The sequence below is a fragment of the Paenibacillus sp. YIM B09110 genome (assembly GCF_037167145.1).
In the GTDB taxonomy this organism is placed as follows: Bacteria; Bacillota; Bacilli; order Paenibacillales; family Paenibacillaceae; genus Pristimantibacillus.
The window spans coordinates 1-57,671 of the sequence record NZ_JBANSP010000006.1; the positions used below are offsets into that span (position 1 = coordinate 1).

Genomic DNA, 57,671 nt, shown 5'->3' on the forward strand with positions numbered 1-57,671 from the left:
TTGTGGGCAGCGCCGCTTTTTTTGTTCCTCCTTCCTTACACCGGTTAGGCAGATGCCGCATAGGATACATCATGATATTTGCCTAATCTGCTACATGAAGGAGACTGAATGTTTGCATGTATGATACTTACGGCAACTTTTACGAGCAGCAATACTATGAAGCCGAGCGGCAAGCGACACCGGCAGGCCGCGGATGCGGCTGCGGCGGACCACGCTTTGCCAAAGCGGAACGCGGACTTCTAGGGCCAGGCGGCCTTCCGCCTGGTCCAGGGCCGGGGCCTTTCCCGCCGGGACCAGGGCCTTTCCCTCCAGGGCCGGGGCCTTTCCCGCCGGGGCCGGGGCCTTTCCCGCCGGGGCCGGGACCTTTCCCTCCTGGGCCAGGGCCTTTCCCTCCTGGGCCAGGGCCTTTCCCGCCGGGGCCGGGGCCTTTCCCTCCAGGGCCAGGACCTTTCCCTCCAGGGCCGGGGCCTTTCCCGCCGGGACCGGGACCTTTCCCTCCAGGGCCAGGGCCTTTCCCGCCGGGGCCGGGACCTTTCCCGCCGGGGCCGGGGCCTTTCCCGCCGCCACGTCCGCCGTTCCCGTTCCCATTCCCTGTTCCGATTCCGTTCCCGCTGCCATTCCCTCCGGGTCCTCAAGCGAACGTCATCGTTGTTATTAACGGAGGCGCAGCATTCCCGAACGCTACGCAGCGTTACTTCGTACCGTATCGTCCAGGATTAACGATTTATTGGGCGCTTGCTCAGACGGGCGCTGTCCAATTTACGCGCAACGGGCAAATCTTCGCTGTTAACGGCATTCGCATCGGCGGACGCGTCAGCTACCAGTTAAGACTGAACGGACGCGTGATTCCATCAACGCTGTTAAACTTCCCTCTTCAGCCGAATGATGCCGTCGGCATCGACCTGATTTTCAATCCTCTTCTTCGTGAAGAAGCAGATGAGGACTCAATCATTAACGAGTCTCAGCAATAGACTCTAATTAACAAGCAAAGAGCTCGAAGCAGCGTCTCCCCGGACGCCAGCTTCGAGCTCTTTGCTTCATACAACCGGCAATTAGCCGATTACCTTGCCTTTGCCGCTTAATAACTTTAGAATGTCGTTCTCATAACCGACACGGTAAGTCACTTGATACTTGCTTAGCACATATTTGCCATCGACACGCTCGTCAACCGATATAATTGCTGTAACCGTTGCTTCGTCTGAGCCAATCGTCTTCACGATCATATCGTCAATAACGACATTGCGAGTCGGTATGTACCCTTCGCGGAACTTCTCGTAGCTAGTACCTTCCTTCCAGTTGCCGCCCAACAGAGAATAAGCGTATACATAATCGGCATTATTTAAGCTGTCGTAGAAGTGTGTCACCAAGTATTCCGCATATTCTTCCATTGAAGCTTTCTCAGGAAGTAACTCCGAGTCGTCTGAGAACGAGAAAACGGGCAGCTCATCCATCGGCTGCGCGGACCAAGCCTCTGCCATCTCGATAACATTAACAATGGGAATGCTGAATCCGATTGAACCTTGCTCGATTCCCGCGGAGTTAATGCCTAACACCGCCCCTGACGCTTGATCGACGAGCGGTCCGCCGCTGTTGCCCGGTGCAATCGGAGCGGATATTTGATATAAATCGCTATATTTATAGGGTTCAATATCGAAGCTTCTTCCAAGGCCGCTTATAATGCCGGTCGTCACCGTATTTTGAAACCCCAGCGGACTCCCGACAGCAAGCACCTCGTCGCCAACCTCGGCTTTTTGATCGCGTACAAGCTCAAGCGGCTCTATGCCTGCAAGTCCAGGCACCCTAACGACGGCTACGTCTATATCCGTACTTATACCGATAACCTCGCCTTCCAGCTCGCGAGCATCGGCCGTCTTAATCTTCACTTCCTCCGCTCCAGCAACGACATGGGCGTTCGTAATGAGATCGCCTTTATCGTTATAGAGGAAGCCTGAGCCCTGCGTGCCGCTCTCTGTCTCAATCATCACAACTAGCTTCTGTGTCTCAAAAATAACATCCTTAAGCGTCTTAGACCCCTTCGACCTGCTGTCATCAGAAATAGCAAGCATCGGCGCTCCCGTCAATTGCTTCGGCACCTCGGCGCGTATTGCCCACGCCGCGATGCCCGCGCCTCCGATAATGAAGAATGAGGCGATCAGACTGATCCATGCTCCCGTCCGCATCCTATCGCCTCCTAGTCCAAATACCATGTCGCGTGATCCACGACAACAGTTGTATTTTCCACATATACGCCGTATACAGTGCCGCTAAAGCTCATCGCCTCGCCTGGCTCAATGTAGTCGGGTGTTGCTTCTGCTGTGCCTGTACCAATCTTGTTATGCTGAGCATCATAGACGGTATATTCGACTACAACCGTATAAATAGGACGTGTTGCTGCATTTTTGAGCTCTCCGTGAATGACGAGATCGCCGAACTCGTCCAGCGTGCCTTCAATACGAACGACCTCTACCGCAGCCGTTTGGTTTTTCAGATCCTCTTCGGCTGCCTTCTGCATCGCTTGCTCGAGACGCTGCTGCTCCGCCTGCTCGTACTTATCCTTCTCATTAGAGATCTTGCTCTTAAGCCCAAGCAGACGCTCATCGTCACTAACATAAAGAAGCGCTTTGTCGACCGCATCCATGGCGTCATTATATTTCTTCTTATTAAGCAGACTGTCCGCTTCCTCGTAACCGATGTCTACGATTTTCGCCTTAATCTGCTCGCGCACGGCAATCGCCTCATCGCCCTCCAGGCCGCTGGCGATATTAAGCTTGGCAGCCAGTTCATTAATCGTCGTCGACGTATCCAGCTCCTGTGTCAGTTTATATAGCGCAAGCTCTCCGCTAAGCGAGTCGAGCGATTTCTTTGCTTGGGTGAAGATAGGTTCTACCGTATTCTTAAGTTCTTCCTTAACCTGTATAAGAAGGCGCTCCGCTTCAATAAGCTTGCCTCCGGCCAAATGTCCTTTTGCCGATTCCAGCAATCCCTCATATCCCGCTGCACGCTTTATGATGTCCTTATCCGCCTGCACCGGGGCAAAGTCCGGACGGAACCCGGCAGCCTCATCAAGCGAGGCCAGCGCTTCCTCATATTTGCCCGCCAATGCGTCTTCTCTTGCCTGCTGCTGCAGTAGAATAACCTTATCATTCAGCCGAGACTCATAGCCGTAATAGACGGTCACCGCTGCTGCTGCCAGAACAGCTAGCGCAACTGGTGTTAACCACATCCACCAGCTGCTCCCATTGCGCCGCCTGATCACTACTACGTCTTGTTGTACCTGTATATAGGAATGGCTCAGCTCCGCGCCCACAGCCAATTCATTGTCTATCGTAGCGATGACAGCATCTATGCCTGTTACCAGTGACTGTTCGTCAGCTTCTATAAGCAGCTGTTTGCCGCATTTATTGCAATAAACAGCATCCTCTGGCTGTAATTTCCCGCAATGATGGCAGTGCACTTCCTTCAACTCCCAGCAGTATGTTCTCTCTCTATTTCCCTTTTTCATTCCCTATCAATCTACTTCATTCTATTCTACATGACAGGTGTGCTTTATACCAACAGTTGGGAAATGAAATATTTACAAGTTTATATATCGGCATAAATAAGAAAACAGGCCAGTATAAACTGACCTGTCTCATAAATTTTCACATTATAGATTAGAAAGCTTCAATCGCTCCACCAAATAACGCTTCACATCGGCAGACAAGTCTTCGCGCTCCAACGCGAAGTCGATTGTCGCTTGCACGAAGCCGAGCTTATCGCCAACATCATGCCGCCTGCCGTCGAATCGGTACGCTGACAAGGATGCGATTCGATTGAGCTCCTGCAAGCTGTCTGTCAGTTGAATCTCTCCGCCTTTGCCGGGCTGTGCCTGCTCGAGCAGATTGAATATAGCCGGATCAAGCACATACCGGCCAACGACCGCATAGTTGGAGGGCGCCTGTCCCGGCATCGGCTTCTCGACGATGTCGCGCACGCGCGCGACCTTCTTGCCCGCTTCAATATCGACGATCCCGTATTTATGCGTCTGATCCCATGGCACTTCCATAACCGCTACGACCGAGGACTGCTCCTGCTCATACACATCGATCATATCCCGCAAGCACGGCGGCTGAGACACCAATATATCATCTCCGAGCAGAACCGCGAAAGGCTCGTCAGCTATGAACCGACGCGCGCATAGTACCGCATGCCCAAGTCCGAGCGGCTCTTTCTGGCGAACGTAATAAATATCGGCCAACTGCGATATTTCCTTCACAATCGCCAGCATTTCCTCGTTGCCGCGTTCCTCAAGCTCAGCCTCCAGCTCAGCCGACTTATCAAAATGATCCTCGATCGCCCGTTTATTCCGTCCGCTTACGATAACGATACTTTCAATACCCGATTGAACGGCTTCTTCTACAATGTATTGTATGGCCGGTTTATCAATAAGCGGGAGCATCTCCTTAGGCTGTGCCTTAGTTGCAGGAAGGAATCGCGTCCCTAGTCCTCCCGCAGGAATAATTGCTTTGGTTATACGCTTGTCCATTCGAGATACAAGCCCCTCTCCCTAAGGTTTAAAATGATTTTTAGTTCATCATAACCTTATTTCTAATATTAGCCAAGCTATATGCTATGAGGCTCGCAACTAGCTGGACTGTAAGCGAGGGGTAAGTGGCAATTGTATAACAAAGCTGGCGCCTGCGGTCTGATCGGCTTCCTGATCCACCGTGATCGTACCGCCGTGAATATCGATAATCTTCTTCGCAATGGACAAGCCTAAGCCGCTTCCTCCTTGACTCCGATCTCTCGATACGTCTGCCTTATAGAAGCGCTCGAATACTCGCTCCAGGTCCTCTTCAGCAATACCTATGCCCGTATCGGAGATACGAATGATCGCCATACCGTCCCGCTCAGTGAGCTGAAACGATATATTGCCATCCTCCGGCGTAAACTTCATACTGTTAGCGAGCAGGTTGAACCATACTTGGCTTATTAAGTCCTCATCCGCTGTAATGACTGTCTCCTCCATCATCAGCTCGACCGTTAGCCGCTTTGCCACCCAATGCGGTTCACTTGCAAGCACCACGTCGCGAAGCTGCCGATCGAGCCTATACGATTCCGGATGATACGGATGCTGCTGAGAGTCGAGCGACGCAAGCTTAAGCAGGTTTTCGCTTAGGCGCGATAGTCTTGTGCTTTCCTGCTTAATAATGCTGACATAGCGATTACGCTCCGATTCCGTCAACTCTTCGCTGCGCAGCGCTTCCGCGAAACCTCCGATCGACGTAAGCGGGGACTGAATCTCATGCGACACGTTCGAAACGAAGTCTTGCCGCATCGTTTCAAGCTGGGATAAGCTGACAGCCATTTTGTTCATGCCATCCGCCAGCTCGCCAAGCTCATCTCCTCTTCGCGCAGACAATCTAACCGTAAAGTCACCTTCCGCCATCCTTCTGGCTGCGGAGGTCATTAGCTTCAACGGCTTAACCAAATATCTCGCCGCCACCAGAATAAGAATACTTCCCACAATAAGCAATGTTGCCAGCAGCGTCACGGCTGTCCATAGAAAGTTGCTGTTCTGCGGGAAACGATTCGGCTGGACGAACAGCGCCCAATTCATATTGCCAAGCCGCACCAATTTCCCTATTGCAAACGGCGCAGGCGGTCCATTCTCCTCGGTCCTGTTCACATTAATACTTACGCGGTATCCGTTAAATACATTGGAGAGCTGCTCGCGATTAATCTGATTTAGAAGCTGTTCGCTGCCCTCTCCAGCCGTTACCAGGGATCCCCGCACGCTTATGGCGACGATGTTTTGTCCAAGCTGCTTGGACATCTCCTGCAGGTATTGATCCACAGACGCGGGATCTGACACTGCATACAACTGCTCGATTCGTTCAATCGCGCTGTTTATTTGTCCCGGAAGCTGGCCTCTCGCATCTCGCTTGAACATCTGGTTCGTGAATAAGAATGCGACACCGATACTTATAATAACAATAAGCAGAAACGTCGCCGTAATTCGAAAATACAAGCTTCGCATTACCCGCATTCCTCCAGTCGATAACCGAGACCGCGGATCGTCACAATCCGGAATCGATATTTCTCCTCCGGAAAACGATCACGAATACGTTTAATATGTACATCGACCGTTCGCTCATCGCCGGCATAATCCATCCCCCATATTTGCTCGATCAATTGATCTCTTGAAAAGGTTTTGCCAGGATAGCTTGCCAGCTTGAACAGCAGCTCGAATTCCTTAGGCGGGAGCGTAATCTTCTCGCCGCTCGCGCTCATTTGGAAGTCCGTTTGATTCATCGCGACGCCGCCGAACTCCACCGAATGCGACGATGCAATGCGATACCTCTTTAACAGCGCCTTCACGCGCGCCACTAGTTCAGGCGGATCAAACGGCTTCACCATATAGTCGTCCGCCCCCAGCTCGAAGCCCTTCACCTTGTGTGTCGTCTCCCCCTTGGCCGTCAGCATAAGCAGCGGAATATCATAGCTCTCGCGCAATGCTGCACAAAGCGCCCATCCATCCATTCGCGGCATCATTATATCGATAATTGCCATATCCGGCTTTACGGTCTCCAGCTTATCGAACGCATCGATGCCATCAACTGCCTCTATGACCTGAAATCCTTCCCGTTTCAAAAAAAGGCTGACGAGCTCGCGAATATTCGCATCGTCATCCGCTACAACTATTTTGGGCATAGCCAATCTCCTCCAGTCCGCTTGCCATTCCATCCTTGTTATCATACTACATGAACATGAACGTTAGATGAACAGTATTGACATTGGTTACAGTTTATAATAATTTTAAATTAAGATTCAATTCAGAACGTTCAGCCACATCATAGGAGGGCAATTCATATGCACAAAACAATTATTATCGGTACTGGTCCTGCCGGATTAACGGCAGCTATCTATCTAGCGCGCGCCAACATGGAGCCGCTCGTTATTGAAGGCTGGCAGCCAGGCGGCCAATTAACAACAACGACGGAAGTTGAGAACTTCCCAGGCTTCCCTGAAGGCATTCTCGGCAGCGAGCTCATGTCCAATATGAGAAAGCAAGCACAACGCTTCGGCGCAACATTTAAGACTGGCTCGGTCAAAAGCGTCGACTTCAGCAAACGCCCCTACACGCTTGACGTAGAAGGAATTGGAGAGCTGCAAGCGGAGTCGATCATCATCTCCACTGGCGCATCGGCGAAATACCTGGGCATTCCAGGCGAGCAAGAAAATATCGGACGCGGCGTCAGCACTTGCGCCACATGCGACGGCTTCTTCTTCCGCGGCAAAAAAATTATTGTTGTAGGCGGCGGCGACTCCGCTATGGAAGAAGCAGTATTCCTGACTCGCTTCGCTTCCGAGGTTCGCCTTGTTCACCGCCGCGAAGAGCTGCGAGCTTCGAAAATCATGCAGGATCGCGCACGCGCCAACGACAAGATCGTTTGGAGCTTGAACCGTACACCGCTTGAAGTGGCTGCGACGGGCATGGGCTTGCAGGGACTTAAGGTTCTTAATAACGAGACCGGCGAAGAAGAGCTGCTGGAGACAGATGGACTGTTCGTTACGATCGGCCATACGCCAAACACCGGATTCCTTGGCGGCCAAATCGATACCGACGACCAGGGCTACATTATCGTTAAGCCTGGCACCTCCGAAACGAACATTCCAGGCGTCTACGCTTGCGGCGACGTACAGGACCGCAACTACCGCCAAGCGATTACAGCGGCAGGAAGCGGCTGCATGGCAGCACTTGATTGTGAGAGATATTTGGAATCGCTCACTCACGAATCCGTAAATACTTAAAAAATTTTCATAATCCACTAGTACGAATCGTACAAATTATGTATAATTAAAATGTTGAGAGATAAAATATAAAGGCAATGCTACCGCATTCCTATTCTAGGAAAAAGGTACAACCTCGGCTGTATAAGCAGAGGTTGTACCTTTTTCATGTTTATCTCTATATTTAATGGATAACGAACGATCGTTGAAGGAGCGATGAAAGGCATGTTATTAGAAGCCGTATACCACCGACCCAAACAGAACTGGGCTTATGCTTACGACGGGAAGACGCTTCATCTCAGAATCCGCACGAAAAAAAACGATTTGGATTCCGTATACGCCATTGTCGGCGACAAATATGCTTGGAAGCAAACGAAGACCACTGTCCCGATGAAGATTATGTCTTCCGACGCTTTGTTTGACTATTGGGAGACAGCCGTAGTTCCTCCCTACCGCAGACTTCGTTATGCCTTTCAACTCATTGACGGCAGTGAATCTATTCTACTTAGCGACAAAGGCTTCGAGCACACAGAGCCGGATACTTCAAACTCTTTCTTCGACTTCCCTTTTATCAATCCTATCGATGTTTTTGCGCCGCCAGAGTGGGTGAAAAACGCTGTCTTCTATCAGATTTTTCCGGAGAGGTTCGCGAGCGGCGACTCTTCCATCGACCCTGACAACGTGCTGCCATGGGGTAGCACCGATCCCACACCAACCAATTTCTTCGGCGGCGACCTACAGGGCGTTATCGATCATCTCGATCATATTGCCAAGCTTGGCATTAACGCTGTCTATTTCACGCCTGTCTTCGAGGCAACAACCAATCATAAATACGATACGCGCGACTATTTGAAGGTCGACCCCCACTTTGGCACGAATGAAAAGCTGAAAGAACTCGTCGACGTTTGTCATGGGCGCGGTATACGAGTATTGCTCGATGCCGTCTTTAATCATTCCGGCCGCACCTTTCCTCCATTCGTTGACGCTCTCGCGAATGGACAGCAGTCAAAGTATGCAGATTGGTTCCACGTCCGGCAATGGCCGCTTGAAGTTATTGACGGCATTCCAACTTATGAAACATTCGCTTTTGAGCCATTGATGCCAAAGCTAAACACAGAGCATCCTGAGGTGAAAAGCTATTTGTTCGAGGTTGCTAGATACTGGCTCGAGGAAATCGGCATAGACGGATGGCGGCTGGATGTCGCAAACGAGGTTGACCACCAGTTCTGGCGTGAGTTCCGTATGACGGTCAAAGCTGTTAATCCCGAGGCTTATATATTAGGCGAGATATGGCATGATTCAATGGCTTGGCTGCAGGGCGACCAATTCGACGCCGTAATGAACTACCCGTTCACGAATGCTGTGCTCGATTTCTTCGGCCACCAAACCATAGAAGCCGACGCCTTCGCGGCAGCTATCGGCACACAACTCGCCGCCTATCCGCAGCAGGTAACGGAAACAGGATTTAACCTATTGGATAGCCATGATACACCGCGCCTCTTGACGATTTGCGATGATAATATTGAAGCTATGAAGCTTGCTGCCCTGTTCCAGCTGACTTATCCAGGAACGCCTTGCATCTACTACGGTGACGAGGTTGGTTTGAACGGCAGCGGAGACCCTGGATGTCGCAAATGTATGGTCTGGGAGCCCGAGAAGCAGAATCAAGATCTTTTGCACTTTTACACACAAGCGATTCACTTGCGTCATGAGTATCCCGCACTTCGCAGCGCTTATATCCGCTTCCTCCATATCGGCTCAGAGGACGGCACGCTCGCCTATGAACGCCAAGAAGATAATGAACGATTGCTTATCGTAATGAATGCTCGTAACGAAGCGGCTGACCTAAACTTCTCTGTTGTTAATGAAGCATACCCTTCCTTATCGAGCTGGACAACGCTTCTTTCGAGCAATAGCGCCGACACAACTGCAAATATCGTCAGCAGCCCTAGCGGCCAATTCCGAATCGCGCTTCCTAGCTACGGCTATCATATTTTCAAACAAATCCTTTAACCTTATACAGTTTACCGCCTATTAAAAGCTCCTTCAGTTGGCGCATTCCGCCACTTGCAAGGAGCTTTTCACTCCTTCTCTGTCTCTTCCATTGGCTAATTGCCTGTCTTAAATCAACCTTCATTAGCGCCAGCTCCATTTCATTCACCACCTATAGACTGAACATTATCCCCCCTTTATCACACTCTCCCCTCTGCTCAGATCCGCCCCTTCCATCATCCGGCGTCTTACGTCGGCCTCCACCTCAATTCCACTTTCCTTATTCTAGAGGAGATCGCTTTTTTTCTCTTTATCACACTCTCCCTTTTGCTCAGAACCGATCACTTTCATCGAATTTATTCAACAAGTAAGCCTACCCTTATATAAAAATATTGATTTAAATCCCAGGATCTGTTATTCTAAAAATAAGAACATTTGTTCTCATTTCGCTTGATTGGAGTGATATAATTGAAGTTCAGTCTCGAACAGTTCCAAGCGCAATACACTAATGATTCAGACTGTATTCCGCTCCTATTTCGGATGAAATGGCCTACTGGATACTACTGTCCACGCTGTTCCAACACGTCTTACTATATGATTAACACACGTAGATTACCCTTATACGAATGCCGGAAATGCAGTCACCAAGCATCGCTTACCGCCGGTTCGATTATGGACAAAACTCGAACACCGCTGCACAAGTGGTTGCTCGTTATGTATATTGTTGCGGCTAGCAAATCCAGCATAAATGCTGTGCATCTAGCTAAGCTCATTACAGTCACGTACAAAACAGCTTGGAGCATGCTTAATAAAATTCGTCGCGCCATCACCGAACTGGATCAATCCATTCTACTTTCCGGAGAAATTGAAGCAAAACCCGATATTTATACACGACGTATTTTCCACTCTGTCGAAACGCTTCAACGAGAACGTTCTGTCATCGTGGCTCGTATGATGGCAACTAATAAACCTTCCTACTACAAATTAAAATTTGCTCCGTCCCAACAAGAGCCAAGAAAGCCATTGTCCCAGGGAGCCGAGAACTCGTTTAAAGCATCTCATATTAATCCTTCGACCACTCATGTTAACATGATACGCAAACCTTTCATCCCATGGGGAAGCTATCCGCGTCTGCGATATTTCGCTCCTTCTGCATTTCGATGGATGAATGACACTTTCCATGGCATAAGTCCGACCAAGGCTCAGTTTTATATGGACGAATACTGTTTCCGCAAAAACACCAAGCACCTTTCTTCTTCCCAGTCATTTGAGCTGCTCCTAAGTCATTCGCTTATTCCAAACCCAGCAACGATTATGCATACTACTTATTCCTTATTGAAATTAGCGATGTAGCCCATTATTTCTTTTTCTTTTTTCTTTTTTCATTTTTCTTTTCTCTTTCTTCATTCTACTTATTACTTTTTGCTTTTTTATTTTCTCATTTCGTATTTCGTATTTCGTATTTCGTATTTCATATTTCATATTTCATATTTGTTATTTATTATTTCGTGTTTCTTATTTCGTGTTTCTTATTTCGTGTTTCTTATTTCGTATTTCTCATTCCGTTCTTCATCTATTTTTTTTATTACTTGTATTCTGTTTTTGCATGCTCCTACGTTCCAGTGTTGCAAATTATGAGTGTCTAGATTTTTTATTCTCTTTTCATTACCCATGCCCCTTCTTGCTTAATTGCTTCTGTATTTTACGCCTCCTCGATTCCACGTTTCATCGCTTCCCGGCTTAACCACTGCGATCCTTGTTCCTTTTTTTGCTGTGTATTTGTAATTGTGATTATCTTCTGGTTTTGTGAGCACCATTTCCTCTGATAATTAGATAAGCGAGATGCTCCCGTTCCTGAGCTACGGGGAGAGTGTGATAAAGGCAAAAAAAACACCTAATAGAGAACGGCACATATTGATGGTCCGCTCTCTATTAGGTGTTACTAAATCTAATGGCTATGGGCTAACAGGGTTCCAAATTTTCTTGATAAAGATAACGCTATTTAAGTATAACCGTGCTGTATGCTGGAATGGATAAATTGCCGTTGGTCAATGTTGCCGCGTCATCGGTTCGGTGTGCGATTGTTGTGAATGTGTTGTACCGGTCCGATGGAGTTAGAATGACTGACTGGAGCTCGCTTGATAGATTGTGAACGACGAGAACGCGCTCCTTCTGGGTGAGGCGGACGTAAAGGCTTAGCTTCGGATTAGGGGTCTCAAGCGTATATTCGGCAATGGTTCCGTCGCGTAGCGCAGCCTCTTCATTGCGCCACTTAATAAGCTTGCGATAGTGGCTCAGCAACGATTGCTCATCTGATAGTTGAGCTTGCACAGATACAGCCCCTGCCGAAGTGTTGTGCTCGGAGGGCTCCCAGGTTGTTTGGCCCTCACCGCCCTGCGGATCGCTATACCAAACCATTGGCTCACGAATCAATTCGTCGGGCTTCGCCCCCTTCATCCCAAGCTCTTCACCGTAATAAATATACGGATTTCCGGGAAGGGTCAATAGAATGGCCGCTGCCATCTTCGCCTGCGAGACGTTGCCGTTCAGGACACTCATCGGTCGATTCTGATCGTGATTGCTTAGGAATGGTGCATCCACGAAGCTGCCTCCCGATGATTTCTCGTAGACGCTATATGCTCTAGCTAATGAGAAGCCGAAGTCAGCATCTCGCTCATTGGCCGCCGCGCCTAGTATGCGTCCCGCAAGATCAAAGTGGAAGGCGGAGTTAAACGCCTTATCGAAGTAAGGCGCAATGACCGATAGCGAATCCCATACTTCACCTATTAAATAAGCGTTAGCATTCACTTCGTTCAGACCCGAGCGGAACTGCTGCCACCAGGATTGATTAGCTGCCTGCACATCCGGCGTGCTCATCGTCGATGAGAAATCGCCGTATATATGCTTGGCCGCATCCAACCGGAAGCCGTCAACGCCTTGCTTCAGCCAGTACTGGCCAATCTTTATCATTTCCTGGCGCACTTTCGGCTCATCGAAATTCAGATCGGGCATGCCTCCCCAGAAGACTCCTAAATATTTGTCAGCTCCTGACTCATGCCAGGGGTTGCCGCCTACAGCGCCATCTGCTTTAACCTTCTCGTCCTTTGTCACGATTCGATACCAATTGCGGTAAGGGCTGGCTGGATCGTCTAGCGCATCCTTGAACCATGGATGCTCGCTGCTCGTATGGTTCACGACCAGATCCATAATGATGCTGATATCGCGCTTGTGCGCTTCGTCGATTAGATTCTTCAAATCGTCAAGCGTACCGTAATCAGAATTAACAGCGTAATAATCGGTCGTATCATAACCGTGATAGCTTGGAGAAGCAGTGATCGGCATCAGCCATATGCCTCCGATACCGAGCTCTTGCAAGTAATCAAGCTTAGCGGTCACCCCATTCAAGTCTCCAATACCGTCACCATCCGTATCATAGAAGGAACGGACGAATATTTCGTAGAATACCGTCCCAGGCTGCTCGTCGACTGCAAGCTCCGTCTGAACTTGCGGAGCTTCGGATGGTGGAGCAACGGAAGGTGAAGTCGTATCTGAAATAGTATTTTCTGCGGAATGATTTGAACAGCCTGTTGCCAGCACGACGACAGTCAGCAAAAGAGCTGCGGAGACCCGCAGCCCTCTTCTCCCTTGCCATAACTTTCTCATACCGTCACCCTTTCGAAGCGCCTGATGTAAGACCCTGAACGAGAAACCGTTGCAGCAGCACGAACAGCAGCGTAATCGGAACGGCAATGAGTACAGCACCGGCAGCAAACATGGTGAAGTTGCTATTTTGATAAGAATTGACTAAATCCCACATACCGACTGCCAGCGTCCACTTCTCCTTCGTACGAAGCACTAGATTGGCGAATATAAAATCTACCCATGCTCCGGCGAACGTAGTAAGTGCGACGTAAATAAGAATGGGGCGACCTAGCGGCAGCATAATGCGGTAAAAGATTTGCAAATGATTGGCCCCGTCGATACGCGCCGATTCGTCCAAACTGCGCGGAATCGTATCGAAGAAACCTTTGATGACAAAACCGTTGAATAATACAGCACCTGACGCATATACGATAATGATCGCCGCATGTGTATCAAGCAGGTTAAGCTGCAGCAAGAAGATGTAAACGGGAATAAGGCTCATGAAACCTGGGAACATACCGAGTACGAGTATGGTAGATAGAATCGTCTGTCTGCCTTTGAAGCGGAAACGCGACAATGCGTACATGCTGACCGTTGACAGCAATGTAGAGAAAATCATCGACAGCGTCGCAATCTTCAATGTATTCAAATACCATCTGCCGTACTGAAAAACTTTGGAGTGGAACAGCTCGTAATAATGATCAAAAGTGATCGTTTTCGGAAAAAAGCTAGCGCTGTACAACGACGTGCCCGGTCTAACGGAAGAAACGAGTACCCAAAGAGCAGGATAAATGCAGCAGATCGCAATCACGATAAGAAATAGATAACTAAGCGTCAAGCGTACGCCCTTGGTCATTGGATCATATCCTCCTCTTTAAATGATTTCGTCCGGCGGTAGTTGATGATCGAGAACGATGCAATAATGATGAAAATAATGATGCCGATCGCAGATGCCATATTAAACTGGCTGTTGTTGAGCGTCAATTTGTAGAGCCATGTGACGAGCAAGTCAGTACTGCCCGCATACTGATAATCGCCGTTAACCGGATTACCGTTCGTCAGCAGGAAGATCAGATTGAAGTTGTTAATATTGCCCGCGAACTGAGTAATAAGAATCGGCGCTGTCGTGAATAACACAAACGGCATCGTGACGATGCGAAACTTCTGAAACGCAGATGCGCCATCAACGTCGGCTGCTTCGTAGAGATCTTTCGGAATGGCCGTCAATACTCCCATTATTAGAACCATAGATACCGGAATACCTACCCACATATTAACGACAATCGCGGTAACCTTCGCCCAGAACGGATCGGTCAGCCACGGCAGTCCGCCAAGACCGAAGCTGGACAAGTAATTATTGATTGGCCCGAATTCGCCGTTAAATAAATTTCTCATTATTAGCAGCGATATGAGCTGCGGAATGGCATATGGAAGAATGAATATTGTCCGCCATAGCTTCTTGAACTTCATATCCTTCTGTTCAATGATGAGCGCAACGAACAGACCGCCGAAGTAGCAAGTGATCGTAGCTACAATCGCCCATACAATCGTCCAAGTAAATACGCCTAGAAATGTTCTGCTCCAGGTCTTGAGACTAAGCAAATCAATAAACGTCTGAAAACCGACCCAGTCAACCAGCTTGGCTGGCGGAATATGTTGAGGCAACGAGTAATTCGTAAACGAGAGCAGCACCATGAATATAATCGGCATAATGGTCAGAAACAGTACACCGAGTCCAGGCACGGCCAGCATTAGCAGTGGAAACTTCCGATCTGCAATGTAGGCAATGGTTTGCCCTATGGTTGCGGACTCCTCGCCATTGTCCCTCTGCTTTCCCGTACGATACGCGTCGCGAATGTTCATCATATAAATGATAAGAAATACGACCAAAAGAAATATAGCTATAAGTCCGTCTATTAACAGAAATATTGAATGATCGCCTTTAATTGGCTCATACATCTTGCCGACTTTCACAAATCCGCCCGTCTTCTCGCCGAGCGTCACTATTCCCCAAATGGCTTGGGCCAAATTCGGTATGAAGTATCCGAGCGAGCCGGCGCAGGTTATCAGCAAAATAAGTCCCTTCCAATATTGCCGGTTATATAGCTGTCCTAGTCCCATGAATAGTCCGGACAAAACGGCCGCGGTGTTGCGATGACGATTCATACCGCCTGGCTCCCTTCCATGATGTTCACCCGCCGAAGCACTCTTCGGCGGGCGAACGATCATTCCTGTTATTGTTTATTTCGTTGCGCCGGAGTTGGCATCTTTAATTTGTTGTACCGCATTGTCGAGCGATGTTTTTGGATCTGTGCCTTTGTCCCAAATGTCAGAGAGCGCTGCGCCAACTGGCGTCCAAACGTTACCCATCTCTGGAATCGAAGGCATAGCTTGCGAATTAATGAACTGTGCTGCGAATGCACTCGAGATTTCATCCGCCTTGAACGTTGGATCTTCCATCGCTTCCTTGTTAGCAGGAATAGCGCCAGTTGCTGCGAAGTCTTTCAACTGATTTTCTTTGTTCGATACGAAGCTTGCGAACAGCTTCGCAGCGTTCGGATATTTAGTAAACGTGTTAACATACCAAGCCTTAACGCCGGAGAACGATACAGCAGGTTTGCCATTAATCGTTGGCAGTGGAGCTACGCCGAAGTTAATGCCTAGGTTTTTGAAGTCGCCTACTTTCCATGGACCAGTAATCGTCATTGCGAGCGATTTATCTTGGAATTTGCCTTGGATGATGTCGGCCGAAGCATCGCCGGAGTTAATCGGCAAAATTTGTTTCAATGCTTGGTAAGCTTTCAAGCCTTCTACAGCACCGTCGTTGTTCAAACCGATGTCTGCTGCATCTTGACCATTGCTGCCGAATACATAACCGCCGTTGGAGGAGAAGAAGATATAGTTAAAATAGAAGTTTCCAAGTTCCCACATGAGCGTATACTTTTTGGCTGCTGCGTCATTAAAGGTTTTGGAGAACTCCATAAGCTCCTCGAATGAAGCCGGCGGCGCCTGCACAAGATCCTTGTTGTAGAATAAGCCGTATGTCTCAACGGAACGCGGGTAGCCGTACAAAATGCCGTCTACCGTTACTGCGTTAACAGCAGCTTCAGCGTTGTTAGCGATGGTTTGATCGCCGTAGAAGTCATTCGGCATAACAAGACCGGCAGCAATCGCTTTACCCAGGTTGTCATGCGGGAACGTTACAACGTCAGCACCGATATTTGCCGGACCATCCGTAGTCAGCTTGCCAACTTGGTCCGGCGACTCTACCTCTTCGATTTTTACTGGAATATTGTATTGAGCCGTGAATTCTTTGGCGATTTCTTCAAGCACGGTGCGTTGGTTTTTGCTATCCCATACAAGAAGCGATGCTCCCTCTTCCGGAACGATATCCGTCGATTCTTCTACTGCCGGAGGAGTTTCTGTTGCGGCACCTGCATTGTTCGTCTTGTTCTCTGTGTTGGTGCCGCTGTTCGCATTTTCCGTATTGCCTCCGTTATTCGTACCTCCACATGCAGATACGATAAATAGGGCAACGATTAATGACATCACGAACCACTTTTTCATGCGTAATGATCCCCTTCCATAATGTGTTGGCCGTACTCCTGAATTACACGCCCTACTCATTCGCCAATTCTCCCCTTGCACGATTAGCGCAAACGTTTGTACAAGTTTTGATAAAAAACGACGTAAATAAGCACTCTTGCTGCTTTACATCGTTAATTTGGCGTTTAACAAGAAATGTAAGCGCTCTATTCGTGTCCTCATCATACAATAAGGATGTGATTTTGTTAAAACGTTTGCACAGTTCATTCTATTTGAAAAATAAATTGTTTTCTTCGATTTTCTCCGTTTTCCTTCAATTCTATTAGTTTTTCACGTATTTTGCAGCGTTTTCCTAAGATATATATTTACTTTTGGGCAACATTTGCATTAGGATGAAGCATATAGCACAAACGATTGCGCAATGGGGGCAGAAGTTATAATGGTAACCATTAAAGATATTGCAAAAGTCGCCGGGGTATCCCCTTCCACAGTATCCAGGGTCGTCTCCAATCACCCTAGAATAAGCAAAGAAACTTCACAAAAGGTCAAACGAATTATGGAGGAAATGGGCTATCATCCGAATGTCATGGCCAAAAGTCTCGTTTCCAAGACGACGCAGACGCTTGCGATCGTGCTCCCCCGCCCTGCAGAGGAATTATTCCAAGACTTCTTCTTTGGTGAATTGCTTCGCGGTATATTGACGCAATCCACTAGGGCCGGCTACGATATGCTGCTTACTGCCGCAACCTCGCCGCATGATGAAACGGAAACAGTGTCCCGCCTTGTGTTCGGCAGACGGGTTGACGGTATTATTTTGCTATCGTCGAGGGTTAACGATCCTCTGATCGATATGCTCGATAAGCATAAGTTCCCTACCGTCCTTATCGGCAGAACCGATGAGCATCCGAACATTCTGTCTGTGGACAATAACAATGAACAGGCAGCTTATGACGCAACACAGCATCTTATCGTGCAAGGACATGAACGTATCGGCTTCGTCAGCGGACCGCCGACGCTTACCGTCGCTCGCGACCGGATGCAAGGCTACCAACGCGCGCTTCGCGAGGCGGGTCTTCCGTTCCGCTCCGAATGGGTCGTGGAGGGAGAGTTCCTGCAACAAAGCGGTTATCGCGCCATGTCATTCCTAATGGGCCTGCCTGAGAGGCCAAGCGGGCTTGTCGTTATCGACGATGTTGTCGGCTTCGGCGTTCTACGCGGCTTAACTGAACTGGGCTACAAAGTCCCGGATGATCTAAGCCTCGTCAGCTTCAACAATATTGCGCTGTCCGAGCTAGCCCAACCGCCAATCAGTTCCATCGATATTGGAACGTACCAGCTCGGCTATACCGCTTCGCAAATGTTAATTCGCTTTATCCAGGAAGAGAGTGTACATCAGCAACGGATGATTATCCCTCATCGGTTAATCGTACGTGAATCATCTATCCATACCGTCGCAAAAAGGAGCTGAATTTATGAATACGAACAAGCCTTATCTTATCGACGCTATAATCGGCAACTCCAAAATGCTCGCTTCGCTTGGCCGTACGGGCAGACTATACCGCCTCTGGTGGCCGAACATCGACATGCCTCAGCATGTCGATGCCATGCGCACCGGCATCAAGCTGCGGGACAATTACTCCATATCATGGTTCGACAGCGAGACAGACGGCTGGAAACACGAAATCGCCTATGTTCCAAAAACGAACATTGTTAGCATCGGAGCTCGTTCTGAGCAACAGCCGATACGAGTGGAAAGCTTACACTTTGCCGTTCCAGAGCAAGATATGCTCGTGCGGGAATACCGCTTTACAAATACGAGCGAAGCAGCTGTTTCATTTGAATTTATCGTGCATTCCTCCTTTCTAGTCAGCGAAAATCGTTTGTACAATACGACGACCTTCAACGCTACTGCTGACGCTTTAATTCATTTTAGACATACGTACTTTTTTGCGCTTTCGAGTGCAAACGTATGCACAAAGTTCCAAGCCGGACTAGGCTGGGATTCCGTTCAAGAGGGACAGCTTGCCGGCAACGTCATTGATATGCGCCCAGACGGAGCTCTATCATGGCGGATTGAGCAGCTTAAAGCCGGTGATTCTATAACCATTCCGCTTTATATTGCTGCTGGACGCGATGAGGCTGGCTCTCTTGCTCAACTGGAAATAGCAAAGTCCAAGGGCAGCCCCGAATGGGTTAACGAAACGACTGACTATTGGCGTCAATATTTAGTAGCTGCTGCTCCCTCCCCGGTCGCTAATGAAGATATGACCGACTTATATGAACGATCCGTTCTTATGTTTAAGCTGATGGCTGATCATCAGACGGGAAGCATCATTGCGGCTCCCGAGTTCGACGAGACATTCTCCCGCTGCGGCGGCTACTCCTATTGCTGGGGAAGAGACGCGGCGTTCATTACGACCGCGCTCGATAAGGCGGGGCTTGGCGAGCTATCTGACCGTTTCTATGCTTGGACGCTTACTTCTCAATCGCCAGACGGCTCTTGGCAGCAGCGTCATTATCATGACGGCAGCCTCGCTCCTTCCTGGGGCTTGCAAATTGACGAAGGCGCATCTATTTTATGGGGCATGTGGCAGCATTACTTGGAGGGCCACAATATTGAATTCGCCAAGCAAGTATGGCCGGCTGTTCTGAAAGGCGCCAGCTTCCTAGCCAGCTTCCTCGATCCGGAATCAGGATTGCCGAGACCTAGCATTGATCTGTGGGAGGAACGCGAAGCTTCTCATACCTATTCTTCAGCAGCCGTATACGGCGGATTGACCGCCGCTTCTAGCTTCGCCCAACTGCTAGGCAATAATGAGGTCGCAGAACAATGGTCTTCTGCTGCTAATCAGATCTCTTCCGCTATCCTTGAGAGCGGATGGAATGAGGAGCGCAGCAGCTTTTATCGCGGCTTAAACATCTCGGTAGGTGCATCCGCATACGAGGAAGCAGTCGCGTCAGGCAAGGATGCTTCCATCGTCGAGCTCGACAAAGGCTACCGCAAATATATGCTGCGGCATGACCCGATGATCGACATCAGCCTTCTAGGCATATCGATTCCGTTCGACGCCGTGCCTAAAGATCACCGCTATATGCAGCGTACTGCCGATTCGATTGAAGCGGCGCTTACCATGCCTGGTGTCGGCGGCATTAAGCGTTACGAAAACGATCATTACATCGGCGGGAATCCGTGGATTCTCACGACGCTTTGGCTGGCACACTATCGCATCCAAACTGGCAGCTTGAATAAGGCCAAGGAACTGCTGCGATGGTCAATTGAGCACCGCACCGAAACAGGCTTATTGCCTGAGCAGGTAGACAAGGAAACAGGCGCAACCGCTTGGGTCGTGCCGCTTACGTGGTCGCACGCTATGTATGTATTAGCGATCTTCATGCTGGCGGAAGCTGAAGAGAAAGAAGCAGCCGCCCAGCAATTGAAAGGAACTTACAAGCTTTAAATAATAGTCAATTAACTTAAAAACGGAAGAGAGCTGCTCTCTTCCGTTTTTTTGTATGACTGGCATTGACAATGTATGGATTTCCCATTAGCTACAAACACTACTTTTCGGAAAGGATGATCGAAATGAATACGATACAACAACATTTGAATCGTCAAATCGCCAACTGGAGCGTCCTGTACATTAAGCTGCACAACTACCATTGGTATGTGAAAGGCCCGCAATTTTTCACGTTGCATGAGAAATTCCAACTCTTCTACGAAGAAGCCGCACTGCATGTTGACGAAATAGCCGAGCGCCTGCTTGCCGTGAAGGGCCAGCCGCTAGCGAGAATGAACGACTACCTATCAGCCGCAAGCATTAAGGAAGCGTCGGGCGAAGAAACAGCCGAGCAAATGGTCGATCAATTGATCGCCGACTTTGCCATAATTATCGGTGAGCTGAAGGAAGGTATGGAAGCTGCTCAAGCTGCAGGCGACGAAACAACCGCCGATATGCTGCTCGCAATCCATACGACACTCGAGAAACATGTATGGATGCTGAGCGCATTTAACGGTAGATAACTTGGATTGTAGTCGTGATACGATGAATGAGAAAAGCGGATGAGCTAAGGCCCATCCGCTTTTCTCTTCATTATTTAGACAAACTTGACTATGCAGCTCCCGAGTTTTTGTTCGCCCCAAAAGGCTTCCAAAGTGTCGCCATCTGCCAGCGCTGCTACGCCGGCAGGCGTGCCGGTATAAATGATGTCCCCTGCTCCAAGGCCGTAGTTCGTTCCTACAAACTCAATCAGAGTAGCAATATCGAAGATCATATCGGCAGCTTGGCCTCGCTGTGCCTCTTGACCGCTACGAATGAGCGTAAAGATTTGCTGTTCGATTCCGGCTTGACCGGGATAATCGATCCACGATCCGAGCGGCGCTGAACCTTTGAAGCCTTTGGCAGGAAGCCAAGGCTCGCCTTTCGCCTTAATCTTCGACTGCACATCGCGTAATGTCAGATCGAGTCCAAGCGTCATGCCGCTGATGATCTCGTCTGCATTCATGCCGGGCTCATAGTCACGCCCGATTCGAAGAACGATCTCCAACTCAAAATGAATCTCGCCTACACCGCTCGGCAGTTCAACAATGTTGCCATTCATGGGAGCAAGCGCATGTGTTGGCTTTGTAAATACCATAGGGGATGTCGGAACAGCGTTCCCGAGCTCCAATGCGTGCAACCGGTAGTTGCGTCCAATGCAATAAATGTTGCGAATATCGTTAGCGCTCATGGTTAAGTACGGCTCCCTCTAGTTATTCTGTGCGGCGATCTTCTCCGCCAATTCATTCAGTTCCGTCCAGCGATCCATCAACTGCTCCAGCTTCTCTTCCAGTTGCTGCTGCTCGGCGGCCAGCTCCTGCAGACGCACCGAATCGCTGCTAGCCGCTTCCATATGCTCGGCAACCTTTGCTAGCTCTGCTTCAGCTGCTTCGATCCAGCCGTCGATCTGCTCGTAATCCTTCTGCTCTTTGTACGACATCTTCAGCGCCCGTTCCTTGCTGCCCTGCTTAGAGGGTTCCTCAGATTGCGGCGTTCCCGCGGCCTTCGATGACGATTTGGATGATGCTGCAGCAGATCCGGCAGATGCGGCCGATCCTGCCCCGTCCCTCTTAGCGCTCGTCTCCTGATAGTCCGAGTAATTGCCCGTATGATGCGTAATAACGCCCTCACCCTCGAAGGCAATAATTTTGTCTACCGTCCGATCCAGGAAGTAGCGGTCATGGGAGACAACAAATACGACGCCCGGGAAATCGTCCAAATAGTCTTCGAGAACGGTCAGTGTCGCTATGTCGAGATCATTCGTCGGTTCGTCGAGGAGCAGCACGTTTGGCGCGTTCATCAGTACTCTCAGCAGCTGCAAGCGGCGTTTCTCGCCACCGGACAGCTTCGCTATCGGCGTCCATTGCATCGTTGGCGAGAACAAGAACCGCTCCAGCATTTGACCAGCGGAAATGAGCGAGCCGTCAGCCGTCTTTACCTGCTCGGCATCTTCACGAATGTATTCGATGACTCTTAATGACTCGTTCATCTCTTCATGCTCTTGCGAAAACCAGCCAAGCTTCACTGTCGGCCCGATATCAACGGTCCCTTCATCGGGCGTCAGCTTCCCGGCAATCAGCTTCAGCAGCGTCGACTTGCCGCTGCCGTTGCGGCCAACGATGCCGACCCGGTCCTCCGGTACGGCAATGTAGCTGAAGTCGCGAATCAACTTGCGACTGCCGTAGCTCTTCACTACATCTTCGATCTCCACGATCTTACGTCCGAGTCTGGAGGATGCAACCGATACGTCGAGCTTGCCCCCCGCTTGCTTCGGCGCATCTGCCTTCAGCGCCTCGAAGCGGTCAATACGCGCCTTCTGCTTCGTCGTCCGTGCTTTCGCACCACGGCGAATCCAAGCGAGCTCATTGCGCAGCAAGTTCTGGCGCTTCGACTCGGAAGCGGCCTCCCGCTCCTCGCGCTCCAGCTTCAGTTCAAGGAACCGGCTGTAGTTGGCTTGATAGAAATGCGCCTTGCCCTTATCTAATTCAATTACCCGATTGCTGACGCGATCGAGAAAATACCGATCATGCGTAATCATCAGCAGCGCGCCGCGCCGCTTCTGAAGCATGCCTTCCAGCCAAGCGACGGAATCGTTGTCGATATGGTTCGTCGGCTCGTCCAGAATGAGCACGTCGGACGGCTGCAGCAGCGCCGCAGCCATCGCGACCCGCTTGCGCTGTCCGCCTGAGAGCGTGCCGACCTTCGCTTCATAGTCGTAAATGCCGAGCTTCGAGAGCGCGACCTTCGCGTCGCTCTCCAATTGCCAAGCATCCAGCTCATCCATCTTCTGATTCGCCGCAATCAACTGCTCCTGAAGCGCCGTGTCGTTCGGCTTCAGTTCAATAGCCTCCATCGCCGCTGCATAAGCCCGCACGGCGCGAAGCTGCGGCGACTGACCGCCGAGCACATGCTCCAGCGCCGTCTCCTCCGGTTCGAATGCCGGGTCCTGCGCCAGCATTCGAACCGTCACACGCCCGCCGATTGCCACAGAACCGGCATCGGCAGGCTCTATTCCGGCAATGACCTTCAGGAAGGTCGACTTGCCGGTACCGTTCACGCCGATAATGCCTACTTTATCGCCGTCTTCAAGTCCGAACGTCACGTCCTCGAATAACAGCTTCTCGCCATAGCTTTTCGTTATATGTTCAACCGATAATAAATGCATAAGACAAACCTACTTTTTTCGTTATTGGAATGAAGCTGCTGCTTGCTATGCAACCATTCGTATCATACCATAATCGGACACGATCTTCACTTCGAAATGGATGTTGCCGTTCCTATCATCGCCACTGCCCGAGATGCCGATATAAAAGGTATATGAGAGGAGTGATTCTGCATGAATAACCCCTATCTGTTCATCTTCACAGGCACAAGCGGCTCCGGGCGCAAGACGTCCGCACACCGCGCGCTTCAAGGCAGCGGCATCGTCCATATCCCTTCCTTCACTGACCGTCCGCCGCGCAATAAAGAGCGCCCTGATGCCGACTACCGCTACGTAACCGAGGAGCAGTTCGATAGCTTGTACCATAATGATTTTTTCGCGGAATTTGTTCGCATCGATCATCACCGCTACGGCATCGGCAGACGCGACCTCGATCAAGCGATGAACAGCGGCAAGAGCGTCTACATTATTCTGAACAGCGAAGGCACTGAACGGATTCGCAGCCTGTATGGCGAACGCGCCGTACGCATCTTCATTTATACGGATAAGCAAACCGTATCCGAACGTCTCGAGAGCAAGGGAACTAGCTTCGAGATCATGGACAACTATTTGAGCCACTACACGGAAGAAGTGGCTTACCGCAAGCATTGCGAGCACATTATTGAAAATATGACGATTGATCGAACCGTCGAGCAAATAAAAACGATTGTGAACAGTTATCTGGGCTCGAAATCGTGACGTTTTGGGATCATGGTACGGACACAAGAAAGCCGGGTGCAGACTCCTTATGGAGCAGTACCCGGCTTCTTTTTGTACAAGGCTATGCGTTAGCGCTTGCCGATCATATTCTCAGGACGAACGAATTCGTCGAATTGCTCAGACGTCAGCAGGCCGCTTGCAATAGCGGACTCCTTCAGCGTAAGGCCTTTCTTGTGGGCGTTCTTCGCAATTGCAGCCGCATTCTCATAGCCGATATGCGGGTTGAGCGCGGTTACGAGCATGAGCGATTGATCCAAGTTGCGCTTGATAACCGCTTCGTTCGGCTCAATGCCCACCGCGCAGTTGTCGTTGAACGATACCATGGCATCAGCCATAAGCGCGACCGATTGCAGGAAGTTATAAATGATGACCGGCTTGAACACGTTGAGCTCGAAGTTGCCTTGGCTTGCCGCCATGCCGATCGCCGTATCGTTGCCGATGACTTGGCATACAGCCATTGTAATCGCTTCGCTTTGGGTAGGATTAACTTTGCCCGGCATGATCGAGCTGCCTGGCTCGTTCTCAGGAATAACGATTTCGCCGATGCCGCAACGCGGGCCGCTTGCCAGCCAGCGAACATCGTTCGCAATCTTCATGAGGTCAGCCGAAAGCGCCTTGATCGCACCGTGCGTGTACACGATTTGGTCATGGCTTGTAAGCGAGTGGAACTTGTTGGCTGCCGTAATGAAGGTTTTGCCTGTCAAAGCCGTTACTTCTTCTGCTACCGCTACCGCGTAGTCCGGATGCGCATTAAGACCAGTACCTACTGCCGTACCGCCGAGCGCCAAGTCGCGCATCGTTTCTACGCTTTGCACGAGCATCGCGCGCGTACGGTCAAGCATCGAATACCAGCCGCTAATTTCTTGGCCGAGCGTAATTGGCGTCGCATCTTGCAGATGCGTACGGCCGATTTTCACCAAATCAGCGAACTTCTCCGACTTCGCGCGAAGCGTTCCGTTCAGCAGGTCAAGCGCAGGCAAGAGGCGATCTTCAAGCGCGATAACGCCGGCAATATGCATCGCTGCAGGGAATGTATCATTAGAGCTTTGGGAGCGGTTTACGTCGTCATTCGGGTGAATGCGAGCTTCGCTGCCTCTCTCCTGAAGAATTTGGTTGGCGCGGTTCGCAACAACCTCATTCACGTTCATGTTCGTTTGCGTGCCGCTGCCGGTCTGCCATACGACGAGCGGGAAATGCTCATCCCATTTGCCAGCCAATACTTCGTCAACCGCTTCGCCGATAACAGCAGCTTTCTCTGCATCGAGTACGCCTAGCTTATTGTTGGCAAACGCGGAAGCTTTCTTAATAATAGCCATCGCATAGACGACTTCGATCGGCATGCGCTCTCCGCTGATTTTAAAGTTTTGCAGGCTGCGTTGCGTTTGTGCGCCCCATAGCTTGTCTGCAGGAACTTTAATCTCACCCATTGTGTCCTTCTCAATCCGATAATCCATTCGCCTAACGACTCCTTCTGATCTATGATTGGTCTCTCTTAAACAGTCCTGTTTCTGTTATAACGCTATTCGCCGTCAGAAGCAAGCTTGCCAGCGCTGTTTAGCTCCGTTGCAGCCTGCCATCCTTCGTGGTCATAGGGATAAATACAGCCCTTTCCTCCGTCAGCTTGTTAGGAGCATGAATGGACAACATCAGTTGCCCCTCGAACGTGCGGAACAGCATGCCGTGACCGCCGTCCTCCGCGAATAAAGGCGTTTCGTCCTGCAGCCATGGCCCTTCAATCGTTCCCGATTCCGAACGGGCAATGCCAATCGCATAGCCGGTCTTCGAGCCGCTGGACCAAAGCATGTGCAGCTCCCCATTCTCCGTATGGTACAAGTATGGACCGTCCGTCACATAGTTCAAGGAGTCCTTGCCCGCGGCAGACCATGGCGCCTGCGAAGCCGTGAACAGCAAGATCGGTTCGCCAGCCGCCTCCCGGAGATCGTCCGTCAGCGGTATCGCACACATTTTGCCATCCTGAACCTGAATCCATTCATGACAGAACACCATCCACGGTTTGTTGTCTGCGTCCACGTAAAGCGTGCCATCTAGACACTCCCAATCCTCCGGCGTGACCGGCTTGTCCGTCAACGTGCGGAACGGTCCAAGCGGATGCTCAGCGACGAGCACCTGCGTACCGCGGCAGCGATCCTCCGACTTGAAAGAAGCGAACATATAATAACGGTCATTGTACGCATAGACCTCCGGCGCCCAAAAATTCCGGTCCGCCCAAAAACCCGACTCTGGACGAAACGCCTCGAAAGGTCCTTCCCAGTTATCCAGATCTCTGCTGCTGTAGACGTCGAAGCCCGTACCCGGGCCGCCCCATGTATTGAGATCGGTCGAACCGTACATATAATACAAACCATCGTCTTGAATAGGCAATATAAAAGGATCCCGAATTCGGATTTGCTCACGTTTCAACATGACGTAATTCTCCTCTTCATCTATATATGTATACAAAAGCGCCACTCGGAGTTTGTTGCCCCTATGGCGCTTATTATTTCTATTTGCTGCTAAAGACCTTTCGCTTCGCGATAAGCGGCAATATAGGCCGCTGCCTTCTTCTCGATCAGCGAGAAGTCGCCCGTCTTCACTGCATCCTTCGTCAAGTCAGAGCCAATACCTACCGCAACAGCTCCGGCCTTGATCCAGTCCTTCAGATTATCCAGCGATACGCCGCCCGTTGGCATAATGTTCGCTTGCGGCAGCGGTCCTTTGATGGATGGGATGACGCTTGGAGAGTAGAGGTTGCCCGGGAACAGCTTCACCACGTCAACACCCAGCTCAAGCGCGCTTTGAATTTCGTGAATCGTCATTGTGCCAGGCATAACGGGAATCGCATAACGGTTGCAAAGCTTAATAGTGTCCGGGTTCAACGCCGGCGCAACCACGTATTCGGCGCCTGCCAATATCGCTGCGCGAGCCGTCTCCGGATCAAGCACTGTGCCCACGCCAATAATAGCGAAGTTATCCGCATCAGGCGATACATCGCTCGAGTATTCCTTCGATAATTGCTCAATTGCGCGGAGCGCGAATGGAACGGTCATCGTAATCTCAATCGCTTTAATGCCGCCTTTGATTGCACGACGCGCCATTTCTGCTACTTCCTCTGGGGAGTCTGCGCGCAATACGGCTACAACACCCGCTTCTGTAAGCTGCTGCAGCACCTTAAGCTTCTTCATCCTGTTAGCCCCTTTTCCCTTTGTGTTCCTATTTGTTCGAAAATGTTCGTTCTATTGCCCATTATAGGCGGTTTAGAGCAATTCTTCAATCTTTGTTCGGTTTCATATAATCGATTTCCAAAAACTTCTCCACTTCTGTTGCCCAGCGTTCTTGAACGAATTGCTGGTGAAGCGGATGCTCGTTGTACGCCTCATAATCTGCCTGACTCGCGAACTCCATCGCGAAGCCGTAATCATAGTCGTTTTTCACGCTAACCTGGTTATAGACGCGGAAGCCCGAGACAACTGGAATCGAAGTCAATATGCGTTCCCCATCCGCTAGAAACTTGCTTGCCGCCTCCGAACCTTTCTCATGCTTCAAACTAAAAATAACCGAATGCAATATCCACTGCTTATTCGTTTCCGACATCGATATCTCTCCTCTAATCTAGCTAAATTATAGTTTTAAAATACCATAAATAGGCTGGTGAGGGCTAGTTTCGCGCAGAATGAATATGCGGCCACGCAACTTACGCAAATTTTCGAATAAACGCTGACAGACAGTTGTCAGGGTTCAGCAGCTATAATCAAGACAATTCTAGTAAAATCCGAAACTTCGAATAGAGGTGATAGGCAATGAGGACACTCACTAAGCGAGAACTGAACCGCGCGCTGCTCGCTAGGCAGATGCTGCTGCAACGGGAGAGCATCACTCCGCTCGAAGCCATCAAGCGGCTTGTCGCCATTCAAGCGCAGGCGCAAGACCCGCCGTATTACGCGCTGTGGACGCGGCTTGAGAGCTTCAAGCAGAAGCAGCTGTCGCAATTGCTGCTCGACCGCCAAGTCGTACGCATCGCGCTTCACCGCTCCACGATCCATCTCGTCACTGCGGAAGACTGTCTCTCCTTCCGCACCATTCTGCAGCCGATGCTGGAGCGTTGCCTTCACAACGCGATCCGCAGCGGCCTTACCGGCGAGCAGCGCCGGGAGCTTCTCTTCTGTGCGCGTACGCTCACTGAAGAGAAGCCGCGAACGCTCGACGAGCTCGGCAGGCTCCTCGCCGAGAAGCTGCCCGGCTACGCCAATGCGGATCTGGCTAACGCCGCCCGCAATCTGCTTCCGCTCGTGCAGGTGACGCCGCGCGGCATATGGGGCGCCGGCGGCCAAGCATGCCACACGACTGCCGAAGCATGGCTCGGCAAGCCGCTTGCAACAGAAGCAGCGCCGGACGACATGCTCCGGCGCTACCTATCTGCTTATGGCCCTGCCTCCATCAAGGATATGCAAGTATGGTCGGGCATGAGCAAGCTCAAAGAAACGATTGAGCGCATGCGTCCCACCTTGCGCACTTTCCGCGACGAGCAAGGCGTGGAGTTGTTCGACGTGCCGGATGCGCCGCTGCCTGACGGAGACACTCCCGCTCCGCCGCGCTTCTTATCCGAATTCGACAACATGCTGCTCTCCTACGCCGACCGCAGCCGCATTATGGACGATTCGCACAAACCGCTCGTCTTCACGGTCAACGGCATTATCCGCTCCACCTTCCTCATCGACGGCTTCGTTCGAGGACTATGGAAGCTGGAGCAGCGCAAAGGCGAAGCTACCTTGAGCATCCGACCATTCGAGCCGATCGGCTCGGAGGAGGAACGGTCCGCGCTCGCCCTAGAAGGCGAAAAACTTCTCAAATTCGCAGCCGGGGACGATTGCTCGCACCGTATCCTTTTCCTATAACTGCACGCTCTGCTCCTGCTCGCCGCCAGCCGGTCTTCCTGCTGTCCGCGCTTTGCCGCTGAGCGTCAAATACGTCCACATCCGCAGAACCCGTTCCAGTGGACCATTCCCCAGCCGCCGCAGCATGAATCTTGTTGCGACAGCCTGCAAACTATAGATCAACAACGCAAGCAGCAAGCCGCCCGGCACGCCGATATCGCCAAACCAGCCTAACCCATAACCATAAAATATCGACGTGCAAATGACGGTCTGCATAATATAATTCGTCATCGACATCCGCCCAATGCCCTCGAAGGCCGATACGACGATATTGCCCTTAGCCAACGATCCAAGCACGGCCGCCATCGTAAAGATGTATCCTAAAGCAAGCAGCAACCCGCCTATCATTATAACCGCGTAACTCCATGACGTTGACATCTGCCAAACCGCGAATGCCTTCAATGCCAATCCAATCGGGACGAACAAGAGGGCACGCTTTGCATTCGTATTGCGCTCACGCAATGGATTGTGGAACCATTGCTTACGAGCGGCCGCGATGCCGAATAAGAACATCGGCAGCAGCATGAGCGGCGTAATGACAACGGATACCAAGATGACGCCTAACGGCAATCCAAGCGGATCTTCATTCAGCCGAAAATCCATAATTTCCGCATGGCTCCCTCCCCCATATACGGCAATCGACCGTTCCACGTATTCGCTCATTCGGGCAATTCCTTCCGCCGTCTCTTCCTCCGGCACGAGACCCGTCAACAGCATCAACGAGCATAATACCATTCCCCAAATGACAAGCGTCTTGACCTTCCGATTTACGAACAGAAGCAAGACAAACCCAGTAACCCCATACGCGAGCAGAATGTCGCCTTCCCACAAAAACAAACTATGCAGCAAGCCGAATCCAATCAGCAGCAGAAAACGTCTGACAAGCGGAGCCCCCGGCCGCAGCCCTCTCTGAACCAAGCCCTCTCTCAGCTTGAACAAGCTGTATCCGAACAAAAACATAAAGATCGGCATGAAGCTGCCTTCCACGAAGACCGTCAACAGCTTATGCATCCATATATCCAGTCCTGATGGATCGAAGTGCTCCATTTCATCATTGCCGTAAATCCCATACTGAAAAATAAGCATGTTCGAAATCAAAATTCCAAGCAAACTAAACCCGCGGATCGTATCGATTATTCGTACGCGATTTCCCGTTTCCAACCTATCGTTCATCCTCTCATCACCTCGATCCAATCGTAATCCATCCTTTTGAACATGAAACAAACAACACCGAAACATCACCTTAATTTTTCCAAAACCGTTCAACTCCCGTTAAGGTTTATATGCTAGCATGAAAGTATACAGCTTACTAAAAGGCGGGATTTCCTTATGTACCAGCATCGAATTGTAATCGTCGATGACGAGCTCTCCATTGTGAAAATGATCCAGCTTGTGCTTCAAAAAGAAGGCTTCCAGCAGATTCATACGGCCAGCAGCTGTGCGGAGGCGCTCGGTACGCTCGCCCGCCATGGAGCGGATATCGTGCTGCTCGACATTATGCTGCCGGACGGCAGCGGCCTTGAGCTTTGCTCGAAAATCCGAGCTTTCGGCAACCCTCATATTTTGTTCATGACGGCCAAAGCATCCGATCTTGATATATTAACAGGCTTCGCGATGGGTGGCGACGATTATATTACGAAACCATTCAACCCGCTGGAGATTGCGGCCCGTATTAAAGCAAGGCTGCGGCGACTCGACGAAATGAACGCGCTCAGCCCTTTGCCGAGAGATCTGCCACTGCACACGCCCCACTCCACAGCTCCGCCTGTCTATCGCTATGGCCGGTTCCAATTAAGCGAAGCTGCCGGCGAGCTGCTTATCGACGGCACCTCGGTTCCCTGTCCCGCGCAGGAATTTCAACTGCTTCTGCACTTCTGCAAGCATCCGGGCATCGTTTTCTCGAAGGCGCAGCTTTATGAAACGGTTTGGGGAATGGACGGACTAGGGGACGACAATACTGTCATGGTGCATATCCGCCGCCTTCGCGAGCGCATTGAGCTTGATCCGAGCATACCTACTCATCTGCTAACCGTTCGCGGACTCGGCTATAAATTAACAAAAGAGCAGGCCTCCATATGAAGGTCAGACGACGGATGGCCTTTCACTTCACCTATCAGCTGCTCATTAATTCAGTGTTCCTGCTCATAGCCGTGCTCGTCATTTTCATGATTCTATACAATCAGTTTTCCAACAACGAGATTAAACGCAACTTTCCTTCCGGCGCGCTTGATTCCATTGTCTCCGAAACTTATTACGAAGAAAGCGTCGTGACGCTTCCCGCCCATTGGAAAAGCTTCATCACCGAGCATCAGGTTTGGCTGCAGGTCGTGGATGAGAACGGGAAAGTGGTTTATGCATGGAATACAGAGGCTCAGCAGCCTACCTCCTATTCAGCCGCTGAACTGCTGACGATATCGGACACGGGAAGATATGAGCATTTTGCGGTAGAGACCCAATTCGATCTTACTTATTCGTCTCCTATTCTGTTCTTGCTTGGCTACGAAACCGAACAGCTGGAGCTGTTGAAGGGATGGTTCGACCTCTATCAGAAGGACGGGCTAGTCGCCGAAGAGAATCTGCCTGACTTGCATGCCGAGCTGCTGCAATCCGGCAGTACCTTAACGATTATCGATCGTTTGGGCAAAATCATTCAAAAGATCGGCGAGTCTCGGACCGACTCCGATGTCCAAAGCTATGCGCCGCTCGAAGTGCTCGCCATGCGCCAATCGCCAGGCGAATACGACGCCGCGATTACCGTCTATCAGCATGACGATCAATCGCCGACATGGATTGTCCATGCCCCGATAGAGCCGGGAACGATCAAGCATCAGCCCGTCATGCAGGAAATCATTCGTTTATTAATTGGGATCGGCATCGCTTTTCTTTTACTCTCCATCGGCATTACGACGTGGCACGGCTACCGTTACGGTCAACCGCTCATCATGTTCACCGGATGGTTCGAGCGCATGGAGCAAGGACACTACGAGGAAGTATTGACGGATCGTGACCGGCGACGGGTATTTCGCAAGAACGGAAAACTGCGAATGCGTTACCGCCTGTATAGAGAGGTCATCGGATCCTTCTATCGGATGGCCGAGAAGCTGGCACAGACGGAGAAAGACCGTGCCGAACTGGAGCAAACGCGCGAGGAATGGATGAGCGGCATTTCCCATGACTTGCGCACGCCGCTTGCTACCATCCAAGGCTATGGCTATATACTAGAAAGCCCCTCCTCTGACTGGAATCAAGAGGAGCTCCGCGAGATGGGACGCATGATTCGCGAGAAAGGCGACTACATGCTGGAGCTTGTGACCGATTTCTCTCACGTATACCAGTTAAAGCATCATTCGAATGCCGTGGAGCGGCATGAATTGGAGCTTGGGGAGCTAATCCGCAGAGCCGTGCTTAAGTATGTCAATGACGCAACATTGACGGGATACGAGTTCATTTATGAAGACGACGAGCTGCCAATTCCGATTAGCGGCAATGCCACTTGGCTGAACCGCCTCTTGGATAACCTATTGTCGAATGCGGTGAAGCATAATCGTCCGGGCACAACGATCACCGTTACGACGGGAATGATTAATGACGAGCCATTTATTAAAGTAGCGGACAATGGACAAGGAATGGACGAAGAAACGAGCCGCAAGCTGTTTGATCGTTATTATCGAGGTACGAATACCGATCAATCGTCCGCAGGCTCCGGTCTTGGCATGAGCATTGCGAAGATGATTGTAGAAGCCCATCACGGACGTATTGAGGTGCGGTCAGCGCGTGGCAGCGGCACGGAAATCGGCATTTTTTTCACGGATGTAACGAAATAAGAGCCCCTTAGAGGGCTCTTACTTGTTATTAACGGCGGGATATAGGTACAACCTATAAACAATATAAGTTTTATATATTTCCGCAAATATTGCTCCTTGTGTAGTATAAGGCTTAACCATTACAAGGGAGGCATAAACATGAATCCAATCGTGAAACAGCAATTCGACGCCGTGGCGCAGCAATATGACCAACAGAGGCGCCAGCTAATTCCGTGCTTCGACGACTTCTATGGCACGGCGGTTCAATGGTTAGAGCTTAATACGCCGCAGCCGCGCATCATCGATCTCGGCGCAGGCACTGGCCTGCTGTCCGCCTTCATCCTGGCGAAGTACCCGCAGGCCCATGTGACCTTAATCGACTTCAGCGAGCAAATGTTAGACCAGGCGCGGCGAAGACTCGCCGCCTATGAGAATATAACCTATATAGCGGCGGATTACTTGAACTACCCTTATGAGCAGGCAGGAAGCTACGATGCGGTCGTATCCTCCCTGTCCATCCATCATTTGACCCATCCAGACAAAAGATCACTGTTCCAAACGATATTCCACCTGCTGAAGGACGGAGGCCTCTTCGTTAACGCCGATCAAGCCGAAGGCTTGACCCCATCCATCGATCAACGCTACATGGAGCTATGGAAGCAAGCCATTCACGCTACCGATCTTCCGCTTGATGCGATCGAAGCCTCTATCGAGCGGCGAAAGCAAGACATAAATGCCAAGGCATCCGATCAGATCAACTGGTTGCTTGCTGCAGGTTTCTCGAATGTCGATGCCGTTTATCGGTATCATGAGTTTAATGTGTTTTTCGCGCAGAAGGCTTAACTGTTTCTGCTGCTAGGAAGCGGAAGCAACTGAAGGCAACAACGACAAGGCTTGCAATGACAATAACGAGCGGCAATGCCGTATCGTTCCCGCCAATACCTACGAGCGGAGCTGCCAAGCCGCCGATAATGAAGCTAAGCATGCCAAGCAGTGCCGAGGCGCTTCCCGCGGATTGCCCTTGGCTTTGCAAGGCGAGCGAGGTCGTTGTCGTCGATACGAGCCCTACGCTTGAAACAAGTAAGAAGAACCCTGGAATAATCAAACTCAGACCAGCATCTGTCCATATAGCTAACAGAAGCAATACCGCTCCGGCCGCTGTCAATGTAAGTCCGCTTGCCAGCAGCTTGCGCGCAGCCACACGGCCAGCGAGCCTCCCCGCTATTTGGCTGGCGATAATAATGCCCGCGCCGTTCATTCCGAAGATGAGACTGTACGTGCGCGACGACACGCCGAACAACTCCTGCAGCACGAAAGGCGAACCCGAGATATATGCGAACATAGCCGCCATGACGAACCCTTGCGTTAGCGCATACCCCATGAACACGCGGTCGCCGGCGAGACGGCGGAAGGTCGACAGCGTGCCCCGAATGCCTCCGCTAGAGCGCCGATTCACCGGCAGCGTTTCCTTGAGACCGAACAAAACAGCTAATAGCATGAGCGTGCCAAGCACGCCTAATATAGCGAATACACCTCTCCAAGACGTAAAGACGAGTACCTCAGCACCAACAATCGGCGCTAATATCGGTGCAGCACCATTGATAAGCATCAACAGCGCAAAAAACTTCGTTAACTCCACGCCGGAATACAAATCTCGTACACTCGCCCTTGATATAACGATGCCTGCCGCGCCTGCAAGTCCCTGAATGAACCGAAGACCGACGAACACCCATATATTGGGCGCGAAGAAACAAAGAGCCGAGACAATTGCATATACAGCTATGCCTACAATTAGTGGCAAACGGCGGCCCCTAACATCGCTGATCGGCCCCGCGATTAACTGCCCTAGCGCAAGTCCCAGCATACATGCGGTTAAGCTGAGCTGTGTCGCGGAAGTCGTCGAGCCAAGTTCCTCCGCAAGTGCCGGCAACGCCGGAAGATACATATCCAGCGACAACGGACCTATCGCCGCTAACGAGCCAAGCACTATGGCGATCCACAATCGGCTGCCTCGCCGCGCAGGCACTGCTATTGATTCGGTATGATTCATGAATTAATCCCCTCATTCCCCTGCCTTAAAAACTGTTATTCATGTTATCACTGAGGGCAAAACGATTCAACGAAAACTTTTTGTTAAATGACTTGCAACTCCTATAATTCCGAGTATAATACTAGGTAAAGATACATGACAATGATTGGAGCGGTTAACGATGGCGAATTCGGCGAAAGAAATAGCAACGAAATGGGTAGACGACTATCTAGATCTATATAACTTTGCAACCCAGATCGGCGACGCCGAATGGCAGCATGACATTCTTCAGGCGCTGCGCGCCAAAGACAACCATATCAATCTTGAGATCGAACATGGCTTACGTGTAGACTTATGGCTTCGGTTCGATGCAATCAATCGCAAAATGTTAGATATATACGAGCAGCTTCGGAGAAATCAGGACGAGGCGGAACAGCGTCAGCTTCGGGAGAAGGTGTGGGAGTTCAAGCTTCAACGCGTTATGATCGCCAGCAAGCTGAAAACCTTGAACGCATTTTAGCATCTAAATTAGGTGTAGAAATAAAAAAAAGCGTCGGCATGCAGCGGTCTGCTCTGCCAAACGATTCGCGGTTGTTGCACTTTCGTAACTTGTGGCATGCGGATATCCGCTCTGCCGTTATGGATAGGTACTACTTCGAGCTATGAATGGCCAGATTCATAGTTCGATAAGATTACATCGATACTTGCTCCATATTGCGCATCATGTTCATCATCATCGTCGACATTTCGTCGCACTCTTGCATCTTCATCATCATCATGTTCATATCCATGCCGTCCATCATGTTCATTTCCATCATCATGTCCATCATCATCTTCATGGACTTCATCTTGCACATCATTTCGTCCATGCACATGTTCATCATCATTTGCATCGCCATTTTTTCCATCGTCTTTCACCTCCCTTATTTTTTCCACATATTGAAGATACTACAGTATCGCGAAAACCACAATACTTATTCGAAAATTTCTGTTGCCTTGGATGATTCAAGTATGGTATAAATAAGTTTTGTGCTTTTAATCCATATTTCTCCGCTTGGATTTATGGCCTTGCTCGGGAAAGCTAATCTTTCCCGATGACATAACCATTCAGCTGAATATGAGCCTCGAACATTTCCTTCGTACTCGGCCTCTCCTCACGCGGCAGCCACGTTTCGGCATCCCATACTTTCGAAAATTTCAACGCGCGCGGACAATGCACAAAACACTCCTCAACTTCCACTTTAACGAGAAATAATGGCGACCGGCCGTTAAGCTGCATGCTCTCCATAAGCGAGTGATTGCGTATAATCGTCGCCTTCCCGTTAATCCGCAGCACCTCTTCCATCCCCGGCAAAATACAAATCATGCCCAGTCTCGGATTCGCGAACAGATTAAGCATCGAATCAATCCGTCTATTTCCCAGCCGTTCCGGAAATACGAGCGTCTTCTCGTCCAACACTTTAATGAAACCAGGCTCATCGCCGCGCGGCGACACATCGCATAGCCCTTCTCCGCTCGCAGTCCCCAGAAAGAACAACGGACACTTTGCCAAATATCCTCGGATATGGTCATCGATAACGGATACCGTCTTCTTCACGACTGCCTCATGCGGCTTTCCTACGATTTCCTGCAGCTGCTCTAAGGAATGAATAACCTCGTCCTCTAAAGGATTGTAGTTCATGCTGTCTTCTTCCTCTCTTCATCTTTTCTTCCAATAGATGTTTCCCTATTGTAACAAAACCCTGTCGCGTACAACAGCTCATGCTAATCTATCTGCCTTTACAAATACTAAACGATTTCAAAATAATGGGATAATAATTGATTGCTATGATCCATATGAAATCGAATCAGTAGTCGATTAGACCCATACCACTTAACGATGAGAAAGGTGACCGATTCCATGCAAATGAAAAAAGTGCTGGCTGTCTCCATGCTGGCGGCAACTCTCGGCGCAACCGCCGTCAACCCTGTTTTTGCCCAAACTCCGGTCAAGCAGGAAGCAGTCCAATTCAGCCAAACGACATTCCTCGTGAATGCCAATCCCGCCGTTCTCCGTACGATCCAAGCTTCAGGCACGACGCTCGTATCCGTACGCGATTTCGCAAAGGCTGTTGGCGCAACGCTGAAGCCGGCTGACGCTTCTGTAACACTCACACTGGAAGGCAAGTCGGTGTATGTTAATCCGGGCGCAGGAATCATTGCCGCTAGCAGCACGTCGCCTGCTCTTTCTTCGGATGTGAAGACGGTCAACTACACGATATTCGCAGATCCTTCCGCATTGGTTGAAGCGCTTGGCGGTACATATGAGGGGGATGCCGTTGCCCCTGTAATCGCAACAGTTGAGCAGCTAGCCTTCGTAGAGCACGCTGTATGGGCAGGAGGTTCTCGCCTGATTGTATCGAACAGCTCGGAGAACGGCCGCGAGGATTACCTTGTGAATGCCGTTAACGGCAAGTATGAGCTGCTGCTCTCTTCCGCTAGCACTTCGGATCTTGTTGTTTCGCCGAACGGACAAAACGTTGCTTACACAGATGCTAATGGCGCTGTGTATGTAATCGACCTGAACAGCAAAGAATCCAAGCAAGTAAGCACGGACAGCTCGATCAAGAACGAGCTGCAATGGTCGCAAGACGGAACCGCGCTCTTCTTCCTTCAAGGCGACAAAAACTCGGTCATCGCCAAATTGAATCTTGCCGATGGCGCCGTATCCAAAGTGCTCGAGGACAAAGTCGATTACAAAGCAAACCTCGACGTATCCGCAGACGGCAAGAAATTCGCTTTTACCGTTAACAAGCAACCGAAAGTAACCGCAGACAGCAATGTCGATGTCGCTCTGGACGATGTGGCCATCGATGCTGCCGGAACGGAAGCGCAAGTCTACTTCTACAACGCGGCGGCGGCAGACAACAAGCCGGTGCAACTGACTAAGGACACGGACGACAAAGTGTTCATCGAGCTTTCGGCTGACGGCTCCAAAGTTTACTACGTAAGCGTAACGGCTGACGATGCAAGTATTGGCAAAGCAGCATCCGTCTCCACTGCCGGCACAGACGCTGCTTCGACCAGCGTATTCGCGCAAAAGGATGTTTATCAGCTCGCACAAGGTGCCGACAGACTGTACTTACTGACATCGAACGATGATTCGTCGAATGCGGTTTACGAGGTCGATGCATTAATCGGCGGAAACAACCTGCTGGCAGCAATATCGGACAGCGTTTCCGAAATCATCGTATCGCGTCACGGACACCTCGCAGCTTTGATCGACGGCCAGCTTGCCGTATCGGTTAACGGCCAATGGAAAAACATTACTCAATAATTAATGGAGGGATATTTCAATGAAATGGTTTAAATCACTTACAATCGCCGTACTCGCAACCGTCATCGGCTTCAGCTCGCTGACGGCCGTGCATGCGGCAAGCAAGCTTAGCGGGAAGATCGTCATCAACGGGTCATCCGCCCTGCTGCCTCTCACGCTTCAGGCGGCTAACGAATTCAAGAAGCTTCACCCGAAAGTAAAAATCTCCGCATCGGCAGCTGGTTCGATTACCGGACCGCAAGCGGTTCGCAAAGGAATCGCACAAATCGGAGCGGTAGACTGGGACGCTTCGAAAGACGTACCGGGCTTCAAAAAATTCGAAGGCCAAGTCGCTCATAAAGTAGCCATCATTCCTTTCGCAGCCGTCGTGAACAAAAACGTAACGGCGACGAACCTGACGACGAAGCAGCTGCAAGGCATTTTCTCCGGCAAAATCAAGAACTGGAAAGAAGTTGGCGGCAAGGACGCCGACATTATCGTTGTCAACCGTACGTTCGGTTCCGGCACTCGCGTTAACTTCCAAGACAAAGCATTGCAAGGCACGGATTTCATGACTAAAGGCGACAATTATAAAGAAGTGAAAACAAGCGGCGATATGAAGACGGCTATCGAGACGACGCCTAATGCTATTGGTTACATGGACCTTGCTTATGTTACGGACAAAATGATCGCTGTAAAAATCAACGATATCGCGCCAACGGAAGCTAACGTCATCAACGGCAAATACAAGGTGTGGGGCTACGGCTACTACATGACGAAAGGCGAGCCTACTGGCGCTACCAAAGAATTCATTAAATACGTACAAAGCACGAAGTTCCAGAACGGATCGCTTAAAAAGCTGAAGTTCATCCCGATCTCGGCTATGAAATAAACAATACCCGAAGGAATGGAACGACACGAAGAGAGCGGCTGGCAGGCGCATGAGAGCGCCTCGCCCGCCGCTCTTTTAGAGAGAGGAGACCTTTACTATGCTAGATTCGACTTCCGCCGCCGGCAAAGCGCCGCTTCATGCCGAGCTTGGCCGTACGCTGCTGGCAGGCAGCGGCAAGAAATTCGACCGCCGCTCGCGCTTGTTCGCGATGAACCGCATGTTCCGTTACTTATGCATCGCGGCTGCCGCTTTCGTATGTCTGATTCTTTTTCTGATTCTATTCCTTATGTTTCGCACCGGCGTTCTAACGTTCAACCATATCTCGTTCGCCGACTTCTTCTTCTCTACCGATTGGGCGCCCGAGAACGAGCAATACGGCGGCCTTGTATTCATCTTCGGCACCTTCGCTTTAACGGCGCTTACGCTGTTGATCGCCGTTCCGCTGTCGCTAATGATCGCGATCTTCCTGTCGGTATTCGTCCCGCCATGGCTGAAAAACGCGCTTCGCCCGATACTCGACCTGCTGGTCGGCATTCCATCGGTCGTCTACGGCTATCTTGGGTTAACCGTCCTTATTCCGCTTATCCGTACCGTAACAGGCACAGGCATGGGCGATGGACTGCTCGCCGCGGCACTCGTACTCACGATCATGGTGCTCCCGACCGTCAGCCGTATTAGCGACGACGCTATTAGCGCCGTGCCTGCCAAATTCAGCGACGCCTCCTACGCGCTCGGCGCCACTAGATTCCAGACGGTATGGAAGGTTTTGCTGCCATCAGCCAAAAGCGGCATTATGTATGCCGTCATTCTCGGAATGGCGCGCGCCGTCGGCGAGACGATGGCCGTCGTTATGGTTATCGGCAATACGCCGCAGCTCGCGGACAGTCTGCTCAAGCCGACCTCCGTCTTAACGAGCAATATCGTGATGCAAATATCGAACGTTCCTTTTGACTCGACATGGAACTATGCTTTGTATTTGATGGGCTTCCTGCTGCTGCTCATTTCACTTCTAATGATCGTAGCCGTTCGCTGGCTGCAACGGAGAGGAGCTCGCATTTCATGAAAAATCATATGAGTGCCGGTGCTGGCGCGGCTGCTGCCGCTAATCCGTTCCGCCGCAACAACAAAGGGCTTAACCGGATCAACGACCGTCTGTTCTCCGGTGTGATCTGGACCGCAGGCGTCCTTATTATCGCATTTATCTTCGGACTGCTATATTTGATCCTGCAGGACGGTCTCCCGAAGCTGACGTGGGATTTCCTGTTCGGCCTCCCAAGCGAGATCGATGAAGGCGGCGGCATTGGCCCTACCTTGCTCAATTCCTTTTACATTCTGTTCCTGTCACTGCTTATCTCCATTCCGCTCGGCATGGCCGCAGGCATCTACCTCGCCGAGTTCGCGCCGGACAATAAGCTCATCGCTTTCGTACGCGTATGCGTGGAAGGCCTTGCATCGGTACCCTCGATCATATTCGGCTTATTCGGTATCGCCCTGTTCGTCGAAATGTTCCAAATCGGACTCACGATACTCGGCGGCGCAATCAGCCTTGCCTTCCTCAACCTGCCCGTCCTGACGAGGGTGACAGAGGAATCGATCCGTGCCGTCCCTGCCGACCAGAAGAGCGCCTCCTTCGCGCTTGGCGCAACGCATCTGCAGACGATCACGCGCGCGCTTATCCCCGCCGCGCTGAACGGCATCATCACCGGTATCTGCCTCGTCGCCGGCCGCGCCTTCGGCGAGAGCGCGGTTATCATCCTCACCGCCGGCGTAACGACCTCCGGCGAAATGTGGGACTTCAGCCTGTTCTCCCCGGGCGAGACGCTTGCCGTCCACCTGTGGTACGTACAGTCGGAAGCCATCGTATCCGACGCGCAAGAAATTGCGCAGAAAGCAGCCGCCGTGCTCGTCTTCGTCGTGCTGCTCATTAATCTACTGTTCCGCATCCCGCTTTGGCTGAACAGCCGCAAAACGCGGAGCTAGCGCGAGAATTCAATATACGCAACAAGGGCTGCACCGTTTGGTCTGTTTCAGACCATTTGGCGTAGCCCTTGTTAACGTTAATACTATACTAGTAAACGATTAACGATTCGTCTTTACACTCAAAGCAGTGGAAGAACCTTCATAAAGCCCCTCTTCTACTCTCAGTCTAAATTTGTAGCTCGTGTAGGACGTTAGACCATCCACCGTAGCCGTTACGCTATCAGTCGATAATTCGATAGAAACAGCTTCAACCCAATCTTGACCGTTACCCACATACTCGATATACACTTTTCCGGCCCCAGTTACTGGCTTCCATTTAAAGCTCGCGGAATTGGATGTCTTGCCCGTAGAAGCAAATCCAGATATCGCAAGCGACTTCGTCCTTACTTCTACTTCATTCGATTCGCCGTCATTACCCCCGCCTGTAACAACTAAGCGATAAGCATAACCCGTGTTAGGTGTCAGTCCCCTAATCGTTACAGAATTCGCGGATACCGAGAGCTTAATGCCAGCTACCGGTTCCCATCCTCCGCCAACATTTTGCTGCAGCCCGATTGCAGTCGCTTTGGAAGCTGCATCCCAAGCCAACGTTACACTGTTTGTCGTCGAAGAGCTTTCCCTTAACGAATCGATTGGCACAATCTTTGTACTCTCTTCTGCAATGTTCGAATTACCAGCGTTCTGACCGCCAGTTACCGTAATACGGAAATCGTAATCCGTACCTGCTGCAAGTCCCGTAACGACCGCGCTGCTGTCGCCCGGCAATAAAGGCGATGCTACTTTTGCGGTCGTCCAAGACTTGCCGTTCAGCGATTGTTGAATAACTACCTTTTTAGCTCCGATTGCTGCCGTCCAATTCAACGCAACCTTGCTTCCCGTAGTCTCCCCTTCATCTACCGAAAGATCTGACAACGGCAATGGAATCGTTGTGACCGTTACGCTATTGGACGGGCCTTCATTTTGACCGCCGACAACATTCAAACGGAAATAATATTTCGTTGTCGGAGTCAGTTCTCTAACCGTTGCACTTGTTGCTGTTGGATTAATGCTGTCTGTTATAGCCGTTGTCCAATCTTTGCCGTTAGTTGACTGTTCAATGGTCAACGTAGTAGCTCCGATTGGCAGCGACCACTTAAACTCAGCCGATTCTGCCTTTAGATTCGTTCTGCCCGTGCTTGCGAAAGATTTCAAAGGAACAGGCTTCGTTACGCCCGCTGCCGTATTGGAAGTTCCCGCATTAGCGCCTTCAGCTACTTGAAGTCGGAATTGATACTCTGTATTAGGAAGCAAGCCTTTTACGGTTGCCGTTTTAGCGGTTCCGGATACTTTAAGCGCTTGTTCTTTCCATGCGCCGCCATTCGCCGAGTACTCGACATAAATGGTTTTCGCCCTAACTGCAGCTGGCCATGCCAGAACAGCCGTATTGGATGTCGTACTGCTCACTCTTAGATCCAATAAAGGAACGGATAATGTCGTCGAGCTCGCCACATTGGAGTTGCCCGCATTGCGCCCGCCTGTTGCGACGACTCTGAATTTATATACAGTACCCGACAGCAAACCAGTCACTGTCGCGTTTCCTGCATTCGGAGCTAACGTTCCCGTAACCGCATTTGTCCACGAAGTGCCGTTAAGCGATTGCTGTACGACTATACTCGTCGCCCCTACAGCAGGCGTCCAAGTCAATGCCGTACTATTGCCAGTAGCGCCAGATGCAGCCAAATCCATAACCGGCACTGGTGTAATCGGAACGCTCAAGATCGTCGAATATTGCGTCGACGTATAGGCCGTACCGCTCACACCTAATCGGAATTTATACGTTTTACCGGTTTCAAGATTATTAACCGTAGCCGACGTGCTTTCTGGAGTCAGACTTCCTGAAATCGATGAAGTTATCCAGTTTTTTCCGCTATCCACGGATTGTTGGATAATGATGTTCCCAGGCACATCTGATACGCTCCAATTGAACGTTGCAGTATCGTAAGTTTTAGTACCCAGAGTAAAGGAGTTGATTTTTCCCGCCTTCAGCTTCACCGATACCGTATTAGAAGCTCCCACGCTACTACCATTATGAACATATAACGCAAAGTAATAAGTTTTGTTCGTTGGAATATCCGTCAAAGTCAATAAATTACCGTTCGGATTATCCAAATAACCGATATCGTACCAATCGCGATTGTTATCGGAATATAGCAACGTTACAGATTCAGCATCGCTTACTGCTGTCCAACTCATCTGCACAGAATTAGCCGTTTGATTCACAATTTTCAAATCCTTGACCGGTTCGCCGATTCCTACTTCATCCCAAGCTTCCATAATAGCTTGCTTCACCAATTGACGCTGCGCAGAGTTCAATCCGCTGACCGAGCCGGCAGCGAGCAGATAAGCATTTTTCATATCTCGGAAGTCAGACGTTTCAACTAAATAATATTTAAGCGCCTGATAGGTAAGCTTGCCGAGCAAGCTTCGGCCTGAAAGCCCCTTTGCATTGAATTTCCCAGCCATTAGATACGCTGCATGATTCGGAATCCCGCTATTAATATGGACGCCGCCCCAATCTTCATCCTCTGTATCCTCTAATACTACGTAATCTTCCATATGTCCAGGCTGATCGTAAGTTTCCGGATCGACCATATCTCTGATTGTTAATCCTGTGTCTTCACCAATCAGCCAATCATCGTTATCAATAACAGCTGCCATAATATCAGAAATCGACTCGTTCAGCGCGCCGGATTGAAACCGGTACTCCAGACCTGCCGTAAACTCCGTAACGCCATGCGTCAGCTCGTGAGCGACGACATCTAATCCACACGATAAACAATCGAAGCCGCCGTTGGATGAGCCCGTCCCGTCTCCGTAAAACATGGCCTCGCCGTTCCAATAGGCATTGTCCATAATGTAGGCATTGCCTTCGTCATCAAAATCAGGCACATGAACAATTGAATATACATCCATTCCTGCACCGTCTATACTTTCGCGACCGTAGTTGGATTTATAAAAGTCATATACAAGATCCGCATTATAATGCGCGTCGACCGCATCCGCATCATAGGAATTGTCGAATATATTATTCGAGCTGTATATATCATCAAAGTATAAATATGTATCATCCCAATCAATAAGGTCAAGCGTATAAATATCGCCAACATGAGTCTGGTCCCACAAAATATATTGTCCATTATATGGCGTGGTGTTTAGCGGTTTGCTTTCTCCATCATTTCCGTACCCGGACCCTGTTGCGTGTTGAAGCTTATTGTACTTATCTATAACTTGGCCTGTATGTGCATCCACGTACCCAATCCAATTGCCGGCCGTAGGAAACATGAATATCATATTGACCTTATAAGCCAAATAACTTTTTCCTTTATAAGGATAAATAATGGTCGAGGCGGTCGGAGCGGACACTTGGTAGAATCCAGCCTTTGTCTCTAATTGAATTGCACCGCTTAGCCCGCTTTCCACATCTTTTTTGAATACGCTAATAGCTTCATCCGGTGTAAGTGTCGGTGAAGTATTCAGAGCAGATAGGCTCAAGCCATTATCCGATTTATCCTGAATGGCATAAATCTCATTCGCCTTATTCAGATTGATCTGCATATATCGTCCATAAACCGGTATTCCTCTATAGGATTGCTGTAGAACGTAGTGCTCTTGATCTAATGAATCCGTACCCTTGCGATCAATGATAAATTGTTTACCGCTCGCAACCAGGCCCTTACCGCTGCCTTGCGAATTAGCAAATTCCAGCACCGCTTGATCGCTATTCAAAGCGCCTAATTGGATGCCTTCCGAGAATTGTGTGGCAGGCAAATTAAGTTTTCCTGTTAAAGAAATAGCTTCTTTGCCGCCCGGCAGGGCAGCTTCTGCATCGTTCAAAGATGCGGCAAAAGCTTGTGATGCAGGGAAAACTAGAACCAAAACTAGCAATGCGGTTAACCAAGTTCGAAATCGTTTCATAACAAGCGGCTCCTCTATCAACATAAGATATAGTGCTAGTTCTTCATTCCTATCTATTTATGTATATCGGAGCTTAAGTCTAGGAATGATAGATAGCCTAACGAATATATCAAATAGCGAATAGAGATGTTGTCGAATGATGTCGTTAAAAAATATTTAGAGTACGTATGTGCCTTGCAGTACGATATAGTTATTATTAAGATCCAAGAAAGGGGTGGATTACCATGGAACAAAAACCTATTATCTCTCTCACCAAATCTAGTATGGAACGATGGATGGATTGGGTATGCATTTTAGTTCTGATATTTTCTTTCTTTTACATGCTTATCAAATGGACCAATCTCCCAACCACAATTCCTATCCACTTCAACGCCCGCGGCGAGGCTGATGGTTGGGGAGACCGGGTAACGCTTTTCATTTTGCCGCTCATCGCCCTTATGCTGTATGTCGGACTATCGCTGCTGCGGCGCATCCCCCATCATTTCAACTACATTGTGCCAATTACAGAACAGAACGCCGAAGCCCAGTATCGTCTATCCCTATTGCTCCTAAGTTGGATCAAGCTCGAAATTGTCGTCTTGTTCGGTTACATTCAATGGTCAACCCTTCAGCATACGGCTGGACTATCTTCGGGGTTAGGCATTTGGCTGCTGCCGGTATCGCTCGTCATTCTATTCGGCACAATCTTAATAGCCATTGTTCGAATGAGAAAAGCACGGTAACCGAAATAAAGCGGACACCGTCAACAACCGGCGTCCGCTTCTTTTTACACTCTTATATCGATCGATCGTCCCGATCTCCGCTCTTCCTTCTTCTCTTCCTCGGCGACAAGCTCTTCATAGGTCGAATCTTTAGCAGCCTCTTCCTCTTCCTCTTCTATCTTCGTTTCGTTTTCCACTTCTTCCGAAGCATCTGTTTCCTCTGCCTTATTGTCTTCCTCTCTTGCTTGCTCTACCGTTTTTCTAATATCCTCGTAGGCTTTATCGATTTTACCGTTTAATTTATCTAGGTTGCTTTCTATTTTATTAATCGTTTCCTGTTTGGCCTTAACGACGGTTTCTTCTAGGTTCTGTTTCATCGCGGACTTGCTTGCCGCATCGGCAGTCGTATTAATCTCCAATAAATGACGGTCGGAGCGAATGCTGTTTTTGAGCGTATCCGAATCCCGTTCCATTTGTCCTTTTGTTTTGTCCATCGCCTTTACCTGGTCGTAGTTGATACTTATTTTGATGACAACGTCCATGTCGCTCTGATTGCTAGCGGTTGTTTGATTTGGCTCTTTTTCTTCGTCTTTCTCCTGTTGCTTGCTTATTTGCTCCGCTCGAATTTGGCTGATCTGCGCTTCAATCTGCTGCATCTGCTCCCGAAGCGCATTGACCCGCTCCATTCGTATTTTACTATCCAGGTTTTTGTTTAGATTAACGGAATCAATTTGCTCGCTTAATTGCTTCGATTGCTTCATCAAGTCTGATACCCGTTTATCCGCAACACTCTTGTGATCATTTCCGTTTGCTGCCCGATATGACGATCTTCCTGCCGACTGACCCGATATTCTCTCCATAGTCGAACTCCTTCCAATGCTTTCGCTATAAAATCTCTTTATTTATCCATCGACATTACTTTTGGATTTATTTAGGAAAATACAAAAAAACCCGCTCCTTCAGCAGCCAAGCTGCTCAAGGAAGCGAGATTATATTTCAGTGCCATGCTTCCAGCTGTTCCGCCTGCTGCTCCTGCGCTTGGTGCGCTTCCATTAACCGAATCGTCTGATGAAGAATCACAGCGCCTTCTCCGCGCGTCAGCACATGCTGCAGATTGAAGTTCTGCTCTTCGTCGAGATAAACGATTTACGACAAAAGCTAACCGAAGGTTGCATGGGCTGAAAGTGGATTACCGTGATAACTGCGATGCTTCGGCAGTTGCCGATCCGCTCTTCGCATTCTCTTGCAGTCTTCGCACAAAAGCGTACAGCAAGGAGAACCCGATAATACCAAGTACAGACAACGCGCCGCAGATGAAGTACATGGACTGCGCTCCCGATTGCTCGAACATCAGGCCACCGATGAAGCCGGCTGCCATACCCGACAACCCTCCCCAAGTGAGCGCGTACACCGCTTGACCTGATGAACGCAGTTCGGCGGGCACCAATAATACAGTCAATTGCGTTCCGATGTAATAGAAGCCGCCGAATGTGACGCAGTGCAGCATTTGTATGAAAATGACCTGCATCGCGCTTGCCGCTCCCGCCATCAAGAACCATCTTAATGAGAACAGACAGCTAATAACGACGAGACAAAGCAGCATCGAGCGTACGTTACGCTTCAAATACCTGTCCAGCAGCAGGAAGATCGGAATCTCGAAGATCGACGATAGAAAGGCCGACCATCCGACCAGGCTTTCTCCTCCGCCCAATTCCTTAATATATAAGGCGACGAATGTCGTATTCACTGAGTTCGGAATCGACAACACTAATCCGACGAACAGGAAGATGAAAAATGCCCGGCTTGCGAATAAGGAGCGATAATTTACTTTGCCCGCTCTTGCACCCGAGTTCTTCGCCTCGCCGCGCGGCAGGGCGAAGGCGAAGACCAGCGAGAACAGCATCATAACGGTGTATATGATCCATAGACGTTCAATACCGATCTGACCGATGACCGGCCCCGCCGCTAGCGCCATAATGCCCCAGCCGAGTGAACCCCATAACCGGAAAGCCCCGAAGCTTTGATCGGTGCCCTCAATACTGTTCAATATCAAGGTGTTGCTCTGCGAGAACAACGGCATTTGGAAAAAGAAGAAAAGCAGCATTGACGCATAAATAAACGTATACGATTCGGATAGAAATACGAATTGCATAAGAATCATGCTGCCTGCTAACATCAAAATTAAAGTTAGACGCAAGTTCCGAAAGCGGTCGCTGACATATCCCCAGAACGGATTGGCAACAAGCGATACGATGGGTCCTCCCGCCATTAGAGCACCGATCTCAAGCGTAGACAACCCCATAGACTTCAAATATAGCGCAAAATAAGTGCTATAGATCGTTAAAGCGCCGTAAATGAAAAAATTGAATCCTTTAATCACACTGTAGGATTGCTTAACCTTCGTACCCATTCTTTATAAAGGAACGGCGGTTGACCTGGAAGATGCAATCACTTCCTCCGCCGTCACTTCCCGACCTAGTTGATCCGACAAATAGATGCCTTCGCTGATAAGCATCGTGCGCAGCGCAATATCGGCAGTCGGCAGCAAAGGAACTCTGCCTTGCAGCGCAGCAATCCAATGCGCCTGCGACGAATCATAAGCATCCTCATTGTCGCGAATACGATGCCAGCGCACGTCCATCATATCCAGGTCAAGCGTGCTGTCCATGTCCATATCGCACACCGTGTTATGGAAGGTAAACGGTCTTGTTCCCCCGCCTGCTTGTTCACTCGGCAAGCGGACTCCACCCTTTGATCCGGCGATGCTGCTGCCTTCGAAATCGCCCATATGCACGGCCCACGCCTCGATAATATCCAGCGTCAGACCGTCAGCGAACCGGACGAAACCCGTACCGAGCTCTTCGACGTCGAACCCGCTTTTCTCTCTCCGCTCCGGGAGCATATCGGTTTCCTGATAAAGCTTGCCCGTAACCCGCTCCACCGCGGGATTGCCGAGCAGATAAAGAATTTGCGCGATATGATATACGCCCATATCGAACAATGCGCCTCCCGCTGCCGTCTCCTTGCGAGTAAAATAAGGCGTGCCGTAACCGTCCACATAAGGACGGTTTCTCCGGCGGAAGCCGGTCGAACGCGCATGGTACAGCTTGCCAAGCATGCCGCCGTCGATCAGTGTCTTAGCAGCTTTCGTCTCCTTCTGATACAGCGTGAATAGTTGAATATGCAGTTGCTTGCCGCTTGCTTCAGCCGCATCGACCATCGCCTTGCCGTCCGCATATGTTCCTGCGATCGGCTTCTCGCAATAAACATGCTTGCCCGCTTCCAGCGCCGCTATCGTAACAGGGGCATGGAAGTTGTTGTGCAGACATACATCTACTGCATCTATGTCGTCACGTTGCAGCAGTTCACGGAAATCTGAATAAGCATGCGGAATGCCGTATTGCTCGGCCACTCGGCTGGCCTCAGCCAGATTAACGTCACAGACCGCAACGAGCTCCGCTCCCGGAATGCTGCTATATTTCTCAATATGCTGTTTGCCGATTTGACCTACGCCGATAATTCCGATACGGATGTTCGTCATCCTTGTTTCACCCTCCATAGTTGCATGTTAAGCTTCCGTCAGCAGTTTCTTCACCAAGCCGATCAAACGCTCGATTTCCGCGTACTGATTACCCTGCGCATTTTGTTCAATGCCCCAATAGCCGGTATAGCCCGCTGCCGCCATCATTCGAATCGTCTCAATCGCATCTTCTCTTGCGGCAGTCGCCGCGTCGAAATGGGTGTGGTATGCCCATGGCGCTACCAAACGGTCGCCATCCGCTTGATCAGCCTTCCAGCGTCCAAGATGAACGAGAAATCCGAACGCCGGATGGTCGACCGCTTCCGCGATCCGTTTCATTTCGCGCGGGAGAAGCGACGCTCCCATATGGTTTTCCGGACCAATCTTGAAACCATTGTCTGCCGCTACTTGAGAAAACTCCTTATAGCGCAAAACCGTATAGTCGAATTGCTCTTCGCTCATCGTTTCCCATTCCGTGTAACTGCCGCCTGTATCGATACGTACCGTCTCCGCGCCCATAATGATGGCTGCGCGCAAATGCGTTAGCGCGTTGTTATACAGCAGTTCCCGCATATGGGAATCAGGATCCCATAAATGAGCCCCGTCTACGGCGAAGTTAACGAGCCGCAGCTCACGCTCGTCCAAAGCCTCTTTTATTTTGCGAATATAACTCTCGTCCGCGAGTTTCATAATCGGTTTGCTCTCGCGATCGATGAAGAAGCCGTTCCACAAATCCGCCGCGTCCAAGCCGTAGCGATATTTGATCGTCTCCAAATAACCGAATACATCCATCTTGCCTTCCAAATACGTGTTATTGAATGAATAGCCGCCGATCGAAATGTTCATCGATAATTCACCCCGTCATTGATGGATAATGGATAAGTTGCCTACGCATTCATTATAAACCTGCAGCGCATAGCCACTCGGTGCACGATCCTCTTTTACAGGGGGAAATTTCTATTTCTTAGAGCCTATCTTCTCGCCCATAATTTCAATATTACTGTATAGCAGCCTTTTCTGTTAAAATGGGAATCACGAGCATAGAACGGGGGACACATACTTTGGATTACATTATATTGGACATTGAATTTAACGGCCGCAAATTCGCGAGCGAGCTTCCTATGGAAGTGATCGAGATCGGCGCGGTACGTCTAGATGAGAACCTGCGGTTCAAGGATGAATTCTCATCGCTAATCAAGCCTGTCTACTTCTCCAAATTAAATAGCTTCATTAAGAAGAAGACCGGCATTCCGCAAGAGGACATCGACACAGCTGAGGGCTTCAAGGCCGTCATAACCAGATTCAACGACTGGTTGAAGCAAAGCGATGATCTGTTGCTGTTCACTTGGGGCGGAGAAGATATGAAGCGAATCGTGCTTGATACTCGGATGCATAAGCTCGATGACGGTTTCTGGACAAGCCTCTATTATTACGACCTGCTTAAAGGCTACTTGCGCTTCCGGAATGTAACGAACGACGTCAGTGTCGAGACGGCGCTTCAAGAGCTGGACATTACGGCGGAAGGCTCTGCCCACCGCGCGCTTGATGATGCAAGAATGACCGGCGAGGTGCTTCGCAAAATTATTGCCCATTTGGATATGGACCTGAAGCAGCAATACAAGGATATGCACACGAACGCCAAGGAACGCCGGCTCGTTAAGAACGCGATTCGCTCAATGATTCAGCGCAAGGCGCCTACGGAATGGGAAGTGCTCATGGAGCATTTTCTGAAGGACAAGATCGTACTGACAGATGAGAAGAAAGTCGCGGAGCTTCAGCAGTATTTTGCCGCTGAGGTGGAGAAGGCGAAGCAACCAAAGACAAGCCAAAATGTGTAATGGACTTTAATAGAGCAAGTACCGCACTAGCAATAGCATCGGAGAATCGACTATCATGACTGACATCGCACTAGCAAAACCAATATCGCGCAACGCCATCTACGATCTTTTATATATCGTTGGTATTATTGCCATATCGTTCTCATCTATATTCGTTCGGTGGTCAGAGGCGGACGTCGCGGTCATCGCGATGTACCGGCTGTACTTGACCAATTTGCTCATGCTCCCATTCGTATGGAAGTACAGGCATGAATTCATGCGGCTTAGCGCTCGGCAATGGCGCTTGCTCGCCTTATCGGGCGTCATGCTTGGCGCTCATTTCCTGCTATGGATGGCTTCGCTTCGCCTCACAACCGTTGCCAGCTCCACCGTCTTGCTGACCCTTGAACCGCTGCTCGTCATGCTCGGCTCGTACTGGCTGTTCCGTACGAAGGCGAATCGAATGATGCTTTGGGGACTCGGGATTGCTTTAATCGGTTCGATTCTCATTGGAGCAGGCGACTTCAGCCTCTCGGGCGACGCCTTGCTTGGCGATGTATTATCCATGCTTGGCGCTGCTGCAGTTGCTGTCCATATGCTCGTCGGCAAGCAGCTGCGGAATGAAATAAGCGCCTTCGTCTACAACTTTGCTGTCTTCTTTCTTGCCGCGACATCGCTTGCTTTGTACAATGTCGTGTTAGGCAACCCATTTACCGGCTACAGCGGACGCGAGTGGGGGTTGTTCCTGCTGCTGGCCATTGTACCAACCCTATTCGGCCACTATCTATTCAACTGGCTGCTCAAATATATGAACGCCGCAGCTGTATCCATGGCTGTACTCGGCGAACCAGTCATCTCCTCGCTGCTCGCTTGGTGGCTGTTGAAAGAATCGTTGTCGGCTTATCAGCTCGCCGCCGGCGTCTTCATTCTCTTCGGCGTATGGCTGTTCATCCGGCATGGTAAAGAGAAAACATAATGGCTTAATTATCCGAATACAAGTAGATTGGCATTGGCACACGTCAGCAGGAGCCCCTTACATTGGTTATATTGGAAATAGAGCTGGATTTTAGCTCTATTTTACTTCATCACACCCGAATTTAGTGGAATAGCGCTAGTTTTTAGCTTTATTCTGACGGAAATATCGCCATATGCGGTCCATACTGATGGTACAGTGGAAAATAGCGCTAAATTCTATCCCTATTTACTCAAATACACTAAAATTTTCGGAATAGAGCTTATTTCTAGCTCTATTCGTAAGAATCGTGCCCTATCGATCTTTCGCTACAGAACAATCAAACCACCGCATTAGCTCGATTTCATGAAGCTAATGCGGTGGTTTTAACTTTTACGAGCTGAAACTGCCTTTTAGTTCGACTAAATTCCGCTATTGGCATAATCGTTTTCATTCTGCCGTCTATCTCACTTTCCTCTGCTGCTCCGCATCGCCGCTACAACCTTCAGTTCGCCATTCTCATTCTCGATGTATTGCTGATAGGCCTCCGACTCCTTCGGAATCAGCGCCAGCTTGCCGGCACCGTCGAAATGTATGCCCCAGCCGTACTTCTTCGGCAGCATGGATGCGCGCAGACAAGCCTGCGATTTGCCGAAAAAACCATCCCATAACTCCTGACGTCGTTCCTCCAGCTCTTCATCCGCTATCTGCTTATGCCGCACATGCACTTCAAAGAGCAGCTCCTCTTGCGTATATTGATAAGGCTGCCCTGCCGCCAGCTCGTACTCCAGGCTGGGCTTTGTCCTGCCGTCCTTCTTATCAGGCGGGATGATCCCCGTCTCTGCCGGGCAATCCGCCGCCACCGTTATGAACGTATTATAATAATTCATATTCATTCCAATAACCCCTCCGCTTATTCGATTAGCGCATGCTGCTTCTGTTCGATCGGCGTAACTTCAATAAGACAGATCATATGGCCATCCGGATCGAATGCATCGAATAGACTATGATGATTCCACGGAGATTTTTAACCGCCATCGCTATCGCTCCTCTAATATCCTATTATGGTTAGACCTACATGAAATAAACGTATGCCGATTCAAAAACCAAACAGAGCACCAAATAAATCTCTAACAATTAGCCCGTCACCATAAATCGATTTCCATCCGGGTCAGTAAAGTGAAAATATATTTTGCCGCCAACAAGCCGAACATTGCTGACGAAAGCTTGCTGCTGTACCAGACCCCGATAGGAAAGGCATATCGCCTTCGCATCCCTTCTTCGGAACGCTTCAACCAATGCCTCGAAGTCCAGCCGCCCGAATTCAGCTTGCTCAACCTTCGTCCGCTCCGGGACACTTCCGCTTCTATCGAAAGAAAGCTGGCTTGCCAGCTTCTTCAGTCTGGCTCGCGCACGGCCGAGCGTGACCTGTACCGCTCCTTCAGCTGCGCCGATCATCTTTCCCGTCTCCCTGGCCGTAAACCCGAACGCATCCATGAGCAGCAAAATAACGAGTGCGCGAGGGGATAGCCGGTCAGCTAACGTCTCCAGAAGCTCCCGCGTCTCCAGCCGCATATCCGGCTCGCCCCTATCAAGTCCAGCGGCTTCAAGAGCCTCTAGCCGAATCGAGCCTTGCTTTCGCTTCTTATCCCGCCATGCGTTAAGGGCGATTCGATACATATATGCATTGGTAATCTCACGAGAGGGCTGTATCTCCACAGCCTTGAAGAGCTTAAGCAGGACCTCCTGCCTCAAGTCCTCAGCCTCCCAGGTATCCCCCGTTATCCGCACACAATATCGATAGATTCGATCTTGCAATTGCCGAGTATTCAAGCTGCTGAATCCAAGACTCTCCTCCAATTGCGACTCTCTCCTCATTTCCATTATTACCAATTAGTATAGTATAAGCGAATCCTATCGGGTATCCTTTTCTTCATCACCTAGGACGCGTCTGTCTAATAACAATAAGAAGCCGGAATGCTCTTTACGAGACCTTTCCGGCTTCTTATCAATCCAATCTATTTCAGCAGCTTACGCAACCACTTCATCTTATCCTTATAGGGCGGGTATGGCAGTTCAATGCTGATCCTCGTGCTTTTCTTCAAAATGCTTTTTTTATGCGAGAACAAGTCGAAGCTGTACTTGCCGTGATAACCGCCTAGGCCCGAATGACCAATGCCTCCGAACGGCATATAGGCGCTCGATACATGCATAACCGTGTCGTTCACGCAGCCGCCGCCGAATGATACGCGCTCAAGCACCTCGCGCTCCACCGCTTTGCTCTCCGTGAATAAATAAAGCGAAAGCGGCTTCGGACGATCAATAATTTGCGTGATCGCTTCTTCCAATTGCCGGAAAGGCAATATAGGCAGGATCGGCCCGAAGATTTCTTCCGACATCGCCGCATCGTCCCATGACTTTGCCGCAAGCAGAGTAGGTTCGATATAGAGATCAGCCTTGTCTACTCCGCCGCCTGCAATGACATTCGCACGATCCTGATCGATTATTGCAGCCAAGCGGTGAAAATGCCGTTCGTTCACGATGCGCCCAAAGTCCGGGCTTAATCCAGGATTGGCGCCATAAAATGCGGCTATCGTTTCTTTCATTTTCATAACAAGCGTATCTTTAACATCCTCATGGACGAGCACATAATCGGGCGCAATGCAGGTCTGCCCCGCATTCAGCAGCTTGCCCCAAATAATACGTTTGGCCGCAACATTCAGATTAGCCGATGAATCAACGATAACCGGGCTTTTCCCGCCCAGCTCAAGCGTTACCGGAATCAACTGCTTAGCGGCCGCTTCCATGACGATTTTACCGACAGGCACGCTGCCTGTGAAAAAAATATAATCGAAGGACGCCGCCAGCAAAGCGCTCGTAACCTCGCGTTCTCCCTCGACGATACGCACATATGCCTCATCGAATGTCTCGGTAATGATACGCAGAAGCGCCGCCGATACGTTAGGTGTCATCTCTGACGGCTTAAGCACGACGCAGTTGCCTGCGGCAATGGCTCCGATCAGCGGTTCGATGCACAAGTATACCGGATAGTTATAAGGGCTTATAATCAAAACCGTACCGTAGGGCTCACTTAATATCCGGCTCGTGGACGGCATGAGAAACAGAGGCGTCTTCACCTTCTGAGGCTTCGCCCAGCGCTTCAGATTGTTCATCGTATAGCGAATACTATCGAGAACTAAACCAATCTCTGTCGCGTATGCTTCCATCTCGCTTTTGCGAAGATCCTTATATAACGCATCGAATAGCAGCCTCTCATTTCGAACGATCGCATCCTTCAGACGCCCCAGCTGCTCCAACCGAAAAGCAACGCTCCTCGTAGCTCCACTATGGAAAAAAAGGCGATGCTCCTGTACGATTCGATCCGTATCCAATTCCACGACGGTCTTGCTCTGCACCATACGACAATCCTCCTATTCCGAACCTGTTCTGTTAGCTTCATCATACTACAAGTGTCTGCTAGACTAAAGCGATTTCAGCGCCACTTATGTTATACTAGGGCAAAGCAACAATCGCACGGTAAGGAGCGCACTCATAATGAAACTAATATCTTGGAATGTTAACGGCCTGCGGGCTTGCGTAGGCAAAGGATTTATCGATTACTTCAACGAAACGGATGCGGATCTGTTCTGCATTCAAGAAACGAAGCTGCAAGAGGGGCAAATTAAGCTGGAGATCGGCGAGCGCTATCATCAGTTTTGGAACTATGCCGAGAAGAAGGGCTACTCGGGAACAGCGATATTTTCCAAGCTGAAGCCGCTCTCCGTCCGCTATGGGTTGGAAGAAAACGAGGAGTTCGAGGGGCGCGTCATTACGCTTGAATTTGAGCAATTTTACTTAGTGAATGTGTATACGCCTAATGCAAGACGGGACCTATCTAGGCTGGATTACAGACTGGAGTGGGAGGAACGCTTCCGCGCCTACTTGAAGCAGCTCGACGAGTCGAAGCCCGTCATCGTATGCGGCGACTTGAACGTTGCCCATCAAGAGATTGATCTGAAACATCCGAAGCCGAATATGGGCAACTCCGGCTTCACAGCCGAGGAACGCGGCAAGATGACGACGCTGCTAGACAGCGGCTTCGTTGATACGTTCAGACATTTCTACCCCGACCTTAGCGACGTCTATAGCTGGTGGTCCTATATGCCGAAAGTACGGGAGCGGAATGTAGGCTGGCGTATCGACTATTTCCTTGCTTCAACAAGGCTTGTTCCGCAGCTTGCGGATGCACAGATTGACTGCCAAATTATGGGCAGCGATCATTGTCCGGTTGTGCTGAATGTGAATGGGCTGGAGCAATGAGAAAAACTCCTGTCGAAGTAATTCGAGGGTGAGCGACCTACAAGTTTGCGTAGCAAACTCGCTTCGGAAGCAAAGAAGTTTTTATCGCCAATCTGAATGTCTTCTTTACGCTTTATCGCTGTAAAGCACTTAAACATTCTGATGTGGTAATAAAATAGGCCGAGTGAAGCAAGGACGCTTATGTCCGCTTCGCTCGGCCTATTCTCTTTTACAGCTCCGTCGTCATGTACTGCTCCTGATAGAAGTTTAAAGCGGAACGCATTTTGTCGAGATAAGCTTCCTCTCCGCCCGTACACATGAATCTTACGCTGCCGTTTCCATGTCTTGCCGCTATGCCGAACCGATTCATTAGCGCCGTTAGCCGCTTAATCGTTCCTACATTGCCATCAACGATCTGAATATGGGGCGGAAGCACCTGTCTTAGGATAGAGCGGTAGAACGGATAATGCGTGCAGCCCAGCACGATAATGCCGTATTGGTTCAAATCATAACCTGCCAGCTTGCCACGGAAATACTCTCGCATCAGTTCCGTATCGAACTGCAAGCTTTCGCAATAGCCGACGAGCTCAGGCAGCGGCAATGAATCGACAATCCCCTCTTCGTCCACACGGGACACGAGCGCATAATATTTAGGCATCTGCAGCGTGAGCGGCGTCGCGAATACGAGTACCCGCTTGCCCGTAGCCCGATTCATCTCAACCGCAGGCTTAACAGCCGGTTCCATTCCTACGATGGGGAATGAATATTTCTCGCGAAGCTCCGCTACCGCAATGCTTGTCGCTGTGTTGCATGCAATGACAAGAGCATCAACTCCTACATCTACCATCGACTCGATCGCATCAACAATATAGGTTCTTACCTCTTCCATTGGCTTCGTGCCGTAAGGAACGTGAAGCGTATCGGCCATATACAAATAATCGTTGGCGGGAAGGCGCCGCAGCGCCTCCGATAATACCGTTAACCCGCCAATACCCGAATCAAAAAAACCAATCGTCATAGGTTATCTATTCCTAACGTATGTAGTGAGAAAAACATCTACAATCTAGTATCTCTCCCAGCATAGCGC

The 57,671-nt window shown here is 50.1% G+C and carries 50 protein-coding genes and 3 pseudogenes; 22 read left to right on the forward strand and 31 right to left on the reverse strand.

The window, feature by feature from the left end; genetic code table 11:
- Positions 1-116: 116 nt before the first annotated feature.
- Positions 117-971 (forward strand): hypothetical protein, encoded by an 855-nt coding sequence (locus V8F51_RS10890; RefSeq protein ID WP_337100242.1) that lies wholly within the window; start codon positions 117-119, stop codon positions 969-971.
- Between the two features lie 81 nt (positions 972-1,052).
- Here V8F51_RS10890 and V8F51_RS10895 read toward each other — a convergent pair whose 3' ends face one another.
- From V8F51_RS10895 to V8F51_RS10915, 5 genes are all read right to left on the reverse strand, one after another.
- Positions 1,053-2,180, reverse strand: coding sequence for a S1C family serine protease (locus V8F51_RS10895; protein ID WP_337100243.1), 1,128 nt, complete (start codon positions 2,178-2,180; stop codon positions 1,053-1,055).
- An 11-nt stretch (positions 2,181-2,191) separates the two neighbouring features.
- Complete coding sequence (locus V8F51_RS10900; protein ID WP_337100244.1) at positions 2,192-3,502, reverse strand: FxLYD domain-containing protein; 1,311 nt, start codon at positions 3,500-3,502, stop codon at positions 2,192-2,194.
- 144 nt (positions 3,503-3,646) lie between these two features.
- On the reverse strand, positions 3,647-4,525 hold the full coding sequence (gene galU / locus V8F51_RS10905) for a UTP--glucose-1-phosphate uridylyltransferase GalU (RefSeq protein ID WP_337100245.1): 879 nt from the start codon (positions 4,523-4,525) through the stop codon (positions 3,647-3,649).
- A gap of 99 nt (positions 4,526-4,624) precedes the next feature.
- Entirely contained in the window at positions 4,625-6,019 is a 1,395-nt protein-coding gene (locus V8F51_RS10910) for a sensor histidine kinase (protein ID WP_337100246.1), read from the reverse strand.
- Positions 6,019-6,693, reverse strand: coding sequence for a response regulator transcription factor (locus V8F51_RS10915; RefSeq protein ID WP_337100247.1), 675 nt, complete (start codon positions 6,691-6,693; stop codon positions 6,019-6,021). The genes V8F51_RS10910 and V8F51_RS10915 overlap by 1 nt, the downstream gene beginning before the upstream one ends.
- Before the next feature lie 159 nt (positions 6,694-6,852).
- Here V8F51_RS10915 and trxB point away from each other — a divergent pair, with 159 nt between their 5' ends.
- Both trxB and V8F51_RS10925 read left to right on the forward strand, forming a co-directional pair.
- The gene (trxB, locus tag V8F51_RS10920) at positions 6,853-7,794 is read left to right on the forward strand and encodes a thioredoxin-disulfide reductase (protein WP_337100248.1); all 942 of its coding nucleotides are present in this window, start codon (positions 6,853-6,855) and stop codon (positions 7,792-7,794) included.
- Positions 7,795-7,998: 204 nt separating this feature from the next.
- Positions 7,999-9,786 (forward strand): alpha-glycosidase, encoded by a 1,788-nt coding sequence (locus tag V8F51_RS10925; protein ID WP_337100249.1) that lies wholly within the window; start codon positions 7,999-8,001, stop codon positions 9,784-9,786.
- Here V8F51_RS10925 and V8F51_RS10930 read toward each other — a convergent pair.
- The gene (locus V8F51_RS10930; protein ID WP_337100250.1) at positions 9,770-9,925 is read right to left on the reverse strand and encodes a hypothetical protein; all 156 of its coding nucleotides are present in this window, start codon (positions 9,923-9,925) and stop codon (positions 9,770-9,772) included. The genes V8F51_RS10925 and V8F51_RS10930 overlap by 17 nt on opposite strands.
- A 308-nt stretch (positions 9,926-10,233) precedes the next feature.
- Between V8F51_RS10930 and V8F51_RS31560 the strand changes: the two are divergent.
- A pseudogene (locus V8F51_RS31560) lies at positions 10,234-10,401 on the forward strand (transposase); the annotation flags it as partial.
- 36 nt (positions 10,402-10,437) lie between these two features.
- Positions 10,438-11,118 carry a hypothetical protein gene (locus V8F51_RS10935; RefSeq protein WP_337100251.1) on the forward strand — a complete coding sequence of 227 codons (681 nt, stop codon included), beginning with the start codon at positions 10,438-10,440 and terminating at the stop codon, positions 11,116-11,118.
- 645 nt (positions 11,119-11,763) lie between these two features.
- On the opposite strand, the gene V8F51_RS10940 is transcribed toward V8F51_RS10935, so the two are convergent.
- From V8F51_RS10940 to V8F51_RS10955, 4 genes are all read right to left on the reverse strand, one after another.
- Positions 11,764-13,428 carry an alpha-amylase family glycosyl hydrolase gene (locus V8F51_RS10940; protein WP_337100252.1) on the reverse strand — a complete coding sequence of 555 codons (1,665 nt, stop codon included), beginning with the start codon at positions 13,426-13,428 and terminating at the stop codon, positions 11,764-11,766.
- Positions 13,429-13,432: 4 nt separating this feature from the next.
- The gene (locus V8F51_RS10945) at positions 13,433-14,263 is read right to left on the reverse strand and encodes a sugar ABC transporter permease (RefSeq protein ID WP_337100253.1); all 831 of its coding nucleotides are present in this window, start codon (positions 14,261-14,263) and stop codon (positions 13,433-13,435) included.
- Positions 14,260-15,573, reverse strand: a complete 1,314-nt coding sequence (locus V8F51_RS10950) for a sugar ABC transporter permease (RefSeq protein WP_337100254.1) — start codon at positions 15,571-15,573, stop codon at positions 14,260-14,262. The genes V8F51_RS10945 and V8F51_RS10950 overlap by 4 nt, the downstream gene beginning before the upstream one ends.
- Before the next feature lie 75 nt (positions 15,574-15,648).
- A complete protein-coding gene (locus tag V8F51_RS10955; RefSeq protein WP_337100255.1) occupies positions 15,649-16,974 on the reverse strand; it encodes a sugar ABC transporter substrate-binding protein in 1,326 nt (441 codons plus the stop codon).
- 418 nt (positions 16,975-17,392) lie between these two features.
- Here V8F51_RS10955 and V8F51_RS10960 point away from each other — a divergent pair, with 418 nt between their 5' ends.
- The 3 genes from V8F51_RS10960 to V8F51_RS10970 all read left to right on the forward strand — a co-directional run bounded on the left by V8F51_RS10960 (position 17,393) and on the right by V8F51_RS10970 (position 20,974).
- Positions 17,393-18,421, forward strand: coding sequence for a LacI family DNA-binding transcriptional regulator (locus V8F51_RS10960; RefSeq protein WP_337100256.1), 1,029 nt, complete (start codon positions 17,393-17,395; stop codon positions 18,419-18,421).
- Between the two features lie 4 nt (positions 18,422-18,425).
- On the forward strand, positions 18,426-20,411 hold the full coding sequence (locus V8F51_RS10965; RefSeq protein WP_337100257.1) for a glycoside hydrolase family 15 protein: 1,986 nt from the start codon (positions 18,426-18,428) through the stop codon (positions 20,409-20,411).
- 125 nt (positions 20,412-20,536) lie between these two features.
- Positions 20,537-20,974, forward strand: coding sequence for a Dps family protein (locus tag V8F51_RS10970; RefSeq protein ID WP_337100258.1), 438 nt, complete (start codon positions 20,537-20,539; stop codon positions 20,972-20,974).
- 74 nt (positions 20,975-21,048) lie between these two features.
- Here the strand turns inward: V8F51_RS10970 and V8F51_RS10975 are convergent, their stop codons facing one another.
- The 4 genes and pseudogenes from V8F51_RS10975 to V8F51_RS31575 form a co-directional block, all read right to left on the reverse strand.
- Complete coding sequence (locus V8F51_RS10975) at positions 21,049-21,681, reverse strand: fumarylacetoacetate hydrolase family protein (RefSeq protein WP_337100259.1); 633 nt, start codon at positions 21,679-21,681, stop codon at positions 21,049-21,051.
- Between the two features lie 18 nt (positions 21,682-21,699).
- Complete coding sequence (locus V8F51_RS31565) at positions 21,700-22,290, reverse strand: hypothetical protein (protein WP_442956422.1); 591 nt, start codon at positions 22,288-22,290, stop codon at positions 21,700-21,702.
- Positions 22,291-22,308: 18 nt separating this feature from the next.
- Positions 22,309-22,623 (reverse strand): annotated as a pseudogene (locus V8F51_RS31570) (ATP-binding cassette domain-containing protein); the annotation flags it as partial.
- 201 nt (positions 22,624-22,824) lie between these two features.
- Positions 22,825-23,655 (reverse strand): annotated as a pseudogene (locus V8F51_RS31575) (ABC-F family ATP-binding cassette domain-containing protein); the annotation flags it as partial.
- 171 nt (positions 23,656-23,826) lie between these two features.
- Here V8F51_RS31575 and V8F51_RS10985 point away from each other — a divergent pair.
- Positions 23,827-24,390, forward strand: coding sequence for a guanylate kinase (locus V8F51_RS10985; protein ID WP_337100262.1), 564 nt, complete (start codon positions 23,827-23,829; stop codon positions 24,388-24,390).
- A gap of 89 nt (positions 24,391-24,479) precedes the next feature.
- Here the strand turns inward: V8F51_RS10985 and fumC are convergent, their stop codons facing one another.
- From fumC to V8F51_RS11005, 4 genes are all read right to left on the reverse strand, one after another.
- A complete protein-coding gene (gene fumC, locus V8F51_RS10990; RefSeq protein ID WP_337100263.1) occupies positions 24,480-25,865 on the reverse strand; it encodes a class II fumarate hydratase in 1,386 nt (461 codons plus the stop codon).
- Between the two features lie 100 nt (positions 25,866-25,965).
- Complete coding sequence (locus V8F51_RS10995) at positions 25,966-26,835, reverse strand: glycoside hydrolase family 43 protein (protein ID WP_337100264.1); 870 nt, start codon at positions 26,833-26,835, stop codon at positions 25,966-25,968.
- An 89-nt stretch (positions 26,836-26,924) separates the two neighbouring features.
- Positions 26,925-27,593 carry a bifunctional 2-keto-4-hydroxyglutarate aldolase/2-keto-3-deoxy-6-phosphogluconate aldolase gene (locus V8F51_RS11000; RefSeq protein WP_307475582.1) on the reverse strand — a complete coding sequence of 223 codons (669 nt, stop codon included), beginning with the start codon at positions 27,591-27,593 and terminating at the stop codon, positions 26,925-26,927.
- A gap of 85 nt (positions 27,594-27,678) precedes the next feature.
- The gene (locus tag V8F51_RS11005; RefSeq protein ID WP_337100265.1) at positions 27,679-28,002 is read right to left on the reverse strand and encodes a Dabb family protein; all 324 of its coding nucleotides are present in this window, start codon (positions 28,000-28,002) and stop codon (positions 27,679-27,681) included.
- A gap of 206 nt (positions 28,003-28,208) precedes the next feature.
- Between V8F51_RS11005 and V8F51_RS11010 the strand changes: the two genes are divergently transcribed.
- Positions 28,209-29,303 (forward strand): winged helix DNA-binding domain-containing protein, encoded by a 1,095-nt coding sequence (locus V8F51_RS11010; protein ID WP_337100266.1) that lies wholly within the window; start codon positions 28,209-28,211, stop codon positions 29,301-29,303.
- On the opposite strand, the gene V8F51_RS11015 is transcribed toward V8F51_RS11010, so the two are convergent.
- The gene (locus V8F51_RS11015) at positions 29,298-30,515 is read right to left on the reverse strand and encodes a DUF418 domain-containing protein (RefSeq protein ID WP_337100267.1); all 1,218 of its coding nucleotides are present in this window, start codon (positions 30,513-30,515) and stop codon (positions 29,298-29,300) included. The two genes, V8F51_RS11010 and V8F51_RS11015, sit on opposite strands and share 6 nt — an antisense overlap.
- 156 nt (positions 30,516-30,671) lie before the next feature.
- Here V8F51_RS11015 and V8F51_RS11020 point away from each other — a divergent pair, with 156 nt between their 5' ends.
- The 3 genes from V8F51_RS11020 (at position 30,672) to V8F51_RS11030 (ending at position 33,988) form a co-directional block, all read left to right on the forward strand.
- Positions 30,672-31,421: a response regulator transcription factor gene (locus V8F51_RS11020; protein ID WP_337100268.1), complete on the forward strand. Its 750-nt coding sequence runs from the start codon at positions 30,672-30,674 to the stop codon at positions 31,419-31,421.
- Positions 31,418-33,166 (forward strand): sensor histidine kinase, encoded by a 1,749-nt coding sequence (locus V8F51_RS11025; RefSeq protein WP_337100269.1) that lies wholly within the window; start codon positions 31,418-31,420, stop codon positions 33,164-33,166. The genes V8F51_RS11020 and V8F51_RS11025 overlap by 4 nt, the downstream gene beginning before the upstream one ends.
- A 138-nt stretch (positions 33,167-33,304) precedes the next feature.
- Complete coding sequence (locus tag V8F51_RS11030; RefSeq protein WP_337100270.1) at positions 33,305-33,988, forward strand: class I SAM-dependent methyltransferase; 684 nt, start codon at positions 33,305-33,307, stop codon at positions 33,986-33,988.
- Here V8F51_RS11030 and V8F51_RS11035 read toward each other — a convergent pair.
- Positions 33,960-35,195 (reverse strand): multidrug effflux MFS transporter, encoded by a 1,236-nt coding sequence (locus V8F51_RS11035; protein ID WP_337100271.1) that lies wholly within the window; start codon positions 35,193-35,195, stop codon positions 33,960-33,962. The genes V8F51_RS11030 and V8F51_RS11035 overlap by 29 nt on opposite strands.
- A gap of 160 nt (positions 35,196-35,355) precedes the next feature.
- Here V8F51_RS11035 and V8F51_RS11040 point away from each other — a divergent pair, with 160 nt between their 5' ends.
- Entirely contained in the window at positions 35,356-35,694 is a 339-nt protein-coding gene (locus tag V8F51_RS11040; protein WP_337100272.1) for a hypothetical protein, read from the forward strand.
- A gap of 172 nt (positions 35,695-35,866) precedes the next feature.
- On the opposite strand, the gene V8F51_RS11045 is transcribed toward V8F51_RS11040, so the two are convergent.
- Positions 35,867-36,082: a hypothetical protein gene (locus tag V8F51_RS11045; protein ID WP_337100273.1), complete on the reverse strand. Its 216-nt coding sequence runs from the start codon at positions 36,080-36,082 to the stop codon at positions 35,867-35,869.
- Positions 36,083-36,255: 173 nt separating this feature from the next.
- Positions 36,256-36,855: an MSMEG_1061 family FMN-dependent PPOX-type flavoprotein gene (locus V8F51_RS11050; protein ID WP_337100274.1), complete on the reverse strand. Its 600-nt coding sequence runs from the start codon at positions 36,853-36,855 to the stop codon at positions 36,256-36,258.
- Between the two features lie 219 nt (positions 36,856-37,074).
- Here V8F51_RS11050 and V8F51_RS11055 point away from each other — a divergent pair, with 219 nt between their 5' ends.
- The 4 genes from V8F51_RS11055 (at position 37,075) to pstA (ending at position 41,341) form a co-directional block, all read left to right on the forward strand.
- Positions 37,075-38,490: a hypothetical protein gene (locus V8F51_RS11055; protein WP_337100275.1), complete on the forward strand. Its 1,416-nt coding sequence runs from the start codon at positions 37,075-37,077 to the stop codon at positions 38,488-38,490.
- A 19-nt stretch (positions 38,491-38,509) separates the two neighbouring features.
- Positions 38,510-39,361 (forward strand): phosphate ABC transporter substrate-binding protein, encoded by an 852-nt coding sequence (locus tag V8F51_RS11060; RefSeq protein WP_337100276.1) that lies wholly within the window; start codon positions 38,510-38,512, stop codon positions 39,359-39,361.
- A 97-nt stretch (positions 39,362-39,458) separates the two neighbouring features.
- Positions 39,459-40,424 (forward strand): phosphate ABC transporter permease subunit PstC, encoded by a 966-nt coding sequence (gene pstC, locus V8F51_RS11065; RefSeq protein ID WP_337100277.1) that lies wholly within the window; start codon positions 39,459-39,461, stop codon positions 40,422-40,424.
- Entirely contained in the window at positions 40,421-41,341 is a 921-nt protein-coding gene (gene pstA / locus V8F51_RS11070) for a phosphate ABC transporter permease PstA (protein ID WP_337100278.1), read from the forward strand. The genes pstC and pstA overlap by 4 nt, the downstream gene beginning before the upstream one ends.
- Before the next feature lie 99 nt (positions 41,342-41,440).
- Here pstA and V8F51_RS11075 read toward each other — a convergent pair whose 3' ends face one another.
- Positions 41,441-45,295: a fibronectin type III domain-containing protein gene (locus tag V8F51_RS11075; protein ID WP_337100279.1), complete on the reverse strand. Its 3,855-nt coding sequence runs from the start codon at positions 45,293-45,295 to the stop codon at positions 41,441-41,443.
- Between the two features lie 275 nt (positions 45,296-45,570).
- Between V8F51_RS11075 and V8F51_RS11080 the strand changes: the two genes are divergently transcribed.
- The gene (locus tag V8F51_RS11080; protein WP_337100533.1) at positions 45,571-46,017 is read left to right on the forward strand and encodes a DUF1648 domain-containing protein; all 447 of its coding nucleotides are present in this window, start codon (positions 45,571-45,573) and stop codon (positions 46,015-46,017) included.
- A 44-nt stretch (positions 46,018-46,061) separates the two neighbouring features.
- Here the strand turns inward: V8F51_RS11080 and V8F51_RS11085 are convergent, their stop codons facing one another.
- The 4 genes from V8F51_RS11085 to V8F51_RS11100 all read right to left on the reverse strand — a co-directional run bounded on the left by V8F51_RS11085 (position 46,062) and on the right by V8F51_RS11100 (position 50,362).
- On the reverse strand, positions 46,062-46,856 hold the full coding sequence (locus V8F51_RS11085; RefSeq protein WP_337100280.1) for a FlxA-like family protein: 795 nt from the start codon (positions 46,854-46,856) through the stop codon (positions 46,062-46,064).
- A gap of 329 nt (positions 46,857-47,185) precedes the next feature.
- A complete protein-coding gene (locus V8F51_RS11090) occupies positions 47,186-48,406 on the reverse strand; it encodes an MFS transporter (RefSeq protein WP_337100281.1) in 1,221 nt (406 codons plus the stop codon).
- A gap of 3 nt (positions 48,407-48,409) precedes the next feature.
- Positions 48,410-49,537 carry a Gfo/Idh/MocA family protein gene (locus V8F51_RS11095; protein ID WP_337100282.1) on the reverse strand — a complete coding sequence of 376 codons (1,128 nt, stop codon included), beginning with the start codon at positions 49,535-49,537 and terminating at the stop codon, positions 48,410-48,412.
- A 27-nt stretch (positions 49,538-49,564) separates the two neighbouring features.
- Positions 49,565-50,362, reverse strand: coding sequence for a sugar phosphate isomerase/epimerase family protein (locus V8F51_RS11100; RefSeq protein WP_337100283.1), 798 nt, complete (start codon positions 50,360-50,362; stop codon positions 49,565-49,567).
- 215 nt (positions 50,363-50,577) lie between these two features.
- Between V8F51_RS11100 and V8F51_RS11105 the strand changes: the two genes are divergently transcribed.
- Both V8F51_RS11105 and V8F51_RS11110 read left to right on the forward strand, forming a co-directional pair.
- Positions 50,578-51,354, forward strand: coding sequence for a 3'-5' exonuclease (locus V8F51_RS11105; RefSeq protein WP_337100284.1), 777 nt, complete (start codon positions 50,578-50,580; stop codon positions 51,352-51,354).
- 55 nt (positions 51,355-51,409) lie between these two features.
- Positions 51,410-52,309, forward strand: coding sequence for a DMT family transporter (locus tag V8F51_RS11110; RefSeq protein ID WP_337100285.1), 900 nt, complete (start codon positions 51,410-51,412; stop codon positions 52,307-52,309).
- 443 nt (positions 52,310-52,752) lie between these two features.
- Here the strand turns inward: V8F51_RS11110 and V8F51_RS11115 are convergent, their stop codons facing one another.
- From V8F51_RS11115 to V8F51_RS11125, 3 genes are all read right to left on the reverse strand, one after another.
- A complete protein-coding gene (locus tag V8F51_RS11115) occupies positions 52,753-53,181 on the reverse strand; it encodes a DUF6157 family protein (protein WP_337100286.1) in 429 nt (142 codons plus the stop codon).
- A gap of 241 nt (positions 53,182-53,422) precedes the next feature.
- Complete coding sequence (locus V8F51_RS11120) at positions 53,423-54,169, reverse strand: RNA polymerase sigma factor (protein ID WP_337100287.1); 747 nt, start codon at positions 54,167-54,169, stop codon at positions 53,423-53,425.
- Between the two features lie 134 nt (positions 54,170-54,303).
- Complete coding sequence (locus tag V8F51_RS11125) at positions 54,304-55,704, reverse strand: aldehyde dehydrogenase (protein ID WP_337100288.1); 1,401 nt, start codon at positions 55,702-55,704, stop codon at positions 54,304-54,306.
- Positions 55,705-55,840: 136 nt separating this feature from the next.
- Between V8F51_RS11125 and V8F51_RS11130 the strand changes: the two genes are divergently transcribed.
- Complete coding sequence (locus V8F51_RS11130) at positions 55,841-56,605, forward strand: exodeoxyribonuclease III (RefSeq protein WP_337100289.1); 765 nt, start codon at positions 55,841-55,843, stop codon at positions 56,603-56,605.
- 208 nt (positions 56,606-56,813) lie between these two features.
- On the opposite strand, the gene murI is transcribed toward V8F51_RS11130, so the two are convergent.
- Positions 56,814-57,602 (reverse strand): glutamate racemase, encoded by a 789-nt coding sequence (gene murI, locus V8F51_RS11135; protein WP_337100290.1) that lies wholly within the window; start codon positions 57,600-57,602, stop codon positions 56,814-56,816.
- Between the last annotated feature and the right edge of the window lie 69 nt (positions 57,603-57,671).

Coding starts and splice junctions, on each gene's coding strand:
- V8F51_RS10890 (WP_337100242.1), top strand. CDS start 117: ATGTATGATACTTACGGCAACTTTTACGAGCAGCAATACTATGAAGCC.
- V8F51_RS10895 (WP_337100243.1), bottom strand. CDS start 2,180: ATGCGGACGGGAGCATGGATCAGTCTGATCGCCTCATTCTTCATTATC.
- V8F51_RS10900 (WP_337100244.1), bottom strand. CDS start 3,502: ATGAAAAAGGGAAATAGAGAGAGAACATACTGCTGGGAGTTGAAGGAA.
- galU (WP_337100245.1), bottom strand. CDS start 4,525: ATGGACAAGCGTATAACCAAAGCAATTATTCCTGCGGGAGGACTAGGG.
- V8F51_RS10910 (WP_337100246.1), bottom strand. CDS start 6,019: ATGCGAAGCTTGTATTTTCGAATTACGGCGACGTTTCTGCTTATTGTT.
- V8F51_RS10915 (WP_337100247.1), bottom strand. CDS start 6,693: ATGCCCAAAATAGTTGTAGCGGATGACGATGCGAATATTCGCGAGCTC.
- trxB (WP_337100248.1), top strand. CDS start 6,853: ATGCACAAAACAATTATTATCGGTACTGGTCCTGCCGGATTAACGGCA.
- V8F51_RS10925 (WP_337100249.1), top strand. CDS start 7,999: ATGTTATTAGAAGCCGTATACCACCGACCCAAACAGAACTGGGCTTAT.
- V8F51_RS10930 (WP_337100250.1), bottom strand. CDS start 9,925: ATGGAGCTGGCGCTAATGAAGGTTGATTTAAGACAGGCAATTAGCCAA.
- V8F51_RS10935 (WP_337100251.1), top strand. CDS start 10,438: ATGGACAAAACTCGAACACCGCTGCACAAGTGGTTGCTCGTTATGTAT.
- V8F51_RS10940 (WP_337100252.1), bottom strand. CDS start 13,428: ATGAGAAAGTTATGGCAAGGGAGAAGAGGGCTGCGGGTCTCCGCAGCT.
- V8F51_RS10945 (WP_337100253.1), bottom strand. CDS start 14,263: ATGACCAAGGGCGTACGCTTGACGCTTAGTTATCTATTTCTTATCGTG.
- V8F51_RS10950 (WP_337100254.1), bottom strand. CDS start 15,573: ATGAATCGTCATCGCAACACCGCGGCCGTTTTGTCCGGACTATTCATG.
- V8F51_RS10955 (WP_337100255.1), bottom strand. CDS start 16,974: ATGAAAAAGTGGTTCGTGATGTCATTAATCGTTGCCCTATTTATCGTA.
- V8F51_RS10960 (WP_337100256.1), top strand. CDS start 17,393: ATGGTAACCATTAAAGATATTGCAAAAGTCGCCGGGGTATCCCCTTCC.
- V8F51_RS10965 (WP_337100257.1), top strand. CDS start 18,426: ATGAATACGAACAAGCCTTATCTTATCGACGCTATAATCGGCAACTCC.
- V8F51_RS10970 (WP_337100258.1), top strand. CDS start 20,537: ATGAATACGATACAACAACATTTGAATCGTCAAATCGCCAACTGGAGC.
- V8F51_RS10975 (WP_337100259.1), bottom strand. CDS start 21,681: ATGAGCGCTAACGATATTCGCAACATTTATTGCATTGGACGCAACTAC.
- V8F51_RS31565 (WP_442956422.1), bottom strand. CDS start 22,290: ATGAACGCGCCAAACGTGCTGCTCCTCGACGAACCGACGAATGATCTC.
- V8F51_RS10985 (WP_337100262.1), top strand. CDS start 23,827: ATGAATAACCCCTATCTGTTCATCTTCACAGGCACAAGCGGCTCCGGG.
- fumC (WP_337100263.1), bottom strand. CDS start 25,865: ATGGATTATCGGATTGAGAAGGACACAATGGGTGAGATTAAAGTTCCT.
- V8F51_RS10995 (WP_337100264.1), bottom strand. CDS start 26,835: ATGTTGAAACGTGAGCAAATCCGAATTCGGGATCCTTTTATATTGCCT.
- V8F51_RS11000 (WP_307475582.1), bottom strand. CDS start 27,593: ATGAAGAAGCTTAAGGTGCTGCAGCAGCTTACAGAAGCGGGTGTTGTA.
- V8F51_RS11005 (WP_337100265.1), bottom strand. CDS start 28,002: ATGTCGGAAACGAATAAGCAGTGGATATTGCATTCGGTTATTTTTAGT.
- V8F51_RS11010 (WP_337100266.1), top strand. CDS start 28,209: ATGAGGACACTCACTAAGCGAGAACTGAACCGCGCGCTGCTCGCTAGG.
- V8F51_RS11015 (WP_337100267.1), bottom strand. CDS start 30,515: ATGAACGATAGGTTGGAAACGGGAAATCGCGTACGAATAATCGATACG.
- V8F51_RS11020 (WP_337100268.1), top strand. CDS start 30,672: ATGTACCAGCATCGAATTGTAATCGTCGATGACGAGCTCTCCATTGTG.
- V8F51_RS11025 (WP_337100269.1), top strand. CDS start 31,418: ATGAAGGTCAGACGACGGATGGCCTTTCACTTCACCTATCAGCTGCTC.
- V8F51_RS11030 (WP_337100270.1), top strand. CDS start 33,305: ATGAATCCAATCGTGAAACAGCAATTCGACGCCGTGGCGCAGCAATAT.
- V8F51_RS11035 (WP_337100271.1), bottom strand. CDS start 35,195: ATGAATCATACCGAATCAATAGCAGTGCCTGCGCGGCGAGGCAGCCGA.
- V8F51_RS11040 (WP_337100272.1), top strand. CDS start 35,356: ATGGCGAATTCGGCGAAAGAAATAGCAACGAAATGGGTAGACGACTAT.
- V8F51_RS11045 (WP_337100273.1), bottom strand. CDS start 36,082: ATGGAAAAAATGGCGATGCAAATGATGATGAACATGTGCATGGACGAA.
- V8F51_RS11050 (WP_337100274.1), bottom strand. CDS start 36,855: ATGAACTACAATCCTTTAGAGGACGAGGTTATTCATTCCTTAGAGCAG.
- V8F51_RS11055 (WP_337100275.1), top strand. CDS start 37,075: ATGCAAATGAAAAAAGTGCTGGCTGTCTCCATGCTGGCGGCAACTCTC.
- V8F51_RS11060 (WP_337100276.1), top strand. CDS start 38,510: ATGAAATGGTTTAAATCACTTACAATCGCCGTACTCGCAACCGTCATC.
- pstC (WP_337100277.1), top strand. CDS start 39,459: ATGCTAGATTCGACTTCCGCCGCCGGCAAAGCGCCGCTTCATGCCGAG.
- pstA (WP_337100278.1), top strand. CDS start 40,421: ATGAAAAATCATATGAGTGCCGGTGCTGGCGCGGCTGCTGCCGCTAAT.
- V8F51_RS11075 (WP_337100279.1), bottom strand. CDS start 45,295: ATGAAACGATTTCGAACTTGGTTAACCGCATTGCTAGTTTTGGTTCTA.
- V8F51_RS11080 (WP_337100533.1), top strand. CDS start 45,571: ATGGATTGGGTATGCATTTTAGTTCTGATATTTTCTTTCTTTTACATG.
- V8F51_RS11085 (WP_337100280.1), bottom strand. CDS start 46,856: ATGGAGAGAATATCGGGTCAGTCGGCAGGAAGATCGTCATATCGGGCA.
- V8F51_RS11090 (WP_337100281.1), bottom strand. CDS start 48,406: ATGGGTACGAAGGTTAAGCAATCCTACAGTGTGATTAAAGGATTCAAT.
- V8F51_RS11095 (WP_337100282.1), bottom strand. CDS start 49,537: ATGACGAACATCCGTATCGGAATTATCGGCGTAGGTCAAATCGGCAAA.
- V8F51_RS11100 (WP_337100283.1), bottom strand. CDS start 50,362: ATGAACATTTCGATCGGCGGCTATTCATTCAATAACACGTATTTGGAA.
- V8F51_RS11110 (WP_337100285.1), top strand. CDS start 51,410: ATGACTGACATCGCACTAGCAAAACCAATATCGCGCAACGCCATCTAC.
- V8F51_RS11115 (WP_337100286.1), bottom strand. CDS start 53,181: ATGAATATGAATTATTATAATACGTTCATAACGGTGGCGGCGGATTGC.
- V8F51_RS11120 (WP_337100287.1), bottom strand. CDS start 54,169: ATGGAAATGAGGAGAGAGTCGCAATTGGAGGAGAGTCTTGGATTCAGC.
- V8F51_RS11125 (WP_337100288.1), bottom strand. CDS start 55,704: ATGGTGCAGAGCAAGACCGTCGTGGAATTGGATACGGATCGAATCGTA.
- V8F51_RS11130 (WP_337100289.1), top strand. CDS start 55,841: ATGAAACTAATATCTTGGAATGTTAACGGCCTGCGGGCTTGCGTAGGC.
- murI (WP_337100290.1), bottom strand. CDS start 57,602: ATGACGATTGGTTTTTTTGATTCGGGTATTGGCGGGTTAACGGTATTA.